Origin of the sequence: Streptococcus halichoeri (assembly GCF_019774635.1) — a bacterium.
Taxonomy (GTDB): Bacteria; Bacillota; Bacilli; order Lactobacillales; family Streptococcaceae; genus Streptococcus; species Streptococcus halichoeri.
This window is the reverse complement of the sequence record NZ_CP081502.1, coordinates 1,556,604-1,614,274: the sequence shown is the minus strand read 5'-3', so window position 1 is coordinate 1,614,274 and position 57,671 is coordinate 1,556,604. Positions and strand designations below refer to the sequence as shown.

At 40.6% G+C, this 57,671-nt stretch carries 45 protein-coding genes, 3 tRNA genes, 1 other RNA gene and 2 pseudogenes (1 of these 51 only partly in view); 42 read left to right on the top strand and 9 right to left on the bottom strand.

Going from position 1 to position 57,671, the window contains the following annotated elements:
• Positions 1–194 precede the first annotated feature (194 nt).
• The gene (gene deoD / locus K5J94_RS07650; RefSeq protein ID WP_159564037.1) at positions 195–908 is read left to right on the top strand and encodes a purine-nucleoside phosphorylase; all 714 of its coding nucleotides are present in this window, start codon (positions 195–197) and stop codon (positions 906–908) included.
• Positions 908–1,673: pseudogene (locus tag K5J94_RS07645) on the top strand (LytR family transcriptional regulator). The gene deoD and the pseudogene K5J94_RS07645 overlap by 1 nt, the downstream one beginning before the upstream one ends.
• Before the next feature lie 75 nt (positions 1,674–1,748).
• Here the strand turns inward: K5J94_RS07645 and K5J94_RS07640 are convergent.
• Positions 1,749–2,657 carry a LysR family transcriptional regulator gene (locus K5J94_RS07640; RefSeq protein ID WP_159564036.1) on the bottom strand — a complete coding sequence of 303 codons (909 nt, stop codon included), beginning with the start codon at positions 2,655–2,657 and terminating at the stop codon, positions 1,749–1,751.
• 875 nt (positions 2,658–3,532) lie between these two features.
• On the opposite strand from K5J94_RS07640, the gene cps4B reads away from it, so the two are divergent.
• The 11 genes from cps4B to K5J94_RS07585 all read left to right on the top strand — a co-directional run bounded on the left by cps4B (position 3,533) and on the right by K5J94_RS07585 (position 12,916).
• Positions 3,533–4,279, top strand: a complete 747-nt coding sequence (cps4B, locus tag K5J94_RS07635; protein ID WP_221912792.1) for a capsular polysaccharide biosynthesis protein Cps4B — start codon at positions 3,533–3,535, stop codon at positions 4,277–4,279.
• Positions 4,280–4,543: 264 nt separating this feature from the next.
• Positions 4,544–4,744 carry a holin gene (locus K5J94_RS07630; protein WP_159564034.1) on the top strand — a complete coding sequence of 67 codons (201 nt, stop codon included), beginning with the start codon at positions 4,544–4,546 and terminating at the stop codon, positions 4,742–4,744.
• 149 nt (positions 4,745–4,893) lie between these two features.
• Complete coding sequence (locus K5J94_RS07625; protein ID WP_221912791.1) at positions 4,894–5,439, top strand: hypothetical protein; 546 nt, start codon at positions 4,894–4,896, stop codon at positions 5,437–5,439.
• Positions 5,440–5,759: 320 nt separating this feature from the next.
• Positions 5,760–6,452: an orotidine-5'-phosphate decarboxylase gene (pyrF, locus tag K5J94_RS07620; protein WP_159564032.1), complete on the top strand. Its 693-nt coding sequence runs from the start codon at positions 5,760–5,762 to the stop codon at positions 6,450–6,452.
• A 36-nt stretch (positions 6,453–6,488) separates the two neighbouring features.
• On the top strand, positions 6,489–7,118 hold the full coding sequence (gene pyrE, locus K5J94_RS07615) for an orotate phosphoribosyltransferase (protein ID WP_159549159.1): 630 nt from the start codon (positions 6,489–6,491) through the stop codon (positions 7,116–7,118).
• A 153-nt stretch (positions 7,119–7,271) separates the two neighbouring features.
• The gene (locus K5J94_RS07610; protein ID WP_221912790.1) at positions 7,272–8,741 is read left to right on the top strand and encodes an amidase; all 1,470 of its coding nucleotides are present in this window, start codon (positions 7,272–7,274) and stop codon (positions 8,739–8,741) included.
• A 123-nt stretch (positions 8,742–8,864) separates the two neighbouring features.
• Positions 8,865–9,731 carry a transporter substrate-binding domain-containing protein gene (locus K5J94_RS07605; RefSeq protein WP_159544100.1) on the top strand — a complete coding sequence of 289 codons (867 nt, stop codon included), beginning with the start codon at positions 8,865–8,867 and terminating at the stop codon, positions 9,729–9,731.
• 9 nt (positions 9,732–9,740) lie between these two features.
• Positions 9,741–10,421 carry an amino acid ABC transporter permease gene (locus tag K5J94_RS07600; RefSeq protein ID WP_221912789.1) on the top strand — a complete coding sequence of 227 codons (681 nt, stop codon included), beginning with the start codon at positions 9,741–9,743 and terminating at the stop codon, positions 10,419–10,421.
• A gap of 91 nt (positions 10,422–10,512) precedes the next feature.
• Positions 10,513–11,166 carry a uracil-DNA glycosylase gene (locus K5J94_RS07595; RefSeq protein ID WP_159544096.1) on the top strand — a complete coding sequence of 218 codons (654 nt, stop codon included), beginning with the start codon at positions 10,513–10,515 and terminating at the stop codon, positions 11,164–11,166.
• Positions 11,167–11,242: 76 nt separating this feature from the next.
• Entirely contained in the window at positions 11,243–11,626 is a 384-nt protein-coding gene (locus K5J94_RS07590; RefSeq protein ID WP_231700349.1) for a DUF1398 family protein, read from the top strand.
• Between the two features lie 21 nt (positions 11,627–11,647).
• Positions 11,648–12,916, top strand: coding sequence for a dihydroorotase (locus tag K5J94_RS07585; protein WP_221912788.1), 1,269 nt, complete (start codon positions 11,648–11,650; stop codon positions 12,914–12,916).
• An 80-nt stretch (positions 12,917–12,996) separates the two neighbouring features.
• On the opposite strand, the gene plsY is transcribed toward K5J94_RS07585, so the two are convergent.
• The gene (gene plsY / locus K5J94_RS07580; RefSeq protein ID WP_221912787.1) at positions 12,997–13,641 is read right to left on the bottom strand and encodes a glycerol-3-phosphate 1-O-acyltransferase PlsY; all 645 of its coding nucleotides are present in this window, start codon (positions 13,639–13,641) and stop codon (positions 12,997–12,999) included.
• A 136-nt stretch (positions 13,642–13,777) separates the two neighbouring features.
• Here plsY and parE point away from each other — a divergent pair, with 136 nt between their 5' ends.
• The 17 genes from parE (at position 13,778) to K5J94_RS07495 (ending at position 32,148) form a co-directional block, all read left to right on the top strand.
• Positions 13,778–15,727, top strand: a complete 1,950-nt coding sequence (parE, locus tag K5J94_RS07575) for a DNA topoisomerase IV subunit B (RefSeq protein WP_159564025.1) — start codon at positions 13,778–13,780, stop codon at positions 15,725–15,727.
• 183 nt (positions 15,728–15,910) lie between these two features.
• Positions 15,911–16,717 (top strand): phosphate ABC transporter ATPase, encoded by an 807-nt coding sequence (locus tag K5J94_RS07570; RefSeq protein ID WP_221912785.1) that lies wholly within the window; start codon positions 15,911–15,913, stop codon positions 16,715–16,717.
• A 222-nt stretch (positions 16,718–16,939) separates the two neighbouring features.
• Positions 16,940–19,402 carry a DNA topoisomerase IV subunit A gene (gene parC / locus K5J94_RS07565; RefSeq protein ID WP_221912783.1) on the top strand — a complete coding sequence of 821 codons (2,463 nt, stop codon included), beginning with the start codon at positions 16,940–16,942 and terminating at the stop codon, positions 19,400–19,402.
• Positions 19,403–19,480: 78 nt separating this feature from the next.
• Positions 19,481–20,503 carry a branched-chain amino acid aminotransferase gene (locus tag K5J94_RS07560; protein WP_221912781.1) on the top strand — a complete coding sequence of 341 codons (1,023 nt, stop codon included), beginning with the start codon at positions 19,481–19,483 and terminating at the stop codon, positions 20,501–20,503.
• Between the two features lie 63 nt (positions 20,504–20,566).
• On the top strand, positions 20,567–20,797 hold the full coding sequence (locus tag K5J94_RS07555; protein WP_221912779.1) for a DUF2969 domain-containing protein: 231 nt from the start codon (positions 20,567–20,569) through the stop codon (positions 20,795–20,797).
• 60 nt (positions 20,798–20,857) lie between these two features.
• Positions 20,858–20,938 (top strand) — tRNA-Tyr (locus K5J94_RS07550).
• A 139-nt stretch (positions 20,939–21,077) separates the two neighbouring features.
• Positions 21,078–21,149 (top strand) — tRNA-Gln (locus K5J94_RS07545).
• Between the two features lie 127 nt (positions 21,150–21,276).
• On the top strand, positions 21,277–22,479 hold the full coding sequence (gene rpsA / locus K5J94_RS07540) for a 30S ribosomal protein S1 (RefSeq protein WP_159544084.1): 1,203 nt from the start codon (positions 21,277–21,279) through the stop codon (positions 22,477–22,479).
• A 463-nt stretch (positions 22,480–22,942) separates the two neighbouring features.
• A complete protein-coding gene (locus tag K5J94_RS07535) occupies positions 22,943–23,749 on the top strand; it encodes a MurR/RpiR family transcriptional regulator (protein ID WP_159544081.1) in 807 nt (268 codons plus the stop codon).
• 6 nt (positions 23,750–23,755) lie between these two features.
• The gene (locus K5J94_RS07530; RefSeq protein ID WP_159544079.1) at positions 23,756–24,475 is read left to right on the top strand and encodes an N-acetylmannosamine-6-phosphate 2-epimerase; all 720 of its coding nucleotides are present in this window, start codon (positions 23,756–23,758) and stop codon (positions 24,473–24,475) included.
• 2 nt (positions 24,476–24,477) lie between these two features.
• Positions 24,478–25,395, top strand: a complete 918-nt coding sequence (locus tag K5J94_RS07525; RefSeq protein ID WP_159549183.1) for a dihydrodipicolinate synthase family protein — start codon at positions 24,478–24,480, stop codon at positions 25,393–25,395.
• Between the two features lie 48 nt (positions 25,396–25,443).
• Positions 25,444–26,982 carry a sodium:solute symporter gene (locus tag K5J94_RS07520; protein WP_159584177.1) on the top strand — a complete coding sequence of 513 codons (1,539 nt, stop codon included), beginning with the start codon at positions 25,444–25,446 and terminating at the stop codon, positions 26,980–26,982.
• Between the two features lie 19 nt (positions 26,983–27,001).
• Positions 27,002–27,472, top strand: a complete 471-nt coding sequence (locus tag K5J94_RS07515) for a YhcH/YjgK/YiaL family protein (RefSeq protein WP_159544073.1) — start codon at positions 27,002–27,004, stop codon at positions 27,470–27,472.
• On the top strand, positions 27,462–29,534 hold the full coding sequence (locus tag K5J94_RS07510) for a sialidase family protein (protein WP_221912778.1): 2,073 nt from the start codon (positions 27,462–27,464) through the stop codon (positions 29,532–29,534). Before K5J94_RS07515 ends, K5J94_RS07510 begins: the two co-directional genes overlap by 11 nt.
• A 27-nt stretch (positions 29,535–29,561) precedes the next feature.
• A complete protein-coding gene (locus K5J94_RS07505; protein ID WP_221912777.1) occupies positions 29,562–30,671 on the top strand; it encodes a Gfo/Idh/MocA family protein in 1,110 nt (369 codons plus the stop codon).
• Positions 30,672–30,966: 295 nt separating this feature from the next.
• A complete protein-coding gene (locus K5J94_RS07500; RefSeq protein WP_159564023.1) occupies positions 30,967–31,854 on the top strand; it encodes an ROK family protein in 888 nt (295 codons plus the stop codon).
• 222 nt (positions 31,855–32,076) lie between these two features.
• Positions 32,077–32,148, top strand: a tRNA-Arg gene (locus K5J94_RS07495).
• Positions 32,149–32,404: 256 nt separating this feature from the next.
• Here K5J94_RS07495 and K5J94_RS07490 read toward each other — a convergent pair.
• Positions 32,405–33,025: a DUF3862 domain-containing protein gene (locus tag K5J94_RS07490; RefSeq protein WP_221912776.1), complete on the bottom strand. Its 621-nt coding sequence runs from the start codon at positions 33,023–33,025 to the stop codon at positions 32,405–32,407.
• Between the two features lie 207 nt (positions 33,026–33,232).
• On the opposite strand from K5J94_RS07490, the pseudogene K5J94_RS07485 reads away from it, so the two are divergent.
• Positions 33,233–33,502 (top strand): annotated as a pseudogene (locus tag K5J94_RS07485) (tyrosine decarboxylase); the annotation flags it as partial.
• A gap of 448 nt (positions 33,503–33,950) precedes the next feature.
• Here the strand turns inward: K5J94_RS07485 and K5J94_RS07480 are convergent.
• Together K5J94_RS07480 and ssrA are read right to left on the bottom strand one after the other, a co-directional pair.
• Positions 33,951–35,333 carry an MFS transporter gene (locus tag K5J94_RS07480; RefSeq protein WP_159549201.1) on the bottom strand — a complete coding sequence of 461 codons (1,383 nt, stop codon included), beginning with the start codon at positions 35,331–35,333 and terminating at the stop codon, positions 33,951–33,953.
• A gap of 496 nt (positions 35,334–35,829) precedes the next feature.
• Positions 35,830–36,179: a transfer-messenger RNA gene (gene ssrA / locus K5J94_RS07475) on the bottom strand.
• Between the two features lie 88 nt (positions 36,180–36,267).
• Here ssrA and K5J94_RS07470 point away from each other — a divergent pair.
• Entirely contained in the window at positions 36,268–36,879 is a 612-nt protein-coding gene (locus K5J94_RS07470; RefSeq protein ID WP_159564022.1) for a TVP38/TMEM64 family protein, read from the top strand.
• 31 nt (positions 36,880–36,910) lie between these two features.
• Here K5J94_RS07470 and K5J94_RS07465 read toward each other — a convergent pair whose 3' ends face one another.
• The 4 genes from K5J94_RS07465 to K5J94_RS07450 form a co-directional block, all read right to left on the bottom strand.
• Complete coding sequence (locus tag K5J94_RS07465) at positions 36,911–37,693, bottom strand: ABC transporter permease (RefSeq protein ID WP_221912774.1); 783 nt, start codon at positions 37,691–37,693, stop codon at positions 36,911–36,913.
• Between the two features lie 9 nt (positions 37,694–37,702).
• The gene (locus K5J94_RS07460) at positions 37,703–38,401 is read right to left on the bottom strand and encodes an ATP-binding cassette domain-containing protein (RefSeq protein ID WP_159544055.1); all 699 of its coding nucleotides are present in this window, start codon (positions 38,399–38,401) and stop codon (positions 37,703–37,705) included.
• Positions 38,402–38,770 carry a GntR family transcriptional regulator gene (locus K5J94_RS07455; RefSeq protein WP_159544053.1) on the bottom strand — a complete coding sequence of 123 codons (369 nt, stop codon included), beginning with the start codon at positions 38,768–38,770 and terminating at the stop codon, positions 38,402–38,404.
• Positions 38,771–39,026: 256 nt separating this feature from the next.
• The gene (locus K5J94_RS07450) at positions 39,027–40,289 is read right to left on the bottom strand and encodes a transposase (RefSeq protein WP_221912773.1); all 1,263 of its coding nucleotides are present in this window, start codon (positions 40,287–40,289) and stop codon (positions 39,027–39,029) included.
• Positions 40,290–40,559: 270 nt separating this feature from the next.
• Between K5J94_RS07450 and K5J94_RS07445 the strand changes: the two genes are divergently transcribed.
• The 10 genes from K5J94_RS07445 to K5J94_RS07400 form a co-directional block, all read left to right on the top strand.
• Positions 40,560–43,664, top strand: a complete 3,105-nt coding sequence (locus K5J94_RS07445) for a DNA polymerase III subunit alpha (RefSeq protein ID WP_221912772.1) — start codon at positions 40,560–40,562, stop codon at positions 43,662–43,664.
• A 78-nt stretch (positions 43,665–43,742) separates the two neighbouring features.
• Positions 43,743–44,756: a 6-phosphofructokinase gene (pfkA, locus tag K5J94_RS07440; protein ID WP_159544049.1), complete on the top strand. Its 1,014-nt coding sequence runs from the start codon at positions 43,743–43,745 to the stop codon at positions 44,754–44,756.
• Positions 44,757–44,819: 63 nt separating this feature from the next.
• Positions 44,820–46,322 carry a pyruvate kinase gene (pyk, locus tag K5J94_RS07435; RefSeq protein WP_159544047.1) on the top strand — a complete coding sequence of 501 codons (1,503 nt, stop codon included), beginning with the start codon at positions 44,820–44,822 and terminating at the stop codon, positions 46,320–46,322.
• Between the two features lie 664 nt (positions 46,323–46,986).
• Positions 46,987–48,732 (top strand): IS1634 family transposase, encoded by a 1,746-nt coding sequence (locus K5J94_RS07430; RefSeq protein ID WP_221912771.1) that lies wholly within the window; start codon positions 46,987–46,989, stop codon positions 48,730–48,732.
• A gap of 226 nt (positions 48,733–48,958) precedes the next feature.
• Positions 48,959–49,516 (top strand): signal peptidase I, encoded by a 558-nt coding sequence (gene lepB, locus K5J94_RS07425; RefSeq protein WP_159544043.1) that lies wholly within the window; start codon positions 48,959–48,961, stop codon positions 49,514–49,516.
• A 724-nt stretch (positions 49,517–50,240) separates the two neighbouring features.
• Complete coding sequence (glmS, locus tag K5J94_RS07420) at positions 50,241–52,055, top strand: glutamine--fructose-6-phosphate transaminase (isomerizing) (RefSeq protein WP_159796972.1); 1,815 nt, start codon at positions 50,241–50,243, stop codon at positions 52,053–52,055.
• Between the two features lie 733 nt (positions 52,056–52,788).
• Complete coding sequence (locus K5J94_RS07415; protein ID WP_221912770.1) at positions 52,789–54,567, top strand: PTS mannitol-specific transporter subunit IIBC; 1,779 nt, start codon at positions 52,789–52,791, stop codon at positions 54,565–54,567.
• 24 nt (positions 54,568–54,591) lie between these two features.
• Positions 54,592–56,544, top strand: a complete 1,953-nt coding sequence (locus K5J94_RS07410; protein WP_221912769.1) for a BglG family transcription antiterminator — start codon at positions 54,592–54,594, stop codon at positions 56,542–56,544.
• 1 nt (position 56,545) lies between these two features.
• The gene (locus K5J94_RS07405; RefSeq protein WP_159564021.1) at positions 56,546–56,986 is read left to right on the top strand and encodes a PTS sugar transporter subunit IIA; all 441 of its coding nucleotides are present in this window, start codon (positions 56,546–56,548) and stop codon (positions 56,984–56,986) included.
• A 24-nt stretch (positions 56,987–57,010) separates the two neighbouring features.
• Positions 57,011–57,671, top strand: the 5' portion of a protein-coding gene (locus K5J94_RS07400) for a mannitol-1-phosphate 5-dehydrogenase (RefSeq protein ID WP_221912768.1). It continues 491 nt past the right edge of the window; the window shows 661 of its 1,152 coding nt (coding positions 1–661); it begins with the start codon at positions 57,011–57,013; the stop codon falls past the right edge of the window.

Sequence of the window (57,671 nt, the reverse complement as noted above, 5' to 3'; positions counted from 1 at the left end):
AATTTCCTATTTTTCAGTTGTTTTTCTGGTCGCTCTCTCATTTTCTTCAAAACAAAACGAAAGGGAGGGTTAACTGTATTTTGAATTGAATACAGGCAAAGAACTGTGTAAAAAAGATAAACTGTCTAACATCTGAGATGCGTCATCAGTTTCCTCTTTTTACTTTGTTCTTTGTACCCTTTGTATCTTAACTAATGTCTATTCATATTTCCGCCGCTAAGGGTGATATAGCTGATAAAATTTTACTTCCGGGCGATCCCTTGCGTGCAAAATTCATTGCGGAGCATTTCTTAGAAGGTGCCAGCTGTTTTAATGATATTCGCAATATGTTGGGTTACACTGGAACTTATAAGGGGCAACGCGTTTCTGTCATGGGAACAGGTATGGGAATGCCATCGCTCTCCATCTATGCTCGCGAGTTGATTGTTGATTACGGCGTCAAAACACTCATCCGGGTTGGCACTGCAGGAGCAATTGACCCTAATGTTCATGTGCGTGACTTGGTATTGGCCCAAGCGGCAGCAACCAATTCTAATATTATCCGCAATGATTTCCCAGAGTTTGATTTTCCTCAAATTGCCGACTTTGGTTTGTTAGATAAGGCCTACCATATTGCTAAAGAGCTTGGCATGACAACACATGTCGGTAGTGTCTTATCTTCTGATGTCTTTTATTCCAATATGCCAGAACGGAATATGGCTCTGGGCAAACTTGGTGTGAAAGCCATTGAAATGGAGGCGGCAGCCCTTTATTATTTGGCTGCTCAGCATAAGGTTAAAGCTTTAGGAATTATGACGATTTCTGATAATCTTAATGATCCTAGCGAAGATACCAGCGCTCAGGAGCGTCAGACAACGTTTACTGACATGATGACAGTTGGCCTTGAAACATTGCTTGCAAATGATTAATGCGCCAGAAAACAATAGACATCCTTTTGGATGTCTATGTTTCTAATCATGCCTTGAAAATAGCTAAGCCCAAGCAGCATAAGATGCCTGCGGATGCTATTTTTCTTATTGAGGCAATGAAGGAAGGTAGAAGAGTTAAATGTGGCATTCCTATTTGAGCATGCACGGGAGTGTCAGCAGATTGAGACTAAATACGGTCTAGCCCTGCTAATGCACCAAGAGGAGAGGGCTGAGCAGTTGGCGAATGATATCCTTGATTTGCAAGTGAAGGTTAAGAATGCTGAAATGATTGATTTTGTGAGAGCTGTGTCGCCAATTCTCTATCATCTATATACACGGCTCATGCGAGAACAATTGCCGCAGCTGGATCATTTTATCACTAATGCTAAAAATGATCAGTATGATAGTTGGAATTTTCTAGCCATGCAAGCTAGCTCTGAGTCCCTAGTTAAAGCGTTTTTATCATCGTCGCGTGCAAAGAATGTGACAACAAGTAGTTTAGTTGAGTTTCTTGGGCTGACCTTGTGGCCGCAAGACATCAAAGCAAGTATCCGCCAATTGCGACAATTTGAAAAATCAGTCTGCAATCCCATTGCTCACCTCATTAAAGCATTTGATGAAGAAGAGCTGTATCGAACAACACGCTTTTCTTCGGAGCTTTTCTTAGAACAGATCATTGCCTTGGCCCAGTTTTTGAGTGTTCAGTATCCTAGTAGCCCCTTTTATTTTGATCAGATTGATGCTGTTATTAAGCAAATCGTATAAAAAAGAAGCCCAATTTAAGCTTTGGCTTACTCCAACGGTTAGACATTATTCCTAACGATTGGGGTGTTCCTGCCTTTAAGCCTTAAATTGGACTTCTTTTTTGAGGTAACCGATGAATGCTTCGCCCATTTTAGAGAGGTTGGCTTTTTCATGCTTGAGGTAGACGATTTTGATGGTATCCTCAGTCTTTAGTGGGATGGCCACAATATGGGCATCATTTAGTTTAGCGTTTAACACCCCTGTAGCAACGGTATAGCCATTTAGGCCAATCATCAGGTTAAAGAGGGTCGCTCGGTCACTGACAACAATTGATTTGGGGTGATGTACCTGCGCCAGCATTTCTTCAGAAAAATAAAAGGAATTATGGAGACCCTGATCATAACTAAGATAAGGAAAAGCTTCTAAGTCCTTGAGCTCAAGCACAGACTCTTTTGCTAATGGATGGTCTTTACTGATAAAGACATGTGGTTTGGTAGTAAAGAGGGGGGTGGCTTGCAGATGATTTTCATCCAAGAGTTTGGTCAAGACATCACGATTGTAGTCATTGATAAAAAGGACACCGATTTCTGATCGGAAGTTTTTGACATCATCAATAATTTCCCAGGTCCTTGTCTCTCGAAGAAAGAGTTCGTATTGCGTCATGTCCGTATCTTCAAATAGCGCGACAAAGGCATTGACAACAAAAGCATAGTGCTGTGAGGAGACACTAAAAAGCTCCCGCTGGGTGTTTGGTGCTTTGTAACGTTCCTCAAGTAGGCTAGTTTGCTCAATGACCTGCCGTGCATAGGATAAAAACTCCATACCATCCTTGGTTAAGGTAATTCCTTTGGGATGCCGATTGAAGATTTGGATGCCCATTTCATTTTCTAGGTCCTTAACAGCATTTGATAAGCTAGGCTGGGTGATAAAGAGTTGCTTGGCTGCCACGTTGATGGAGCCAGACTCGACGATTTTGATAATGTAGCGCAATTGTTGTAATCTCATAAGCCCAGTTTATCTTATTAAGTCCGATTCTTCAAGTCTCTCCTCTTTTTCTGATTTGCTTTGTGGTCATTTTTGCTAGCATGTTCATTTAAAAAAGAAGTGTGGCATTGCTTATATGCAGGTTAAGTTGGATTTAGCTAATGATAGAAGTTTAAGCATTGCGGAGACTGAGTTGCTTGAAACACCCAAGTAATGGACTCACTATTAAATAGGATATAAATTGAAATGGGGTTGTAAACATGCTATAATTGGAAAGGCAAATTTGACTAATATGCTGCTAAGCTAAGATAAATGCGATTAACCAGTAGTGTGTAAGACAAGAAATGTTCGGGCTTTTTAGGATTACGAGTGCTTGACTGATTTAAGCCTTGTAAACTATATTTACGTCTGACAGGGTATTTTTCATAACCATCTAGGCTCTTTACTGTAAGAGTGTGATTCCAGGTTCTACCATTTGGGAGATGATTTAACTTCTTGTTTTATGGCTTGCATGTGCTATTGCTAAGCGCCGGACATTACTGATCTTGTTTGTTGGCACTGTTTTAAACCTAGTATTGGGTTTTATTTTATTTTTGAGGAGCCAAAGGAGTCAAAGCAAGTCTTGGGCAATCATGTGGCTGGTTAATGAGTCACGTCGTTTTTGAGAAGAAGCACTGCTTTTTACATGCAGGCTGTTTTGGTGCTTTCACCAGCTCTGCGTGCTTGGCTTAGCTACTTATGTGCAGATAGAGCAGTCGCAGGCAGGTGGGCTAGCGTCTTGTCAGGCGGTACTTGAGTGATCTGGTATTTTGCTGCTGCCAGTTTACAGATAAAATAGATAATGATAGTGTTAAAAAGCTAACAAGGCCCTTAATGCTGTCTTGGAGGAAAATTAAATGATCGATATTCATTCACATATCGTATTTGATGTGGACGATGGACCGCTAACGATCAATGAAAGCTTAGCTTTAATTGCTGAAAGCTATCGTCAAGGAGTGCGAACAATTGTCTCAACCTCCCACCGACGTAAGGGCAAGTATGAAACACCAGAGCGTGATATTTATAATCATTTTTTACAGGTTAAGCGTGAAGCAGAAGGAAGATTTGCGGATTTAACCATCTTGTATGGAGGTGAGCTATTTTACACAAAGGATATGCTTTATAAATTAGAACACCATCAGTTGCCTCGCATGAACAACACTCGCTTTGCCTTGATTGCTTTTAGTATAAACACCGCTTGGCCAGAGATGCGCTGGGCTTTGCAACACGTGCTAAGGCTCGGTATAAGCCCAATTATTGCTCATATTGAATGCTATGATGAGCTCGCTTTTCAAAAAAACCATGTGCAAGAGTTGATTGCAATGGGGTGCTATACTCAAATTAATAGTTCGCATGTACGAAAGCCAAAGCTCTTGGGAGATAAACTTAGAGAATTCAAAAAACGAACACAGTATCTTTTAGAGGAAGATTTAGTTCATTGTGTGGCTAGTGATATGCATCATCTCAGTAAACGTCCCCCCTGTATGCAGGAGGCCTACCGGATAATTGCTAAGACTTACGGACAAGCGCGAGCTGAAGATTTATTCCACAATAACCCTCAAGCACTCCTAAATAACGACAACTTGGAGCGCTATCTGTCATAAACGGCTGACTATTGTAGGAAGGGACCCGCAAGCCTGCGCTGATAGTGCGGGCTTTTCTCTTAAGCGCATTTAAAAGCACAAATAAACTCTGTCTTTTTTCTAGAGTGGGTGAGGCCGCTGGGAATAGTATAGAGTTTTTTTTATGGTTTGATAATTCAAAATATTCGGAAAATACGGACAAATACTAGATTATTTTAATTTTTTGTTTTCTTTAGGGGATGATTATTATATAATTAAGATATCTTAATAAAAGGAGAAGAAATAATGTCTCAATTACAACAGCGTCTTTCACGTCAGTCATTTTGGATTGCTCTCATCTCATTAGTGATGATGTTAGTCGACAATATTGCGCATTCTTATTTCCGTGTTTGCATTAGTGATACTCTCAATATGCTTGAACAAACGTTCTGTATTGTTTTGACTATCTTACTCTTTTTAGGCTTTTTAACGAACAAGCCAGATTAAGCTTCCTCCTTGGAGAGTCAGCCTAAACCAGCGCGGCGCTAAGCAAAAAAGTTTTAAGAGATACAAGGGCCAGCGATTGCTCTTTTATAACCCATGTGTTATATTAATAGTATTGAAGGAATCGCGTGTTGAGTAAAGGTGGGGATCAGATGAGTACGAGTGAACAAACAAACCATAAGGTGTTAATTCAAAAATTATTGGTTAGTATTCATTATTTGACCCTCTTTAAGGATGAACTCCTCCTGGTAGAGCGAACGCCATCTATTTTGGGGGGCGAATTTTCATCTAGTGCTGTTCAGAGTGAGTTAGGTGATATTGTTAGAGCGATTAATGATTTGGATAAAAAGCAACGCTTGATTGAGTCTACTTTTTGGTATGAAGAGTCCGCTTTCAAATTAATGAATAAGACTTTAGATATTGTGGATAATTGGGTTAAAGGCTTGGACCATTTAGTTACCCTCTGCCAGTCTAAAGAGGTCTTTCAGGCTATTTTGGGCGACAAACGGGTCCGGGTTTTCGGTGTTTTAATTGACGTGTTCTCATCACTTAAAATCATTGCCTTGTCCTTAAAAGAAGCTCCGGTTGCTCCAGTGGACTATGAGCACATCAAGATGGTGCACCTTGAGGAAGAGGCCTTTCTTAAACACTATCAAAGCCCCAAGTCAGCTCATGAACCTAATACTGTAATGGTGTAAATGATTAGCTTTTACCATAGGATGAAAACATTAATAATAAACAACCAGGGTAGAGTTCCATCAATAAGACCTCTACCTTGGTTGTTTTTATATCTGGGCTTGGATTTTTATTTGCGCCTCTTTTTGTGCTTCCTTTTTTGACAGCTTCTGTAAAATACGATATAATGTTAGAAAAATTACCTTTAATCAGGTCCAGAGAGGCTTACAAGGTTTATCAGTAAAAACAGATGTATTTGACATACTCTCATTTTCTGTCACCTTGTTTCCTGCTGGAGGCAAGGTTTTTAACTGCCAATATAGCAGGCCAAAGAAAGGAAGATATGCAAGAAGAACGTCCGATTATTGCTTTAGATTTTGCTACTTTTGAAGAGGTTAAGGATTTTTTAAATCACTTTCCAAAAGCGGAAATGCTCTATCTTAAAATTGGTATGGAGCTCTATTATGCCCACGGACCTCAAGTGGTTTCTTATGTAAAATCCCAAGGGCACAGTGTTTTTTTAGATCTGAAACTTCATGATATTCCAAATACTGTTCAAGCAACCATGGCGGTGCTAGCCAAATTAGGGGTCGATATGACGACCGTCCATGCAGCCGGCGGACTGGAGATGATGGCCGCAGCTCGCAAAGGATTAGGCTTTGGACCAAAGCTCATGGCGGTGACTCAGTTGACCTCTACTTCTGAGCAGCAAATGCAAAAGGAACAATTGATTCAGGCTAGCCTGGGAGAATCAGTGCAGCATTATGCACAACTGACGCAGCAAGCAGGCTTAGATGGTGTGGTCTGTTCGGCTCAAGAAGTTGGACTCATCAAAGAGGTGACACCTGAGGGATTCTTGTGTTTAACACCAGGGATTAGGCCCCAAGGGGTGGCTATTGGAGATCAAAAACGGGTGATGACACCAGCTCAGGCAAGAGCTATTGGCTCACATTTTATCGTGGTGGGCCGACCAATTACCCAGGCTAGTGATCCGCTAGCTGCTTATGAAATGATCAGAGCTGAATGGAATGCTTAAAGCCAGCTCAGCAATTTAGCCAAAAAGGAGAAAAACATGACTTTAGCCAAAACGATTGCTGCTGATTTGTTAGCCATTGAAGCAGTTTATGTAAAACCTGAGGCACCTTTTACCTGGGCTTCAGGGATAAAATCCCCGATTTATACTGACAATCGAGTGACTTTGTCTTATCCTAAGACTCGTACTTTGATTGAGGACGGCTTTGTATCAGTGATTCGCAGGTATTATCCTGAAGTTGAGGTCATCGCTGGGACAGCAACAGCAGGCATTGCGCACGGAGCGATTGTTGCAGATAAGATGAATTTACCTTTTGCCTATATTCGTAGTAAACCTAAGGACCACGGAGCAGGTAATCAGATTGAAGGCCGCGTCTTTGCCGGCCAGAAAATGGTTTTAATTGAAGATTTGGTTTCTACGGGTGGCTCTGTGCTAGCAGCGGCAGCGGCAGCACGTCAAGCAGGTATAGAGGTGTTAGGGATTGTAGCCATCTTCACTTATGAATTGCCAAGCGCTCAGAGCAATTTTCAAGCGGCGGGATTAAACCTGCATACCCTAACCAGCTACAGTCAATTGATTAGGGTTGCACAAGAAGAAGGCATTATCACAGAACAGGGGCTGGCTTTGATGCAAGCCTTTCAAAAAGATCCTAACCGTTGGCAAGGATGATGCCTTAAAAAGAGAAAACTGAAAAAGTAGAGCAGGAATTTTTCTGTTTTCTTTTTTATCCTAAAAGATGGTATCATGCTAAAGAAAGTAAGCAAGGTGCTGAGCAAATAAGTAACCAGAAAAAAGCATGCCCTAACGAAGGAGGAGATAAGCATGACATTGACCGATTTTAATGATGCAACTGCGATGGCCTTAGCCATTCAGGCTAAGCACATTTCTCCCAAAGAATTGGTGACTTGGACCATTGAGCAAGCGCTAGCTATGAATCCCAAGATTAATGCCATCGTGGATCAGCGTTATGAAGCAGCCTTGGCAGAAGCGCAAAGCCGATCGTTTAAGGGGTTGCCCTTTGCAGGGGTACCGATTTTTCTCAAGGATTTGGGGCAAGATAAGGTTGGCCTGCGTGCGACCTCTGGCGCAAAACTTTTACAAAAGCACTACCCCAGACAAGATACGGCATATGTGCAAAGGTTGGAGGCCTTGGGCTTTATTATTCTTGGCACATCAAATACACCTGAGTATGGTTTTAAGAATATTAGTGATAGCCAAGCTAACGGTGCTGTTAACCTGCCAATGGATGTGTCGCGTAACGCTGGTGGCTCATCTGGCGGTGCTGCAGCATTGGTTTCTTCCGGCGTAACCAGTTTGTCACCAGCAAGCGATGGAGGAGGTTCCATTCGCATTCCTGCTTCTTTTAATGGCTTGATTGGCCTAAAACCTAGTCGTGGCCGAACGCCAGTCGGCCCAACCGTTTTTCGTTCTTGGCAAGGGGCCGCCGTTCATTTTGCTGTCACTAAAACGGTTCGAGACACCAAGCGGCTCTTATATTATCTGCAAACCTTGCAGATGGAAAGTCCTTTTCCCCTACCTTTATTAAGTGAACAAACGGTATTTGCTAGTCCTCAGAAGAAATGGCGCATTGCTTTGTTTCAAAAGCAGCCAGATGGCCAGCCTTTGGGCCAAGAAGCAAATCAGGCACTCCTTAATGCCAGCCGCTTCTTAGCAAGTCAAGGTCACCAGATTGAAGAAATTAACCAATTGCCAATTGATATGGCCCAAATGACACGTAGCTATTACATTATGAATGGGGCAGAGACAGCCAATATGTTTAGCCAGCTGGCTGAGGCCATGGGCCGGGCTTTGACCAAAGATGATATGGAAATAATGACCTGGGCTATTTATCAAAGTGGTCGGCGTGTATTAGCTCAAGACTATGCTCGCTTGCTCTATGAGTGGGACGATTATAGTGCCCAGTTACATGCTTTTTTCCAAGATTATGATGTGCTTTTGCTGCCTTCAACACATGATATTGCTCCTAAACATGGGCAGTTAGATCCCTCGCCCGATTTGCTTGTGCGATTGGCTCATGCTGCAGAGTATAGTAATAAAGAGCAGCTGGAATTGGTGGAGCAGATGTTTGAGAAGGGGTTGGCGCTCAATCCTAATATGTCGATAGCTAATTTGACGGGAGCCACGGCCATCAGCCTGCCCACTCACATGACGACAGCTGGGCTACCACTTGGCATCCAATTTTTAGCAGCCAAAGGTCAAGAAGGACGCTTGTTAGAGCTTGCTCAGCAATTTGAAGAAGCTGGGCAATTTCGGCAAGTCCTGGCTCGGTAGGGTTAAAAAAGCGAGGAAGGTGGTTATAAGAAGGGGAGACTTTGCAAGGGCGTAAGCGTTTTACATGCCAGCTACTAGTGTGAATGGTATACTTGTTTTTAGTAATAAAAGGAGAAGAGTAACATGCATAAATCCGTAAAATGGCTGTTAGTAAGCCTAAGTGCTTTGAGCTTAACTGCTTGTGCAACCACTCAGCAAAAGCAGGCGACAAGCTGGTCGAAGATTGAGAAAAAGGGTGTCTTGACGGTCGCCACTCCAACAACCTATCAACCAACATCCTATTATAATGATAAGAATCAGCTGGTTGGCTATGAAGTGGATATGATGAAGGAGGTCGGAAAACGCCTCGGTGTCAAGGTAAAATTTGTAGAAACAGGTTTTGATCAGGCTTTTACGTCCATAGATAGTGGCCGAGCTGACCTTTCTATCAATAATTTTGACATTACAAATAAGCGCAAAGCCAAGTATAATATGTCCATTCCTTACAAATATGGTGTTGGTGGGATGATTGTCCGTGCAGATGGCTCTTCTCGTCTTGTTAAAAAAGACCTCAGCGATTGGAAAGGAAAGAAAGCTGCCGGTGCTGAAGGTACAGAATATATGAAAGTAGCCAAGAAACAAGGCGCTACACTAGTATCCTATGACAATGTGGCTAATGATGTCTACCTTAAGGACGTGGCTTTGGGGCGTACTGATTTTATTCCTAATGATTATCCTGCACAAAAGCTTTTTGTTGATTTTATGAAGCGGCAAAATCCCTCAATCAATGTCAAGATGAGTGATGTGCTCTATAATCCAACCAAACAAGGTATTGTGATGAGTAAAAAAGACCAATCGCTTTTACAAAAAATCAATCCTGTGATCAAAGCGATGATGTCAGATGGTAGCTTAAAAGCCATTTCTGAGAAATACTATGCTGGTCAAGATCTAACCAAGCCTTTTGATAAAGGGGCAAAGATTCCTGTTATTAAGACCAACGATGTAGAGTAAGGACCTTTTATGATTAATGTTGCCCTTATTCTCAAAAGCTTTCCCTTTGTGTTAAAAGGCTTGCCCTATACTTTAGGCATTTCAGCTGCTAGCTTTGCCACGGGATTAATTCTTGGTTTTGGCTTTGCTTTGATGCGGCAAAGTTCCAATTGGTTGCTGCCAAAACTGGCCAAGGCTTATATTTCTTTTTTTCGTGGTGTTCCGATGATTGTGGTCCTCTTTGTGCTGTATTTTGGGCTACCTTATTATGGTTTGCAGTGGCCAGCTTTGCTTTGTGCTTATTTTGGTTTTTCCTTGGTTAGTGCAGCTTTTATTGCTGAAATTCTGCGTTCAGCTATGGCCGCTATTTCTCATGGACAATGGGAAGCTGCGCAAGCCTTGGGCTTACCTCAGCGAATTATTGTCAGCAAAATTATTGTACCACAGGCCTTACGCATTGCTGTTCCACCGTTGGGGAATGTGGTGATTGATATGGTCAAATCCTCCTCACTGGCTGCTATGATTACAGTCCCTGACATATTCCAAAATGCCAAAATTATTGGTGGCAGGGAGTGGGACTACATGTCCATGTATATCCTTGTGGCTGTGATTTATTGGCTCATTTCAGTTGGTTTGGAGAAGGCGCAGTACTGGCTGGAAGCGCAGTTGACTTATGACCATAAAAAGGTCACAAAAAGACTCACTTTTTAAGAAAAGTGGGCTTTTTTAGGGGTAATTATGATAAAATAAATAATAATTGACTGATTGGGGTCGCATTTTAGCAATGAAAGGATGATATTTAATGATTCACTCTACCTGGCATGACAAATTAAAAGCAGCACTGCCACAGGCTTATTTTGCTAGGATTAACCATTTTCTCGACCAGGTCTATCAAGCAGGAGTGGTTTATCCGCCACGAGAGAAAGTTTTTGCGGCGCTTAAGGCAACACCCTACGAAGAAACTAAGGTCATTCTCCTTGGTCAGGATCCTTACCATGGTCCTGGTCAGGCACAAGGCTTGTCATTTTCGGTTCCAGATCACATCCCAGCACCGCCTTCCTTACAAAATATTCTTAAGGAATTAGCAAGCGATATTGGTCAACGTAAGCACCATGATTTGCGTCCTTGGGCAGAGCAAGGAGTTCTTTTGTTAAACGCCTGCTTAACTGTGCCTGAGCATCAGGCCAATGGCCATGCCAATAGGATTTGGGAGCCTTTTACGGATGCGGTTATTAAGCTTGCCAATGATAAAACGAGTCCTGTTGTGTTTATCTTATGGGGTGGTTATGCCCGCAAAAAAAAGGCTCTGATTACCCAGCCGCACCACTATATTATTGAAAGTCCCCATCCAAGTCCGCTGTCCGCCCACCGTGGTTTTTTTGGCAGTAAGCCATTTTCGCGGACCAATACTTTTTTGCAACAAGCTGGGCTATCCCAAATTGATTGGTTGCGATGAGCCAGGAATCATCTCAAAAAATGCGCTAGCCATTGCTATGCTATGCAGTGCTTTTACTAAGAAAAAAGGAGACAAGGTGCTAAACAAAGCAGACATTCAAGCAGCTCATCAGCAATTTACTGGACCAGATTTTCCAAAATTAATCCAGGCCTTTAAAGCTATGGGCATGTTGCGCTATACAGTTTTCATTGATCGAGGAGAAGTTAGTTACCAGAGTGCGGATCAAGTGCTGATCACTAATGGCTATCAGGTCAGGTCGGAAATTGCTGCTAGGAGTAATCTTGCGGCAGCTCAGGCTGATTTGGCGCGCCACCAGGCTGGTCAAAGTAACTTTGAAGCCTTTTGTCAAGACATGGCAGCCGCTGGTATTTATAAATGGGTTAGTGATCTACAGGCGATGACATGCAGCTACTATGATCAAAGTGAAACTGCTTTGATTGTTGAACAGATACCACAATAAGATACACAAGCAGAGGTTTCTATGTTACTAATAAAAAATGGGCGTGTGCTTGATCCTGCTTCGGGTCTGGATCAAAAATTAGATGTGTTAATCAATGAGGGCCGGATTCGTGCCATGTCTGCCAAGATTGAAGAACCCGCAGCACAGGTGATTGATGCAACAGGGCTGGTCCTTGCACCAGGTTTGGTTGATATTCATGTGCACTTTCGTGAGCCAGGTCAAACGCACAAAGAAGACATCCATACAGGAGCTTTAGCAGCAGCGGCTGGCGGCTTCACATCAGTAGTTATGATGGCTAATACTCAGCCCACCATCTCTACTCGTGCAACCCTTGAAGCTGTTTTGACTAGCGCCCGTAAAGAACCCATTAACATTTATACCAACGCCAGTGTCACACACAACTTTGATGGGCAAACCTTAACGGATTTTGCTACACTTAAGCAAGCTGGGGCAGTCAGCTTTTCAGACGATGGCATGCCATTGACAGACGCTGGCCTTCTTCGGGACGCTTTGAAAGCGGCCAAGGCTTGTGGAACCTTTGTTGCAGTACATGAAGAAGACCCCACACTCAATGGTGTCTTAGGGCTCAATGAGCATATTGCCGTCCAGCATTTCCATTGCCAAGGCGCCACAGCGATGGCAGAATATAGCATGGTTGCCCGGGACGTGATGATTGCCTATGGCAGCCAAGCTCATCTCCATATTCAGCACTTATCCACTGCCCAAGCCGTTAAACTAGTGGCTTTCGCGCAAGAATTGGGGGCTCAGGTAACCGCTGAGGCAACGCCTCAGCATTTCTCAAAAACAGAAGACTTGCTGCTGATGGCTGGCGCTAATGCCAAGATGAATCCTCCATTACGAACAGAGGCTGATCGCTTAGCCGTCATTGAAGGTTTAAAGGCTAACTCCATTTCCATTATTGCGACTGACCATGCTCCCCACCACAGAGAGGAAAAACAGGTTACAGATATTTGTCAGGCTCCTTCTGGTATGACTGGTCTAGAGACGGCCCTGTCACTTGGACTTACAGCCTTAGTTGAACCAGGTCATTTGACTTTAAGCGACTTGTTGGCTAAAATGACCATTAATCCTGCACGTTTGTACCAATTTGATGCAGGTTATCTCCAAGTTGGTGGACCTGCTGATGTCCTGATTTTTGATCCTGATGCCGATCGGATCGTAAGTTCGACATTTGCCTCTAAGGCTGCTAATTCCCCCTTTATTGGTGAACGCTTAAAAGGCAAGGTCCATTATACCATTTGCCGTGGGCAAATTGTGTTTGAAGCATAATCTCAAAGAAAAAGGAGCTGGACTGCTAAACAGTCTAAACTCCTTTTTATGATGGAAAATGTGTTTATGTAAAAAACCTGCTATTGCTGAGTGGGTTTTTGCTTACTAAGATTGAGCCCCCAGGGAACGACATTTTCTCGGTGCTCACGAATGCGTGTGATGTTGTCCTTGTGCCGATAAACAATCAGACTAGCCAGGATTCCAACGATGCTAATCAAAAATAAATCATAGCGAACTAAAATAAAGGAAAATCCCGGAAAAACACAGACACTTATTACTGCAAAAATAGCTAAACTGATGCTGGCCAAGGAAATCATGCTATAAAGATAGAGGATGACAACAAACAACAGGGCTAACAGTAAGAAATATAAGGGAGAATAGCCTAGGACCACCCCAGCACTGGTCGCTACGGCCTTGCCCCCTTTGAAATTTGCAAAAATGGGAAAAGTATGGCCAATGACCGCAAAAAAACCAAAAATAATCGGAGAAAGGCCAATAACGCCTAAAATACCAGGTAAGATAGTTGGAATAGTACCCTTAAGTATATCAATAAAAAGCGTAGCTAAGCCGGCCTTAAAGCCTAAGATACGAAAGGTATTGGTGGTGCCAGTATTACCAGAACCATGTTCGCGTAAGTTGGTCTGATAAAAGCCTTGACCGATCCATAGTCCCGTTGGTATGGAACCTAGCAAATAAGAAAAAATGATGAGTAAGGTTATTTTCATAGTTAGTATTATAGCATATCTTTAAATGAACCGACTAGAGTGCTAAACCGATTTTCTGGATAAATGATAGAAAAGATTTTGCAAATTTCTTAAAAAACTTGTAAGATAAAAAGGATGAAAAAACTGGAGGTCACTCTTGGCTAAAGAAGAAATAACAATTAATAATTATAATGATGATGCCATTCAGGTACTAGAAGGGTTGGATGCGGTCCGCAAACGTCCCGGCATGTATATTGGCTCAACAGACGCCACGGGTCTTCATCATTTGATTTGGGAAATCGTGGATAATGCTGTTGATGAAGCCCTATCAGGTTTTGGTGATGCGATTGATGTGACCTTAAATAAAGATGGCTCGGTGAGTGTTGCCGACTGTGGGCGGGGGATGCCTACTGGAACCCACAAAATGGGTATTCCCACAGTACAAGTCATTTTCACCGTTCTTCATGCCGGAGGAAAGTTCGGACAAGGGGGCTATAAGACCTCTGGAGGTCTGCATGGGGTTGGCTCATCGGTAGTGAATGCGCTTTCTAAATGGCTAGAAGTTGAAATTACTCGCGATGGTGCTGTGTATCGTCAGCGGTTTGAAAATGGTGGCAAACCGGTAACCACTTTAAAAAAAATTGCGAGTGCGCCCAAAACTAAAACAGGGACAAAAGTCACCTTCTTGCCAGATGATACCATTTTTTCAACTACTGATTTTAAGACCAACACGATTGCTGAGCGCTTAAAAGAGTCCGCCTTCTTGTTAAAAAATGTCAAAATGACATTGACTGATTTGCGAGGGGCTGAGCCACTAGTGCAAGAATTTCACTATGAAAATGGTGTGCAAGATTTTGTCGAATACTTAAATGAAGATAAAGAAACCCTGACCCCAGTTATTTATATTGAGGGGCAAGAGCAAGACTTTCAGGTCCAAGTAGCCATTCAATATAATGATGGTTTTTCTGATAATATTCTCTCCTTTGTGAATAATGTTCGCACACGAGATGGTGGGACCCATGAAACAGGTCTCAAATCAGCGATAACAAAAGTCATGAACGACTATGCCCGAAAGACCAACCTGCTTAAAGAAAAAGATAAAAACTTAGAAGGTTCTGACTACCGTGAAGGCTTATCAGCAGTCCTTTCCATCTTAGTTCCTGAACAACATTTACAATTTGAAGGCCAAACCAAGGACAAGCTTGGAAGCCCCCTTGCGCGTCCAGTAGTTGATGGGATTGTATCGGAAAAGCTAACCTATTTTCTCTTAGAAAATGGTGAATTGGCGACTAATTTGATTCGTAAGGCGATCAAGGCGCGTGATGCACGTGAGGCTGCGCGTAAGGCCCGTGATGACTCCCGCAATGGTAAGAAGTCTAAGAAAGATAAGGGGCTCTTATCGGGCAAACTCACCCCTGCTCAGTCGAAAAATCCTAGGAAAAATGAATTATACCTGGTCGAAGGGGATTCCGCGGGTGGCTCAGCCAAACAAGGCCGCGACCGCAAATTTCAGGCAATCTTACCTTTACGTGGTAAGGTCCTCAATACTGAGAAGGCTAAGATGGCTGATATTCTCAAAAACGAAGAAATCAACACCATGGTCTATACGATTGGTGCAGGTGTTGGGGCTGACTTCACCATTGAGGACATCAATTATGACAAGATCATCATCATGACCGATGCTGATACAGATGGGGCCCACATTCAAACTTTGCTGTTGACCTTTTTTTACCGCTATATGCGCCCCTTAGTTGAAGAAGGCCATGTGTATATTGCCCTGCCACCACTCTATAAAATGTCTAAAGGTAAAGGAAAAACGGCGAAAGTGGCTTATGCTTGGACGGATGGGGAATTGGAAGATCTGCGCAAGTCATTTGGCAAAGGAGCCAGTCTGCAGCGGTACAAAGGGCTTGGAGAGATGAATGCTGATCAATTATGGGAAACCACTATGGATCCTGATAGTCGCACACTGATTCGTGTAACGATTGATGATTTGGCCCGAGCAGAGCGCCGCGTCTCCATTTTGATGGGTGACAAACCAGCTCCTAGACGCCAATGGATTGAAGATAATGTCACCTTTACCCTAGAAGAAAATACTGTTTTTTAATAATGAAGGCTGACTTGATACTTTTTGAAATCTGCCAGGCTCTTCCTATCTAAGTTTAAAAGTAGTACCAGTTTTATTTTTGCAGATACAAGTCATCAGTGTAAGATTAATTTTTGGTGAGAGAATCGCTTATTCTTCATCAGCTGCCCACTAGCAATGATTTCCTTAGGAAAGGAGGGCTTTGTGAAGTTAGTTATTTGGCAAAACAATTATAGCCTTCAATGGGAAGGAACCTATTATTTGGCCTTAGAGACCTATCCTTTCATCCAAGCCTGGGAGTTAGAAAAGATAGCTGCTTTTTGTGCTTATGAAAAAATGCATCACAGGCAAACTCAAATAATCTGTCAAGATAAGGTGATTTTAAGAGCAATCAATCAGTACCTACAAGATTATTCAGGCCAGTTTCCTTTCACTCCTAGCCAGCCAAAGGTAGCATCTACCTATGCTATTTCTGGTCAGGCAGTCTATAGTAATTGGCTTAGTCATGTGTGTACAGTAGATACAGCCGTAGCAATCTTTAAATCAGGAAAACTACTATCAGCAGTCAAGGCCTTCCAACTTACTGCTAAGGAGTTGGTTTGCGACCCACGAAATGCTGCTGGTGATCCTGCAGATTATTTTGAATACGTGATGTTAGGCTGGTCAAATACTAGTTCTGGTTATCGTTTAGCTATGGAAAGATTGCTTGGTCATTTACCCAATGATAGAGAGCTAAACGAAGCCTTTATTCCAGGTGTGAGCTTTCACTTTGATTATGAGGAGGTGACATCATTAGATCATTACCTTTTTGATGGCTATCATCCTGCAAAAGTGAAAGATGAGCTGCCATTGACTTATTTAAAAGCGTGTATTATTCCTCAAGAGCAGGCCTCCTTGTTTGAGGGAATTATTCCTGAAACATTTAAAACAAGATGCTTTTACTTACCTTATAACAAAGAGGGATTAGTAGGATGGAGTGAAACAGTCTATCGCTTTTTAGTGCAAATTTAGGTGGCTTATTGCTTTTTTCTACATCATTTTAGGGGAAATTGCCTTTTTAGGGAGTCTCGGTTTTCTAGTGATTTCCTAGTTTTTTCTTACGTTAACTTTAAGAAAGGATTTGAGCATAGGTGGAAAAGTTAGTCAAAAACAAATCGGCTGATAATAAAATAAGGCTGTCACCGATTTTTCTAGTTTTAGACGCTTTTTCAAAATCCTTTGCCTCTTAAACTTATGTCAAACATTCAAAACATGTCGCTTGAAGACATTATGGGAGAACGTTTTGGACGTTATTCCAAGTACATCATCCAAGAGCGGGCCTTGCCTGATATTCGTGATGGTTTAAAACCAGTTCAGCGGCGAATTCTTTATTCCATGAATAAAGATGGGAATACCTTTGATAAGGGCTATCGCAAATCAGCCAAGTCTGTTGGTAATATCATGGGGAATTTCCATCCTCATGGGGATTCGTCTATTTATGATGCCATGGTGCGGATGTCGCAGGATTGGAAAAATCGGGAAATCCTGGTGGAAATGCACGGAAATAATGGTTCAATGGATGGCGATCCACCAGCAGCAATGCGGTATACTGAAGCCCGTCTTTCAGAAATTGCCGATTATTTGCTACAAGATATTCAAAAAAACACCGTTCCCTTTGCTTGGAACTTTGATGATACGGAAAAAGAACCTACTGTTCTTCCGGCAGCCTTTCCCAACTTACTAGTTAATGGGGTAACTGGTATCTCAGCCGGCTACGCTACAGACATTCCGCCACATAATCTGGCTGAGGTTATTGATGCAGTGGTTTATTTGATCGATCATCCCAAAGCCACGGTTGATAAATTGATGACTTTCTTACCGGGTCCTGATTTTCCAACTGGCGCTATCATTCAAGGCACTGCTGATATTCAAAAAGCCTACGAAACAGGTAAGGGCCGTGTTGTGGTGCGCTCGAAAACGGAAATCGAAACACTAAAAGGTGGAAGGCAACAAATTATTGTTACTGAAATCCCCTATGAAATCAATAAATCTGTTTTAGTGAAAAAGATTGATGATGTCAGAGTCAACAATAAGGTCCCAGGCATTGCGGAAGTGCGAGATGAATCAGACCGAACAGGCTTACGGATTGCAATCGAACTGAAAAAAGACGCCGATTGTCAAACTGTCTTGAATTATCTTTTAAAGTATACCGATCTCCAAATCAATTATAATTTCAACATGGTAGCCATTGATCATTATACACCCAAGCAAGTCGGCTTGATCAAGATGCTCACCAGCTACATTGCCCACCGTAGATCGATTATCATTCAACGATCTAAATATGATAAAGACAAAGCTGAAAAACGCTTACATATTGTTGACGGGCTGATTCGTGTTCTCTCAATTTTGGATGAGGTCATTGCGTTAATTCGGGCTTCTGATAATAAGGCTGATGCTAAAGAAAACTTAAAGGTCAGCTATGACTTCTCAGAAGAACAAGCAGAAGCCATTGTTACCTTGCAATTGTATCGTTTAACGAACACCGACATTGTTACCTTGCAAGATGAAGAAAAAGAGCTGCGCGAGCTCATTACCACTTTAGCTGCTATTATTGCCGATGAAACGACCATGTATCACGTCATGAAAAAAGAGCTGCGCGAAGTCAAAAAGCGCTTTGCCAATCCGCGGCGCTCCGAATTGCAAAAAGAAGCACAAACGATCGAAATTGATACAGCTAGCTTAATTGTTGAGGAAGAAACCTTTGTCAGTGTTACTAAAGATGGCTATCTTAAGCGGACGAGTCCGCGTTCTTTTAACGCCTCAACGCTGGAAGAAATTGGTAAACGTGAAGATGATTGTATTGTGTTAGTGCAAGCAGCTAAGACCACACAACACTTGTTACTTTTTACCAATCTGGGCAATGTCATTTACCGGCCGGTCCATGAATTGCAAGACATCAAGTGGAAAGACATTGGAGAACATCTGTCGCAGACCCTTACGAACTTTGCTAATAATGAAGTTATCGTATATGCTGAGATAGTTGATCATTTTGATGCAGGGATTTATTATTGTGTCACAAAACTTGGACAAGTCAAACGTTTTGAGCGCACAGAACTGCAACCATGGCGCACCTATCGCTCTAAATCAACAAAATATGCCAAATTAAAAGGTGACCAAGATGCTGTTATCACCATCCAACCAAGTGCTGGCGAGGCACTGATGCTTGTATCTTATCTGGGGTATGCCCTTCGTTTTAGTATTGATGAAGTGCCGATTCAAGGTCTGAAGTCTGCAGGAGTCAAGGCTATGAATCTAAAAAAAGAAGATGTCATCAGGGCAGCTTTCAAAACAACAACGGATAGCTTTTATCTCTTAACCCAACGTGGTAGCCTCAAGCGGACAGCTCAAACAGCCATCCCTGTAACTAGCCGCGCCAATCGAGGTTTGCAAGTGTTACGAGAGCTAAAAACAAAACCTCACCGTGTCTTTACTGCCGGCCCTGTTTTTGCTGCAAAAGAGCCAGGGGCCATTGATTTGTTCCAACCAGTTGAGGACAAACCGCAAGCCACCAGCCAAATCTTGCAGGTCATCAGTAAGACTGGACAACACTATGAACAAGATTTAACAGAGCTTGGCTTATCTGATCGCACAAGCAATGGTTCTTTCCTCTCAGAAACAATTTCAGAACAAGAAGTCTTTGCTGCCTATTTTAAATAATAAAACAGGCGTGTTGATGGATTTGTTAGAGAAGCAGAACCAGTAGGACCATTACCATATAAAAGAAAGTGAATGATTATGTCTGTATCTATTCAGTGGGAAAACTTAGGCTTTGATTATATGAAACTTCCATTTCGGTTTATTTCATATTATAAAGACGGTCAATGGGATGAGGGTTGTTTAACAAAAGACGCCACTCTCCACATTTCAGAAAGCTCAACAGCTTTGCATTATGGCCAGCAGGCCTTTGAAGGCTTAAAAGCCTATCGGACAAAGGAAGGCACCATTCAATTATTTCGGCCAGATCGAAATGCTGCGCGGTTCCAAGCTACAGCTGATCGTCTATTGATGCCCCAAGTTCCCACAAACAAATTCATTGATGCTGTTAAGCAAGTTGTAGTGGCAAACAAGGACTATGTTCCACCTTACGGGACTGGAGCAACTCTGTACCTTCGGCCATTGCTAATTGGCGTTGGGGACGTCATTGGTGTTAGACCAGCAACAGAATATATTTTTACGGTTTTTGCCATGCCAGTAGGCAATTACTTTAAAGGTGGACTGGCTCCAACTAATTTTTTAGTGTCAGAAGAATTTGACCGAGCCGCACCTTACGGCACAGGTGCGGCCAAGGTTGGTGGTAACTATGCTGGTAGTTTGTTGCCTGGCAAATATGCTAAGACCCATGGCTATTCAGATGTTATTTATTTGGACCCGGCAACGCACACCAAAATCGAAGAAGTCGGAGCGGCTAACTTTTTTGGCATTACAGCTGATAATGAATTTATTACACCTTTAAGCCCCTCTATTTTACCATCTATTACTAAATACTCTTTACTTGAACTCGCAGAAACACGCCTGGGAATGAAAGTTATTGAAGGCGATGTCTTCATTGATCAATTAGAGCGCTTTGTCGAAGCGGGTGCATGTGGAACGGCTGCCGTCATCTCGCCTATTGGTGGTATTCAGTACAAAAATAATCTCCATGTTTTTTACAGTCAAACCGAGGTTGGGCCTGTGACGAGGCGCTTGTATGATGAGCTAGTTGGCATTCAGTTTGGAGAGATTAAAGCCCCTGAGGGCTGGATTGTGAAAGTTGACTAAATCATTAGCTTGCTCTTGCCAGCTGCCTTGATTTTGTGTAAAATGATGAAAGTGAGGTAGGAAATGAGTAAAAAAGATAAAAAAATTGAGATCCAACTTGTGGACCATGCAGTTACTGTGGCAAAGGCACAGGTTGATGGTTATCAATTGTTGATTGGCAAGCGCTTAGTTGGTGAAGTTGCCGAGCTTGACGACAAATTTGCTATTATCTCAAATGGAACGGTAGAAGCTTTTTATAAAAATTTGGAACAAGCAGTTGAAAAAGTTATTGAAAACTACAATTTGAATCATTAAAAATAGGCAAAAAGACTTGCCAGTGACCAAAAACTATGATAGAATAGTTTTTGTTGTTACGGAAAGATAGCGAAGAGGCTAAACGCGGCGGACTGTAAATCCGCTCCTTCGGGTTCGGGGGTTCGAATCCCTCTCTTTCCATGTTCAGGATATAGGGCCTTGACAGTCTATATGAAATGGAGAAGCTGCTGCAGTGTCCCAGGACACTAGGAAGTTTGACTCTTTCACTAGGATTTTGGTCCATGCTTAGCTTAGTAGGCATCCTGAAGTAAACCTATCTTGGGGTATAGCCAAGCGGTAAGGCAAGGGACTTTGACTCCCTCATGCGTTGGTTCGAATCCAGCTACCCCAGTCAGAGGTATCAGATTTTTATTTGAGACCGTCAAAGATAAAAGTTGTTGTCGTTGCGGGTTACCTTGAGAAAATATATTGTTATCAAAAGCTAGCAGGAGCTAGCTTTTGTTGGAGGATTTTTTAGAATGAATGAATTTGAAGATTTGCTAAACAGTGTTAGCGAAGTAAATCCCGGTGATGTAGTCACTGCGGAAGTTTTAACTGTTGATAACGGTCAAGCAAACGTTGTTATCGAAGGCACAGGTGTTGAAGGCGTATTAACTCTTCGTGAATTGACTAACGACCGTGATGCTGACATCAACGACTATGTTAAAGCTGGCGACACAGTTGAAGTGCTTGTTCTTCGTCAAGTAGTAGGTAAAGATACTGATACTGTAACTTTCCTTGTATCTAAAAAACGTTTAGAAGCTCGCAAAGCATGGGACAAACTTATTGGTCGTGAAGGTGAAGTTGTTACCGTTAAAGGTACACGCGCTGTTAAAGGCGGACTTTCAGTAGAATTTGAAGGGTTACGTGGTTTTATCCCCGCTTCAATGATTGACACACGTTTTGTCCGCAACACTGAAAAATTTGTTGGTCAAGAATTTGATGCTAAAATTAAAGAAGTTGATCCATCAGAAAACCGCTTTATCTTATCACGCCGCGATGTCATCGAAGAAGCTGCTGCAGAAGCACGCAAAGAAGTTTTCTCTAAATTGACAGAAGGTTCAATTGTGACTGGGACAGTTGCTCGTTTAACTAGCTTTGGTGCCTTTGTAGACCTTGGTGGAGTAGATGGACTTGTTCACGTTACTGAACTATCACATGAACGCAATGTTTCACCAAAATCTGTTGTCTCAGTTGGTGAAGAAGTTGAAGTTAAAGTACTCTCCATTGATGAAGAAGCTGGCCGAGTATCCTTATCAATTAAGGCGACTCAACCTGGACCATGGGATGGTGTTGAGCAAAAACTAGCAGCTGGTGATGTTATTGAAGGCAAGGTAAAACGTTTAGCTGATTTTGGTGCTTTTGTCGAAGTATTACCAGGTATTGATGGTTTGGTTCACATTTCACAAATTTCACATAAACGTGTGGAAAATCCAAAAGATGTTCTTTCAGTTGGTCAAGATGTCACTGTAAAAGTACTTGAAGTTAATGCAGCAGACGAACGTGTCTCGCTTTCTATCAAGGCACTTGAAGAACGCCCTGCACATAGCGAAGGTGACAAAGAAGAAAAACGTCAATCACGTCCGCGTCGTCCAAAACGCGAAGCTAAACGTGATTACGAATTGCCAGAAACACAAACTGGTTTCTCAATGGCAGATTTATTCGGCGATATTGAATTATAAACAATCAGACTTTATAGCAGGTCTGAGAAGAGCAAAAAGCAACGACCTAAAAATCGTTGCTTTTTGCTTGCTTGTAAAAGGCTCTATAAGCTGTAGTGGCTAAGTCCCTACCACAGCTTATAGAGCTTTTTTGAGGTGAGGTTGTTCATGGCTAATTTTTTGTACCTAACTAGTGTCGTCAACTAAAAAAGACAGAAATGTTGGAAATAAGGAACAAAAATCAAGTTGGGAGATTGTGCAATTAAAATGCGGTTATCCGAATTTTTAATCTCAGATTTGCTGAATCTCTTGCCTAATTTGATACTTTTGGGGAAGCAAAGTAAAACTAAATGCCTCAACAGTTAGGCTTCACTTGCTGTTAGCTTTGTTGAAACGCGTTTCTATTTTTAGCAAGTGATTGAAATAAAAAACAAAAAGTAATAAAATGACACTGTAAACGTTTACTTTACATAGGAGGAGCTCCATGGTATTACAAAAAGAACTAGTTCCAATCATTGAATCTAATCTTAATAAAATGACAGCCACAGAGAAGGATGTAGCCAGTTATTTTTTGAAAAATAGGAAAATGGATTATTTAACAACGGAATATTTTTGTAAGCAACTGCATGTCTCTAAAGCAACCTTGACACGTTTTTCTCAAAAATGTGGCTACAGTGGCTTTAGAGAATTCCTTTTCCAATATAAGGAAATGATTAAGGGACAAGCTGAAGTCACTATTTATAAAAATTGGACGCAAAATGTCTTGTCTGACTATGAAGAAATGCTGCGAAAAAATTATTCTGTCCTAGATGAAGCAAGATTAGAGAGGATTCAACAGTTAATAGAGTCCTCTTCTCGCATTTATTTTTATGCTAAGGGGAGTTCAGCCTTTGCTTTAAATGAAATGAAAGTTCGTTTCATGAGAATGGGAATCATGGGAGAAGTTATGGATGACGACGACATGATTTTATGGAATAGTCTTTTGGTTGATGAGTCTTGCTTAGTGATTGCTGCTTCAATATCGGGCAAAACCAAAACCATTATTGAAGCATTAGCAACTGCTAAAAGAAATGGTGCAAGGACTGTATTGATGACAACACGAAATTTTGATGATTATGATTTTTGCGATGAGTTATTGCTGTTAGCTTCCACGCAAAATCTTTCCTATGGCAATAGAATATCACCACAATTTCCCATCTTACTGATGACTGATTGCTTATTCTCTTATTTTTTAGATAGCAAGGAAAGAAGATCTTATTACGACCAAACCATCATTCATAAGGAGGAATAATATAATATGCGACAAGGTTGGACAAGGGATACATTTTTAAAACAAATCCAGGGCGGGATGATTGTTTCTTGTCAAGCGCTGCCTGGTGAGCCTTTATATGAGCAGGCATTCAGCCTCATGCCCTATATGGCCAAAGCAGCCAAAGAGGCTGGGGCAGTGGGCATTCGTGCTAATTCTGTTCGAGATATTACAGCTATTCAACAAGTCACGGATTTACCAATTATTGGTTTGATTAAGCGAAATTATCCTCCACAGGCTCCTTATATCACACCAACAATGAGAGAAGTTGATGAGCTTGTTGCCTGTAATACAACAGTTATTGCCTTTGATGCCACCCAACGTCCACGCTATGATGGTCTTGAAGTAGCAGATTTCATCCAAAAGATTAAGACAAACTATCCGAATCAGTTACTGATGGCCGATATTAGTACCTTACAAGAAGGACTGATAGCTAGCGCAGCTGGTGCTGATTTTGTTGGAACAACCTTATCAGGTTACACTTCAGACAGTCCAAAATTAGACGGACCTGATTTTAATTTGATTCAAGAATTAGTTGAAGCCAACTTAACGGTCATTGCTGAGGGAAGAATCCATACTCCTCAACAATTACAAAAAGTTTATGCATTGGGAGTCACCAGTGCAGTTATTGGCGGGGCAATAACACGACCAAAAGAAATTGCCGAGCGGTTTATTAAGGTACTCAATCACAATAAAGGAGAGGTATAATAATGAGAGATTTATCTAAATACGAAGGAATTATTCCAGCATTTTATGCTTGTTATGATGATAAGGGTGAGGTGAGTAAAGAACGGGTCCAAGATCTTGTTCGCTACTATATTAAAAAAGGCGTAAAGGGAATCTATGTCAATGGATCCTCAGGTGAATGTATCTACCAAAGTGTTGAGGATCGTAAACAGATTATTGAAGCCGTGATGGAAGTGGCAAAAGGACAACTCACCGTGATTAACCATGTGGCTTGTAATAATACTAAAGATAGTATCGTATTGGCACAGCACTCTGAAGCAGTTGGAGTAGATGCGATTGCAGCCATTCCTCCTATTTACTTTAAGCTTCCTGACTATTCAATAGCTGCTTACTGGAATGCTATGAGTCAAGCAGCACCTAAGACTGATTTTATTATTTACAATATTCCACAGTTAGCAGGAGTAGCCTTGACAGAAGCATTGTATAGCCAAATGCGCCAAAATCCGCGGGTTATTGGTGTGAAGAATTCCTCAATGCCTGTTCAGGATATTCAAACTTTTGTGGCAGCTGCGGGCGATGATTATATTGTGTTTAATGGGCCGGACGAACAATTCTTAGGTGGGCGAATCATGGGAGCAAGAGCTGGTATTGGTGGAACATATGGTGTGATGCCCGACCTTTATTTGAAGCTGAACCAATTATTTGAAGAAAAGAAACTTGCAAGGGCTAAAGAGCTGCAATATGCTATTAATGAAATTATTGCCAAAATGGTCTCTGGTCGAGCTAATATGTATGCCATTGCCAAAGAAATCCTACGGCTAAATGAAAATCTGGATCTAGGTTCAGTGCGTGCGCCGCTTGAAGCTTTAGGTGATGAAGATCAATCGATTGCTCAGGCAGCAGCAGAGCAGATTAATCAAGTTAGAAAAGCATTCTTATAATGTTAGGTCACTGTGTGGTATACATTCATTAACGAATGGAGGGTTAATATGAATAAAACAGGGTTTACCTCAATTGACCTCATTATTTTGATTGCCTACTTGGCTATCGTGCTTTTAGCTGGCCTGTATTTCTCAAAGAAAGAGATGAAGGGCAAGGAATTTTTTAAGGGTGATGGCTCAGTGCCTTGGTATGTGACATCGGTTTCACTGTTTGCAACGATGTTAAGTCCGATTTCTTTCCTAGGCTTAGCAGGTAATTCTTATGCAGGAAGCTGGATTTTATGGTTTGCTCAATTGGGAATGCTCATTGCTATTCCTTTAGCTATCAAATTTGTGCTCCCCATTTTTGCTCGTATGGATATTGATACGGCCTACGATTATTTGGAACGCCGCTTTGAGACGAAATCCCTACGGGTTATCTCAGCAGTTTTATTTATTGTTTATCAATTAGGTCGGATGTCAATTATTATGTATTTACCATCGTTTGGTTTAGCAGCCTTGACTGGGATTGATATTAATATCCTAATAATATTAATGGGCGTTATCGCCATTATCTACTCTTATACAGGGGGGATAAAATCCGTATTATGGACTGACTTTATACAGGGTGTGGTGCTCATTGGTGGGGTAGTAATTGCATTATTTGTCCTGCTAAGAGATATTAATGGTGGGCTAGGAACAATTATGCACCATTTAGCTCATGGTAAATTTCTAAGTCCGACTGAAAAATTGTTTGACCCCAATATTTTAGCAAGCTCAGTCTTTTTGATTGTGGTTGGATCAGGCTTGACCATTTTTTCGTCCTATGCGTCTTCGCAGGACTTGGTGCAGCGGTTTACAACCACGCAAAATATTAAGAAATTAAATAAAATGATGTTCACTAATGGTGCCTTATCACTTGGGGTTGCAACGGTCTTTTATTTGATTGGGACAGGACTATATGTCTTTTATAAAGTTCAACATAGTGGCTCAGTAGATGCTATTGCGCAGGATCAAATTTTTATGTATTTTATTGCCTATCAATTGCCAGTAGGCATTACTGGGATTATTTTAGCAGCTATTTATGCTGCTGCCCAATCCACCATCTCCACTGGGCTTAATTCGGTAGCAACGTCCTGGACACTTGATATTCAAGAAGTGTTTTCAAAAAATATGTCTGATAAACACCGGACGCGCTTTGCTCAAATGGTCTCACTGCTAGTGGGAATTTTCTCTATTGTGGTTTCTATCATCATGGCTCATTCTGATATTAAATCAGCCTATGAGTGGTTCAATGGATTTATGGGGCTTGTACTTGGGCTTTTAGGTGGGGTGTTTGTGCTTGGTTTTGTATCAAAAAAAGCTAATAAATATGGAGCCTACGCTGCCCTTATTGTTTCAACCATTGTTATGGTTTGTATTAAATATATCTTGCCACCAGAAGCGGTTAACTACTGGGCTTATTCCCTCATTTCAATTACGGTGTCCTTGGTCAGTGGCTACATCGTTTCTCTATTAACAGGTAATAAAGCAATGGCTCCTAAATACACAACCATCTATGATATTTCAGAAATTTTAGCTGATAGTAGCTGGGAACAACGTCATTAATAGAAAAGAGGGCAATCTTATGATTATTGCAGAACGATCCGACTTTAAAACCTACATTCCACTAAATCCCCACTTTGCAACTGTCTGGGATTTTCTTACTAAAACAGATTTGACCACCTTAGAAGATGGCAAAATCGACATTGATGGTGCGAACGTTTTTGCGAATTGTATGACTTATGTCGCAGATGGCACTGCAGGTCAAGTGTTTGAAACCCATAAGCAATACTTAGACATTCATCTGGTGTTGACAAATACGGAGAAAATAGCAGTGGCTGCCCCAGCCAGCTCACAACTGAAAGTAGCATTTGATGACGCGCAAGATTTTGCCTTGTATGAAAGCGAACAGTACCAGCTGCTTGAATTGACAACCAGCAATTTATTGGTAGCATTTGCAGCAGATTTTCATCAACCAAAAATCCGCATCAATGATCAACCCGTTAAGAAATTAGTTATTAAAGTATTGAACCAAGAGGTAAACCATGAAGCTTAACAAATCTTTGATCGGTTGCCTGGTTGCAAGCTTATTGGCCTTTACTTTGACGAATGTTATTTTAGCCGCATCCAAAGCTTCCCTGGTACCTATTTTTGAAGCATCTCAGCTGACCTTGAATGGTCAAGCAGCAGAAGTTAGCGAGCAAATCGGTGATAAGCTCAAAGGAAATGATTTTACTCTCATCATTTCCTATTCTCAAACAGAAAATAAAGGGGATCAAGCCTTATTTGGCATGTCTAATCCAGCACCTGGTAACCAAAATAGCTACATTGATCTTTTTATCCGAGAAAATGGGGAATTGGGTATGGAAGCCCGTGATACCTCTACTCAGACTAATCATTTAGTGGCTCGTCCAGCTGCTGTCTGGGGACGCTTTAAGCATAAGCCGGTCACAAATGATGTGGCACTGGTCGGGGATTCCACGCATAGCACTTATACTCTATATGCAAATGGGACAAAACTAGTAGAAACCAAGGTTGCACATTATTTGGGGCCAAAAAACATACAAGGACTTAGTGCTTTTGTCCTAGGTGGGGTTAAACGCGCCCAAAAGATGGCTTATGGTTTTAAAGGGACTATTGAAAGTGCTAAAGTTTATGATCAGGCACTTGATGCGACTAGCCTAGAAAACATAACAACAAATCAGATCACAGACCACCTTATTTACACTGCAAATGATACCACAGGTTCCAATTACTTCAGGATTCCTGTGCTCTACACCCTAAGCAATGGTCGCATCCTCTCAAGTATTGATGCCCGATATGGTGGAACCCATGATTTTTTAAATAAAATCAATATTGCGACTAGTTACAGTGATGATAATGGAGCGACATGGCAAAAGCCCCAATTAGCACTTGCATTTGATGACTTTGCTAATGCTCCCTTGGAGTGGCCGCGTGAGCCTGGCTTGCGCGATCTGCAAATTAGTGGCGGTGCCACTTACATTGATTCTGTTATGGTAGAAAAACCCAATCATCAAGTAGTCCTGTTTGCTGATGTCATGCCTGCGGGCGTTAGTTTTCGTGAAGCACAGCGAGACGATTCTGGCTATAAAGACATTAATGGCAAAGTTTACCTCAAATTGAAAAAAAGGGGTGAGTCAGGCTATGATTACACTGTCCGCGAGCAGGGGCGAATTTTTGATGATCGGACAAACCAGCCAACTGCCTATAGTCTTGCTAAGGATTTTTCTCTAATGGAAAATGGAAAGACTTTAACCGTGGAACAATACTCGGTCGCTTTTGACAACAATAAAAAGTCGGAGTACCGCAACGGCAAACAGGTGAATATGACAGTTTTCTATAAAGATTCCTTGTTTACTGTCGTTCCAACAAACTACATCGCTTATGCTACCAGTGATGATTCGGGAAAAACCTGGTCCCATCCTAGTCTCCTTTCACCGCTTATGGGATTAAAAAGAAATGCACCTTATCTGAGTCCAGGTCGTGGCATCGTTGATTCTAAGACGGGACGAATCCTCCTTACGGCTTATACAGGTAAAGAATCAGTCGTTATCTACAGTGATGATAATGGGGCGAGCTGGCAAGCTAAGACTGTGCCGCTACCGGATAACTGGTCTGCCGAAGCGCAGGTGGTGGAATTAAGTCCCGGTGTGCTTCAGGCCTATATGCGTACCAACAACGGCAAGATTGCTTATCTCACTAGTAAGGATTCTGGTAATACCTGGGGAGCCCCGCAGTACCTGGATTTTGTCACTAATCCTAAGTACGGCACTGAACTGTCGATTATAAATTATAGTCAAAAAATTGATGGCAAGAAGGCTCTGATTTTAAGTACGCCTAATTCTCCAAACGGAAGAAGGCATGGACAAGTGTCAATTGGTTTAATCAATGATGATCATAGCATTGAATGGCGGTATCATCACGACATTGATTTTGCACAATATGGTTTTTCTTACTCAAGCTTAACAGAATTACCCAACCATGACATTGGCCTTATGTTTGAAAAGTTTGATTCCTGGTCACGCAATGAGCTTCACATGAAAAATGTGGTTCCCTATGTCAGTTTGACCATCGATGACCTTAAGACGCATCAATAGGTGATAAAAAGCAAGCAAAGGAGTATTATGATTAATTATGGAGTTGTCGGAGTAGGCTATTTCGGTGCTGATTTAGCTCGCTCACTAAATAACATTGCAGATGCAAAAGTTGTAGCGATTTTTGATCCCAATCATGGCCAAGAAATAGCTGAAGAATTAGGCGCAGCTGTTTGCTTGAGCCTGGATGCATTGGTCGAACGCGCTGATGTTGATTGTGTCATTGTAGCTTCGCCGAGCTATTTGCATCGTGAACCTGTTGTCAAAGCAGCTGAGCATGGCAAACATGTTTTTTGTGAAAAACCAATTGCTTTGAACTATGAGGATTGTAAAGCCATGGTTACTGCTTGCAAAGAGCATCAGGTTATCTTTATGGCAGGGCACATTATGAATTTCTTTAATGGAGTTCATCATGCTAAGGAGTTGATTACACAAGGAAAAATTGGTAAGGTGCTTTATTGCCATGCTACACGCACCGGCTGGGAGGAACAACAAGCAACCGTTTCTTGGAAAAAGCAACGTTCCCAATCAGGCGGACACTTGTATCACCACATTCACGAGCTTGATTGTATTCAATTTATTATGGGCGGCTTACCCGAAAAAGCAACAATGGTAGGTGGGAATGTGTATCATAAGGGCGAGCATTTTGGCGATGAAGATGACATGCTCCTTATTAACCTAGAATATTCTGATGATCGTTATGCTCTACTAGAATACGGCAATGCCTTTCGTTGGGGAGAACACTATGTTCTGATTGAAGGCACAAAAGGGGCCATTAAGCTTGATTTATATCATACCGGCGGAACCCTCCGTGTTAAAGGAGAAGGCGAATCCCATTTCTTAATCCATGAAAGCCAAGCAGAAGATGATGATCGAACAGCTATTTACACTGGAAGAGGGATGGATGGTGCTATTGCCTATGGTAAGCCGGGTGTGCGGTCGCCATTGTGGCTGCAAACATGTATTGATAAAGAAATGGCTTACTTGCATCATATTCTTAAGGGCGGTGAGATCACAGATGAATATGCTAAACTGTTGAATGGCGTTGCTGCCTTGGAATCCATTGCTACAGCTGATGCTTGCACCTTATCTGTCACAGAAGATCGCAAGGTATTTCTCTCTGAAATTACTAATGGCTAAATGCCTAATCTAAAGGGAAAAGCTAGGCTAATACTTAAGTGTGTAGTAGTGAATAAGCCTCAGTACAAAAAAGATAAGGATTTGGGAGTGAAGGCATTCCCAAATCCTGTTTTTAATGAGGTATTGCTAATGGTAATGTTGTAGGTAAATGGCTGAGCTTGAGAGAATTGATAGGATGTCTTTTCGTGTTTACCAATCAGCCACACGCTATAGCAGAGGGCGGAGCTTTTGAAATTTGTGCTCAGATGTCAGTACTAGCAAAAAGGGAGAAGTTGTAAAGGGAGAGAGAAAAACGATGAAAAAAATTATTGGAATTGATATTGGTGGGACAACAATAAAGGCTGATCTCTATGATTTAGAAGGACGCAGTTTAAAACACTACAAAGAAGTTAGCACTTCCATTGACTATGAACGTCAGTCTAATCATATTTTAGAGCAGGTTTGTTGTTTAATTGAGGAATATAACCAAGATAACACGATTTATGGTGTGGGAATTGCTACAGCTGGAGTTGTGAATAGTCAAACGGGAGAAGTCGTTTATGCCGGTTATACGATTCCTGGCTATTGTGGTACAAATTTTAAGCAAACAATCCTAGAGCGATTTCAATTGCCCGTTGCAGTCGAAAATGACGTGAACTGTGCTGCTTTAGGCGAAGCCTGGCTTGGCAATGCCAGAGGCTTATCAAATCTTGTTATGCTTACAGTGGGCACTGGTATCGGCGGGAGTGTTATTATCAACAATCAGATTCTAAATGGTCATCAGTTTACAGCAGGTGAAGTGGGTTATTTACCGGTTAAGGGTCAAGATTGGCAAAATCTTGCCTCAGCAAAAGCCTTGATGGAGTTGTATAAGGAAAAAAGTGGAATCGCTGACCCTACTGGTCCTGAGTTTTTTGCAGATATAAAAGCAGACAATCCGATTGCACAAGAAACCTTAGCTACCTTTATTGACCATTTTACAGAAGGCATTTTGACCATTTCTTATCTCCTGAATCCAGAAGTCATTATTATCGGAGGAGGGATTTTTTCTGAATCAGCTTTGCTATTATCAAAAATACGCGCTTCCTTAGCTCAAAAAGTAAAGAATGCACGCTTTTTACCAAGGCACATTATTGCAGCATCCCTAGGCAATGAAGCCGGTCGTGTCGGTGCCGTAAAGCATTTTTTAAATACGCACCAGTAAACCAGTATTTTCCTAAGTGTTTCTGGAAAAAACAAATGGTAGTCTATAGTGATAGTGGTCGCAGAGGTGAGAAAAGAGATCCCAAAATGCAAATCTAGGGACATATTTGTGAAAAGGCATGTCATTACCACCTTATTACCTGCTTTTTCTTTCTGCCTACGTGCGGATTCTTCTTTTTTTCATTGTCAACCTATCCTTTTTATGGTATATTAGAAGGGTAGCCCACCTTTAGTGTAATGGATATCACGTAAGATTCCGGTTCTTGAGATGGGGGTTCGATTCCCTCAAGGTGGATAGAAAGTAGATAAAAAAGCCTGGTAAATAAGGCTTTTTTGTTACTTGTCCAAAATTTGTCCAAAAAACTATGCTCCCCTTTTACTGGTTTAATCAGGTGAAAGGGTTTTTGCATGAAATATAATGATACACTTAAATTAAGCGCAGTAGAAATGTATTGATCTGGTCAGTGGATGTAGACACCAGAAAGAGTCTGGACAAAAAACGTTAGAAAAAGAATGGTACAATGGTCAAAAAAGCTGACAGGTGCGCGTGCTTACCTGTCTTTTAAGCCCATTTCTGAAATGTCGTCTAAATGATCATTTTCAAAAAATAAAGTAAGGTGTGCTTGAGCCTCTTTAGCCTTAAGCCCGCTAACCCAAATTGCTTGTAATTGGGTGTGATTACTAGAACTTGCTAGAGTATAGTCATCTGGTTCGGTCAACCGCTTAACAACTTCAGCATAGGTCATGCCTTTTTTGAGTTGACTGACTTTTGCATGGTCAATCGTTTTTTCACGATTAAAATAAAAATTAGCGATGGATTTGACAATGGTCGAGTCCTCAAATAAGTTAGCTTGGATAGTCACTTGACCAAATTTCCAGCTATAAACATCTAGCTTGGCATTCCCGGCAGTCTTGGTTTCATGACTGCTAGGCTGTCCATAAAGTTGGGTTAAATCAGCTAATGAACTACCACCTTTGAATTCGGTAGTGGCACTGGCAACCTTAATATTTTCAAAAGCTGCTCGCTTGTCTTGTTGTTCTGCAGGTCGGGCTTCTTTTTTTTCTGAAGAACGAGGGGTATTTTCGACTTGCTTAGGGGAATGGCCACAGGCTGCTAAGCTAAAACCCACTAGAAATAACATGCCCAGTTGTATGTATTTGTTGAATGTCATGACAGATCCTTAGAAATTATTGATTCTTTTTATTATATCATAATGTAAGCATGATATGAGCAAGAAGAAATTTAGCATGGGCTTGTTTCCCGACTTTATCAGTTAATTGACTTCGCACACGTTGTTTTTGCGATAACAGCGGTATTTCTTTATTTACAATTTATTTCAACGAAAGAAGTAAAAGCTTTAAGCAAAGAAAGAAGGAGAATGACCAATAATGAGATGAATGTACATGCCCTTTTTATAGGTGACAAAGCTGAGAATGGTAATTTGTATAAAAATATGTTAAATCAACTTGTGGATGAGCATTTAGGGTGGCACCAAAATGATATGCCTCAAGATGAACCTTTTATGACTGCCTCAGTGCGAAACTCTAGTTCATTTAAGCATACTGTTGCTAAGGTAAAAGATGTCTTAGAGGAAATATCTGGTCGGCTGCGGACAACCTCGGTACCATGGCACAGTGCTGGTCATTTTTAGGGGCATATAAATGCTGAAACCTTTTTATCAACCGTTTATCCTATCAGATTGGTGATAGGGAAATAGAAGTTCATGCCTTAACCTATCCGGAGTGGCAATGCTAAAAGTTAATAAAGGCACCAAGTTAGCTGTAATGGAGAGGCCAAACAATGAGCTTAAGAGCAAAGTTAATTTGCATTACTTTTAGGCAGTAGCTAAATAATGAGGTACTCATGTCTACGATTAGAGAGCCACAATAAAAAGAACCGGCGTCCTAAATAGTTAAGTCTCCGGTTTTTTGATGACTTATGAAGAATCTTTTGAGTCTTTTGTTCATTTAACTGTTTTGTTTGATAAGAAGTAGGGTAAACAGTAACAGACTCATTTTTGACACGTTAAAAGAGGAGGAGATTAGTTTTCTCCTCCTCTAGCTAGCTGGCTTGTTAAGCCTTTAACTTATCTGTTGTTAGCCCTTTTCTTCCCAGTATTCCAAACTCTTATCACGAGAGAGCAGAGTACAGATAATGGCAGCAACGCCAGAAATGCCAAAGATGACAAAGGCAACGCCCCAACCAAAGTTATCAATGATAATACCAATGGCTAAGGTTGCAATAGTTGCCCCTCCAACATAACTAAAGGTACCAGTGAGACCTGAAGCGGCGCCGGCTGCTACTTTAGGCACCAGCTCCATTGCATATAAACCAACCATCATGACAGGGCCATAGATTGCGGCACCTAGACCGATTAAAATGATAAAGTCTAACATCATGTATTGTGGACCTGCTGGAACAAACCAATAAGCAATTAGTAATAAGATGGCAATAATTAAAAAGGCAACGTTAGTCAATGGTTTAGAATTTTTAAATAGCTTAGCTGACAGATAGCCTGCTGTTAACATTCCGATGATACCACCGATTTCAAAAAGTGAGAAGCCGCCCATACCCGCAGTAGCAGTAATTCCCTTACCACCTTGTTCAACACTTGTAGCTAGGAATTTAGGTGTCCAAGAAACAATACCATAGCGTAGAATATACACAAAGATGGAATATAAGGAAGCCCACATTAGTTTAGTATTGGGCAAAATATAGTTTTTAATAATTTTACCCATGCTTAAATCTTCAGTGGTTGCTTGGGAAGATTCAGTGGCTTCGTCATTAGGGTATTGATTGTGGTATTCTTCAATTGGAGGTAGACCAACAGATTCGGGTGTATCTTCTTGAAGAAAATAAACGACAACTGCTAAGAGACAGGCAATAGCACCTGGGAACCAGTAGGCTGCACGGGCTTGGTCAAGAGCGTTGTTTCCAGCAAGTGCTAAACCAATACCAGTTAAGATTGGTGCGATCGCTCCCCCAACATTATGGGATAAGTTCCAGATGGTCGCAAATTTGATCCTCTCTTTATTATCGTACCAGTAAACTAGCGTACGTGCTCCAGGCGGGTAGCCCATACCTTGTAACCATCCATTAATCAGATACATGATGGTGAAAAGCCAGATACTAGTAATGACAGAAGGAATAACCCCAATCAAGACATTGACCAAACCTGTAAGGAAAAGGCCAATGGGCAAAAAGACCTTAGAATTTGATTCATCTGAGATTAAACCTGAGATAAATTTAGAGAGACCGTAGGCAATATAACTAGCACACGTGATAATTCCGATTTCCGTTGCAGACATATTAAGAATGCCTGATAGAATTGAAGTTGTATTGCGCACGAAATAGTATCCCATATATCCAATGAATATAGAAATGAGAACTTGAATACGATACCGAGGATACTTACGTTTGATTTCGGCTTCAGATAAACGTGGCCGTTTTTCTGGCGGCGCTAGTAATTTTTTTAACATAAAGTTAACCTTTCTAATTTTAATCGTGTTAATTATATATCAGAAAGACATAGCTGTCAATTAATAATTAAGTATAAGTTAAAATATACCACACTTAATTCCAATTATACCCTTTTATTATTAGCGTATTCCTATTCTTATGGGTGCTATGAGATGATAAGATTAAATTTAATGAAACTTTTTCCTAGAAACTTTTTTCTTTACAGAAAATAGGAGGTAAAGCTCCGAGATAAAACAAAACCGCTCAGATTAATTTCTGGGCGTTTTTTGTGTTTTACTTTATTATGATACAGTCAATGGAAGTTGTGGAAGAGGTTTTGAGAGAATTGAGCTGTATTAAATGAAAAAAAGATTTTAAAAAGTTTTAAAAATAGTTTTTGGGTCTCAATTTGAGTCTCAATTTTATAGAAAGTTATAGTAACTCATGAACAAGCCAAAAAGAAAAAACCTTGATTTAACAAGGTTTTAAGAACTTATAGAAAGTTACGGTAAGTATTGATGGAGCTGGTGGGAGTCGAACCCACGTCCAAACATCTGCCAACATATTTGTCTACAACCATAGGTTATGTCTTAGTTTAACAACGAGGTGGACACATAACTCAAATCAACCACGTGCGAGTCTATCAATCTCTTGTTAAGAAACTAGACAATTCCTTAACCGTAGCTTGCTGATTTAAGACGCTTAGCAAAACACAAGCAATTTTGTAAGCGTCACGCTAGCTGGTTTTTAGGCAGCTAATGCGTAAGTGTTTGTATTTTTTGCAGTTATATTTAACTGGCACTTTTACATCTGCCGATGAGTCGCAAAATATGTCTCATAATGCCTGTCGAATCCGTAACAACCCCATAAAATAAAGAGTTCTCTCTCCATCTGTAATTATACCAGTTTTTATTTTAAATAGCAAAAAAAGCTTTCTTGTGCTATGATAACAGTATGAATAATGACAATTCAAGATACTATGTTTTCTTTCAGAAAACTTTCAAACTTCTAGGCATTCTTGCCCTGATTGCTTCTTTTATTACAGCTTTTTGGCTTTATAAAAAAGGCTTACTGAGTGATACGAATGCTTTAAAGCACTTTATTCTTCGCTACCATTTCTGGGGACCATTTATTTTTATTGTTGTCCAAATTTTTCAAATCATCTTCCCTGTTATACCTGGTGGCCTGACCACGGTCGCTGGTTTTGTTATCTTTGGCCCAGTTGAAGGGTTTATTTACAATTATGTAGGGATTATTGTAGGTAGTATTATTCTATTTGAACTTGTTCGTGTCTACGGAGTCAAGTTTATTCTATTATTTGTTGATCAAAAGACGTTTCAGAAATACGAACAAAGGCTTGACACTAAGGGTTATGAAAGATTCTTCATATTTTGTATGGCTTCGCCCGTATCACCGGCCGATTTGATGGTCATGTTGACAGGTTTGACGCGAATGAGCTTTAAGCGTTTTTTGATTATTATTTTACTTTCAAAACCAATTTCAATTATTAGTTATAGTTACCTACTGATTTTTGGTGGGGACTTACTTAAATGGCTACATCATTAAAAAGCTTGGCACATTGTCCAAGCTTTTTAAATTATTGCAAATTAAGTTTATTTTTAAGGATGAAGTGGGTACTGAAATAGACAATCCCTATTAAAATCACTTGCTCAATAATGGTAATCCAATAGAAATTGCTTTCCAAGAGATAATCAACTTCATGACCATTAAAGTGGAAAACGTTGGTATTTAAATAAGACAACAAAGCACTAGTAGCAATGCTGATGGCGGCATAAGCGATAATGCCTTTGAGTCCTCTGTGATTAGCAAAAAGTTGCCCGATGGAAATGGCTAAGTAAATTAACAAAATCGCATAGATACTACCAATTAGGAAGTAGAGCAATAAACCAAGGACGACATCATAATGACTGGCAACCTGAGACATCAGCTGGTTGAACTGTTTGAGAAAGCTGTTCCAGCTGACTTGAGGAATAATCAGGATAAAGATTGCTAAGCATAAGACGATGCTGTTAAACAGACTGCATACAAAAGATGTGATGAATTTTGAGAGAATTAATTGATGCTCAGATACCGGTAGGGTCATGGTCAAATACCCTTCACGACCAAAGAGATTTTTATTGAAGCGATTGATAATGATTAATAAGGTAGCCAGTAATGAGCCAGCAATTAAGGCACCAAAGGTTAAAATCAGCGTGAAAGGAATAATTTTAGTAAAAATATTGTCACCTGAGAAGGTTGAAGCAGCTGAGATTTTAATGGTGAAAGATAAGATAGCCGCAATAGCAATCACTCCGGCGTTTAAGGCAAAGTACCATTTACCAATTGACTTAAATTCATACTTTAATAATTTTCCAAACATAACTTCCTCCTAAATCCGACATTTTTCTCTAAATAAGGCATCAATGGATAAATGATATTCTTGGCGTAAATCATCTGTACCGCCTTGAAGGAGAATTTTGCCATCTTTTAGGAAAATAACTTCATCTAAGATGGGTTCAATATCAGTGATCAAGTGGGTGGAAATTAAAACAGAAGATTCCTCACAGTAATTATTAATAATTGTTCGTAAAATATAATCACGTGCGGCTGGATCAACCCCACCGATTGGCTCATCAAGGACATAAAGTTTAGCTTTACGACTCATTACTAAGATGAGTTGTACCTTTTCTTTGTTACCTTTTGAGAGATTCTTTAGATAGTCGTTTAAATCAAGGTTTAAGTCACGCAGTAAACTATGAGCACGGGTGCGGTCGAAATCTTCATAAAAATCATCGAAAAATTCAATAATATCTGAAAGCTTCATTTCTTCACGCAAGTAACTGGTATCAGGTAAATAAGAGACGATTTTTTTGGTATCAATGGAAGGACGAAAACCATCAATGACAATGTCTCCTTTATTAGGTTGGAGGAGGCCGTTAATCATTTTGATGAGGGTTGTTTTACCACTTCCGTTTGGGCCTAATAAACCGATAATCTTTCCTGAAGGAATCGTCAGAGTCAGGTCATCAATCACCGGTTTTTTATGATACGTTTTGGAAATGTGGTGGAGCTGCAATAAGTTTGACATTTAGTTAACCTCCTTTAAATAGGATTCAAGAACTGGTAGTATTTGCATTTTTTCGTAGCCCATGCGGATCATGTTCTTTGTAAAAGTTTCCAATTCTTGATGGGCTAGCTCTCGGCGCTTACTAGCAATAAGATCTTGGTTATCTGTTACAAAGCGCCCGGCGGTGCGCTGAGAATAGACAATGCCTTGGCGTTCAAGTTCGGTGAAAGCACGTTGCATGGTATTAGGATTGACACCGGCTGTTTCTGCATATTCGCGAACAGTTGGCAGTTGATCTCCACTTTGAATTTCCTGGCTAACAATTTGCATTAAAATGTGGTTTGCAATTTGCGCATAAATGGGAGATTTTTCATCAAATTTCCAAGCCATCTGGACTCCTTTCAAAAAGATTTGATTGTACTATGTAAATGATACAGAACAAAAGTCTAATTGTCAAGAAAAAGGCTGATAGAATCATTCCCGTAGTTAATATTGTTGTCCAATTTGTTATAGTCCAAAGGGAGATAATAATGACTTTCCTTGTCTTAACAATTGCTCAACAATATTCACTGATGCCCTTTCTTCCAATTAAATGCAAAAAAGGGCGAAATAACCCCTTGTTTATGTGGTGATTTTTTTGAACCAGTTAAACTACCCAGCTCGCAAGGTGAGTCCTTGTCCCTGACTTGGCTTTCCTTAAGGCAAAGCCGAGCATGACTAAAAAGCTCATGGCAACAGCTAAACTCATCTTCTTTAACCCTCGAATAGTATGGGTCTCAAACCTAAAGTCTCTGTCTAATCGTCCATTCACTCGCTCCACAGCTATTCGCTTCCTGTATAGCCTCTTGAACTTCTTACTATCTCGCGCTACTTGATTAAAGATAATCGGTTCAACACATCGTTTTAAACGAAAAATACAGTTATCTTGATACTTAGGGTGAAAACCATATCGTAAACTATCACTAGAAGAATCATAGCCCTTGTACATGAGCTGAATCGCTTGGCCTCTATCATCTACCCAAAACACTTCTCCTGATTGGTTATAAATCAAATCGGTATCCAAATATTGCCTAGTGCCATTCTCTTTCCACTTATGTGGGTTATCAATGATTGTGACGATATGAGCCTCCTCCAAAAGAGCTTGAAGAGGGCTGCCACTGTAGCCTTTGTCTGCCATTAGGTACTTCCCTTTTTCAAGCGTCATTGGACTGAGGTTCCTGATGAGCTCTTTCGCAACCGTTGGTTCCCCTTTTGAGGCTGGTGTTACTCTCCAAGCCACAGGTAATTCATAGGTCGTATCAACGATAAGATGACAACGATAGCCATAATGGGTTTCTTTAGTTACCATCCCATTTTTATGAGGGCACTGTTTGATTCCACTATCGGCATCTAAATCGGCACGCTTATCTTTCTTTTTCTTATATTTACCATAAGGACTAGCATAGCTATCTATGAATTTACCATCTAAGGCCAAGTTAACACCGAAATTAGGAAGAAGGTCATATAGTTCAGATATGCCAGATAATACCCAGTCCTCAATATCAGGGCAGACCTCTTCCAAGTCCTGGATGAAACGGGAATAAGCAGATTTAGAGGGGGCATGGACTAGTTTTATCGTCCCATTTTTCAATTTAACCCCGTGGGTTTCAAAGCCACAGATTTGACGTAGTTGACTATTCATATTAAGCTGACGAATCAACTGTTGATCGGTTTCCAATTGAAGAACTATTTTAGCAATATAGGCAATGAAATAGGACTGGATGGTGTAATCTTTTCGACCATGTTTTCGTTTGGCTTCTAACTGGTCAAAGAAATCCGTTTCTGGAAGACCATCTAATACCATCAAAATTTTTTCCAAATCACCCAGTTCCTGATCTTCAAAAAGGTTAAGCTGTGTTATAATTTTCATAGTGAGACCTCGTTAATAGAGATTTTTGCTTAAAACTATTATAACGCTTTGACGTTTCATTGAGGCTCACAAAAGGGAAAAATCGCTACTTAACGTGGCGATTTTTCTTTTTGAGGGTTTGAAAAGCTATGATGGCTATGGAATAACTAACTACGGGAATGATTCTGATAAGTTTTTGACTCCATTTTGGAAGAGCATAAAAAAACGCCCAGGTCAAAGCATTTCATAGTATAATAGAGAAAACAGTTTTTTTAGTGGGAGGAGCATCTAGTGTTTGCACAACTAAATACAAAAACCGTCTATACGTTTATGGATAGTTTGATTGACCTACGTACTTATATTTTGCAGGCAAAGGCCTTAGGCTATCAAACACTTGGCATTATGGACAAAGACAATCTTTATGGTGCTTACCACTTCATTCAGGCCTGTCTAAAAGCTCAGCTGCGCCCTGTTCTCGGGCTAGAAGTAACCTTGGTTGAGCAGGATGCTTCTTTTAATTTGCAAATGATTGCTAAGAATAGTCGTGGTTATAAAAATTTACTGAAGCTTTCAACTTTGCGGCTATCTGATCGTTTGTCAGTAGCAGATGTTGTTAATTATCAAGAGGGTCTCGCTTTCATTATTTCGGCTAACCAGTATCAACAGGCGTCAGCCTTTCCTTTGCCTTATTATCTGGGTGTTACCCCCAAAACAGTGGTAGATGACTATCAAGGGCCACTCATTGCCCTCCAAGAGGTCCGTTATTTTCAAGAGGAAGAGCGAGAAACCTTGCAGGTTTTGCAAGCAATCAAAGAAAACATTTCCTTAAAGGATGTGCCTTTGATTGAGCAAGGACTTGAGTTGAAAAGTTGCCACGATATGACAGCAGCCTTTGCGGCAACTTATCCAGAGGCTTTGGCCAATCTAGAAGCATTAGTGTCAGATATTCATTATGAATTTGACCAGCAATTGAAACTGCCGCGGTTTAATATGGAAAAACCAGCCCAGCAGGAATTACTGGAGCTGACTACGCAAGGCTTGCAAGACAAAAAACTGTGGACAAAACCTTATCAAGACCGTTTAACTAACGAACTGCAGGTGATTTCAGAAATGGGATTTGATGACTATTTCTTAATTGTCTGGGATTTGCTTCGCTTTGGTCGTAGCAAGGGCTATTATATGGGGATGGGGCGTGGTTCTGCCGCAGGGAGTTTGGTAGCCTATGCGCTTGACATTACAGGAATTGATCCGGTTAAAAATAATCTGCTCTTTGAGCGTTTTTTAAATAAAGAACGTTTTAGCATGCCAGATATTGATATTGATTTACCAGATGTTTATCGCGCCGAGTTTCTTCATTATGTGCGCAATCGTTATGGTATGGAGCATTCAGCACAAATTGTGACCTTTTCAACCTTTGGCCCCAAGCAAGCAATTCGCGATGTGTTTAAACGCTTTGGTGTGCCTGAATATGAACTTACCCAATTAACGAAAAAAATAGGGTTTAAAGAAAGTCTAGCTTCTGTGTTTGAGAGCAATATTAGTTTTCGACAGGTCATTAATAGTAAGCTAGAATATCAAAAAGCTTTTGCGATTGCCAAGCGAATTGAAGGTAATCCGCGTCAGACTTCAATTCATGCAGCTGGTATTGTGATGAGTGATCAACTTCTAACAGATTATATTCCACTTAAGCGTGGCGAAGATATGATGATTACCCAGTATGATGCAGCTGCGGTGGAAGCAAACGGCCTCTTAAAAATGGATTTTTTGGGTCTGCGCAATTTGACCTTTGTCCAGCGGATGCAAGAAAAGGTTGCCAAAGACTACGGTCAAGAGCTTAAGCTTGAAGCGATTGATCTGGAGGATCAAAAGACTCTGGCTTTGTTTGCACGAGGAGATACCAAGGGAATCTTTCAGTTTGAACAAACAGGAGCGATTCATTTATTGCGCAGAATTAAACCTCATCGTTTTGAGGATGTTGTCGCTACTACCAGTCTGAATCGACCAGGAGCAAGTGATTACACTTCCAATTTCATTAAGCGGCGAAATGGACAAGAAGCAGTTGATTTGATTGATCCTGCTGTCGCGGCTATTTTAGAGCCGACTTATGGGATCATGCTCTATCAGGAGCAGGTCATGCAGATTGCTCAAGTCTTTGCTGGCTTTACCTTGGGTCACGCGGATTTGTTACGCAGGGCCATGTCTAAAAAAAATGTGGTGGAGATGCAAAAGATGCAAGAGGCTTTTGTTCAAGGAGCTCTGCAATTGGGCCACTCAGAACAAACGGCACATTTTTTGTTTGACCGGATGGTAAAGTTTGCCGGATATGGCTTCAATCGAAGCCATGCCTTTGCCTATTCAGCTTTAGCCTTTCAGATGGCTTATTTTAAGGCTCATTATCCAGCCGTTTTTTATGATGTGATGATGAACTATTCTAATAGTGATTATATTGCTGATGCTTTAGAGAATGGATTTAAGGTTGGTCGTCTGTCAATTAATACTATTCCTTATCATGATATGTTCAAGCAAGATACGATCCTTTTAGGAATGAAACATATCAAAGCTATTCCGCGTGATTTAACTTATTGGATTATTGAGCACAGACCTTTTGACTCGCTTGAGTCGTTTTTGTCTGCTTTGCCAGAGCATTACCGTGTTCGCTCTATCTTGGAGCCTTTGATTAAAGTAGGACTTTTTGATTGCTTTGAAGCCAATCGCCATAAAATGTTAAGTAATTTAGATGGACTGTTAATTTTTATAAATGAATTGGGCTCATTGTTTGCGGATTCCTCCTTTAGCTGGACTGAGACTGAGGATTATTCGGCAACAGAAAAATATCAGATGGAACAAGAAGTGATTGGGATTGGCTTAAGTGATCATCCTTTATTAGCAATTGCAAAGCGTAGCAACAAGCCATTTCAAATGATTGGCCAGTTGAGCAAAGACCAGCAAGCTACCCTTTTGGTCCAGATCGAATTCATTCGGATTATTCGCACAAAATCAAGCGGCCAACAAATGGCATTTCTACGAGTCTTTGATACCCAACACAAGATGGATGTGACCGTTTTTCCTGATACCTATATGCAGGTCAAGGACCTTCTTAAAGAAGGGGGATTCTATTATTTAAGCGGTCGTGTTAAAGAACGGGACCAAAAACTGCAGCTTGTCTTACAAGGAATAGAAGTTGTACAGGAAAAAGCATTGTGGATTTTGCTAGAAGATCACTCAAACGATACGGCTATTTCTCAACTACTTGCCTTACACAAAGGAAATGTTCCTGTCATCTTGCACTATAAAAAAACAAAAGAAACCCTTCAATTATCAGGGCAGGGTTTGGCCCTCACTCCAGAGGTTGAGCAGGCCCTCCAAAAGCTAGCAGTGAAAACGGTTTATCAATAAAAATGGCCGATTAGTGAAGCTATTTGCAAACTATTATGCTATAATAAGAACGTTAAATTAATAGAAGGAGTACCAAAAATGAAACGTATTGCTGTTTTAACCAGTGGTGGTGATGCCCCTGGTATGAACGCTGCTATTCGTGCAGTTGTTCGAAAAGCAATTTCAGAAGGAATGGAAGTTTATGGTATCAATCGTGGCTATGCTGGCATGGTTGATGGCGATATTTTTCCAATTGGTTCAAAAGGTGTAGGTGATAAGATTTCTCGCGGGGGAACTTTCCTTTACTCTGCACGCTATCCTGAATTTGCTACACTTGAAGGTCAATTAGCTGGTATTGATCAGTTGAAAAAACATGGAATTGAAGGTGTTGTTGTCATTGGGGGAGACGGGTCTTATCACGGAGCGATGAGATTAACTGAACATGGGTTCCCAGCAATCGGTATTCCAGGCACTATTGATAATGATATTGCTGGAACAGACTACACTATTGGTTTTGATACTGCAGTTAATACTGCCGTTGAAGCAATTGATAAACTTCGCGATACGTCTTCAAGTCATGGTCGGACCTTCGTTATTGAAGTTATGGGGCGTAATGCTGGTGATATTGCACTTTGGTCAGGAATTGCTAGCGGAGCCGACCAAATCATTGTCCCAGAAGAAGAATTTGACATTCATAAAGTAGTGGCAACGATTAATGATGACTTTACTAATAAAGGTAAAAACCATCATATTATTGTGCTTGCTGAAGGTGTCATGAGTGGCGACCAATTTGCTAAGCAACTAAAAGAAGCTGGCGACACAAGCGATCTTCGTGTAACAAACTTGGGGCATATCTTACGTGGTGGTTCTCCAACTGCACGTGATCGTGTGATTGCTTCATGGATGGGTGCCCATGCTGTGGAACTTCTTAAAGAAGGTCGTGGCGGTTTAGCCGTTGGTATTCATAATGAAGAGTTGGTTGAAAGCCCAATCCTTGGAACAGCTGAAGAAGGAGCCTTGTTCTCCTTAGCTGAAGATGGCAAAATCATTGTGAATAATCCTCACAATGCCCGATTGGATTTTGCAGCATTAAATCGTTCACTATCACGCTAAGAGCAGTTATCTTTGTTGAAAACTTATAACAATTGACTATTAATAAGGGAGTGTCATTTATCTATGAATAAACGCGTAAAAATCGTTGCTACACTTGGTCCTGCGGTTGAGATCCGTGGGGGTAAAAAATATGGTGAAGACGGCTATTGGGCTGGCAAATTAGATGTTGAAGCATCTGCAAAGAAAATTGCTGAACTAATCGAAGCTGGTGCTAATGTCTTTCGTTTTAACTTCTCACATGGTGATCATCAAGAACAAGGAGAACGTATGGCAACCGTTCGTCTTGCAGAAGAAATGGCACGTCAAAAAGTTGGCTTCCTTTTGGATACCAAAGGCCCAGAAATGCGTACAGAACTCTTTAGCGATGATGCTAAAGAATATAGCTATGTTACTGATGAAGTCATCCGTGTTGCCACCAAGCAAGGTATTCAATCAACTCGTGACGTCATTGCTTTGAACGTTGCTGGAGCACTTGATATTTATGATGAAGTTGCTGTTGGTCAAACGATTCTCATTGACGATGGGAAACTCGGCTTGACAGTGATTGAAAAAGACATTTCTAATCGTGAATTTGTCGTAAAAGTGGAAAATGATGGCATCATCGCCAAACAAAAAGGTGTCAATATTCCTAATACTAAGATTCCTTTCCCAGCACTTGCAGAACGTGACAACGATGATATTCGCTTTGGTTTGAAACAAGGTTTGAACTTCATTGCTATTTCTTTTGTACGTACAGCAAAAGACGTTGAAGAAGTCCGTGCTATTTGTCGTGAAACAGGCAATGAACATGTCCAGTTGTTTGCTAAGATTGAAAATCAACAAGGGATTGATAATCTTGATGAAATCATCGAAGCGGCAGATGGTATCATGATTGCCCGTGGTGATATGGGAATCGAAGTACCATTTGAAATGGTACCAGTTTTCCAAAAAATGATTATTACCAAAGTAAATGCTGCTGGAAAACAAGTTATTACAGCCACAAACATGTTAGAAACCATGACTGAAAAACCTCGTGCTACTCGCTCTGAAGTTTCTGATGTCTTCAACGCTGTTATTGACGGAACCGATGCCACCATGCTTTCTGGGGAATCAGCTAATGGTAAATACCCAGTCGAAGCAGTTCGCACTATGGCAACCATTGACAAGAATGCGCAAACATTGCTATCAGAATATGGTCGTTTAGACTCTTCTAAATTGTCCCGTGATAGCAAAACAGACGTTGTGGCTTCTGCTGTGACTGACGCTACGCATTCAATGGACATCAAACTGGTTGTAACAATTACTGAAACTGGTCATACAGCTCGTGCCATTTCTAAATTCCGTCCAGATGCTGATATTTTAGCTGTAACCTTTGATGAAAAAGTTCAAAAATCATTGATGGTTACTTGGGGTGTTATTCCAGTTGTTGCTGAAAAACCATCTTCAACAGATGACATGTTCGAAGTTGCTGAAAAAGTTGCTTTGGAATCTGGACTTGTGCAATCTGGTGATAATATTGTTATTGTTGCAGGTGTCCCAGTTGGTTCAGGTGGTACTAACACCATGCGTATTCGCACTGTTAAATAAGATGCGAAATGCTAGTTTTTCGCCTATTGACTCAATAGTCAGCTAATGGCAGCATTTGGCAGCTTTGTCCTTGGTAGATCCTTTTCAGACAAGGATTGAGGGGGAAAATTGGCCTCTTGTTTTTAGAGATTCTGTTGTTTATGAGTTATAGAAATACTAGCGGTGATGTGGCAGCAGTGTGAGTTTATGCATTGAATGGACTTAGCTTCTTACTAAAAATATCAAAGTGGGTAAAGTTACTATGCTATATAGCACCTTTACCCACTTTTTAGCATATTCTCACTTCTAATAGCAGGTGAAAGCATTAGAGGCTAACAATAGCCACTTAACCTTTTCTAAGCTAAAGAGAAGCTTGGTGGTAGAGGTAAACAACTACCTGCTTACTCTGTAAGCTTCTGTAAGCTGTAAGCAAGGAGAAGTGTCAAGTCCTTGTTTGATCTTGGGTATGATTTCTTGATGTATAGGCTGTCTAGTGCTAAGCTCAGATTAAACCCACTATTTTTGAAATCTTCTTACCTTTTGTTATTTTTTATATCATGCTATAATCCCGAGTTTATCAGTTAATTGACTTCGCAGGGGTTGTTTTTGCGATAACAGCGGTATTTCTTTTGATTTTTTATCTCTATTTATTGTTGTGAACGGCAATGTATGTTATACTATAGTTATGGCATTTATTCGAATTACAAAAAACAGAGAAGGTCGTAAGCATGTTTATCTTGTTGAAGGATATCGTGAGAACGGAAAGTCAAAACAACGGATTCTTCATAAATATGGTTTGTTGGATGAATTAGAAGCGAAAGAGCCAGGTATTCTTGAGCGATTAAAACGTGAGGCAAAGGAGGAATCACACGCTAAATCTGAAGAATTTCTGATTAAGCTTTCTCTAAAAGACCCAATGAACGCACCTGATGAAAACATTGGTTGGAAGATTTTAGAAGACCTTTACACAACCCTCAAGCTAAATAGATTCTTTAAAAAAAATAAACCGTCAAAAATGACGATTGACTTAGATCAAACGGTTAAGCTTCTGCTCTTTCAACGAATTCTGAACCCAGGAAGCAAATATAGAACTTTCTACCATCAAACTTCCCTATTTGGAAATTGGAATGTTCCATATAATTCAGTATATCGGTCACTAGATGTCTTGAACAATCTTCAATCAGAACTTCAATACCACCTCCATCAAGAGGTCAGTCAATTAACGAATCGAACAGGAACGTTAGTGTTTTACGATGTTACCAACTACTTTTTTGAAATTGATGTTCCGGATGAGGATAGACACGATGAAAATGGAGATATCCTTGTAGAGGGCCTTCGTCGAAGAGGAGCCAGTAAAGAATACAGGAGAGACCCCATTATCCAAATGGGATTATTCATGGATATAAATGGTATTCCCATAGCTTATAGACTTTTTAGAGGTAACGTTACAGACCCTATCACCTACATCCCTGCAATTGAGCAAGTAAAGAAACAATTTGGGATTGAACGGTTGGTAGTGGTCGCAGACAAGGCCATGAACAGCACAAATAACCTACAAGCTACTATAAAGAATAATGACGGTTGGCTTTTCTCTCAAAAGCACCGTGGGAAACGTGGCGCTCCAAAGGATATTCAAGAAAACATATTGGAAGAATCTGGTTGGCAGTTTAATCAAAATCTCACTTTTGCTAAAAAGTCTTACATTCGGGAGAGAAAACTTGGGACAAAGAAGGATTCCCCAACTGTTAAAGAAAAAGTGCTGATGACATGGTCTAAAAAATATGAAGATAGAGAACGGATTCGACGCGAAGGAGCTCTCGACTATGCCAATAAGTTAACCAATGCAGAACTATTTCGACAAACGAGTAAGAAGGGAGGGAAGAAATACCTTGAATTGAGCTACTTGGATACCGAAACTGGAGAGGTTAAACCATTTTCACCACTTATCCGACTTGATCAAGAACAGGTGGAATATGATGCTCAATTTGATGGAGTTCATGTCCTTGTAACGAGTGAAATTGAGATGGAGGATGATGCTATATTAGCGGCCTACAAAGAACTATCCTCTATTGAAAGTTGTTTTCGAATAACCAAAACAGAGTTTGAAACTAGACCTGTTTACGTAAGGAAAAAGGAACATATTGAAGGCCATTTCCTAATCTGCTTTATCAGTTTAGTAATGATTCGCTTATTGTATTACATTAGCGATAAGAAGATGAGTCCTGCTAGAATGATTGACAGCTTAAACAGTATGTTAGCTTCAACTATGGGACAAGGAATATATAGAGTCCAGCAAAATCATGAAGCAAGTGAATTCCTTCGTTTATTAGGTATTACTTGGGACCGTGGAACAGTCAGACACGAAGATATTCAAAAGTTAGGGAAAAACTGCATACACAACACGATTTACAACTTAAAAAAGCTTCAATAACGTTGATTTGACAGCGTTTATAGAGATTTTTTTATTTTTTAACTGATAAACTCGGGTAAGCTGTAAGCAAGGAGAAGTGTCAAGTCCTTGTTTGATCTTGGGTATGATTTCTTGATGTATAGGCTGTCTAGTGCTAAGCTCAGATTAAACCCACTATTTTTGAAATCTTCTTACCTTTTGTTATTTTTTATATCATGCTATAATAGAGCTAAGATTAGGAGTACTTATGGTAAAAAGAGATTTTATACGGAATATCTTGCTGGCTTTGCTAGTGATTATTATACTGATCCTTTTGCGCATATTTGTGTTTTCGTGCTATCGTGTTAAGCAAGATACAGCCAATAGCTATTTACACAAAGGGGATCTGATTGTTTTAAAACGGACGATTGAACCCAAATATAAGGATTTTGTTGTTTACAAGTTTCATAAAAAAACCTATATTAGCCGTGTTATTGCTACAGAGGGTGAAGCGGTGACTTATATGGATGATATTTTCTATCTTAATGGTAAAGTTGAGAATCAAGCATATATCAATGCGATGAAGCACAAGTATCTAAGTACAGCTCCGATGGGGAGTCTTTATACGGATGATTTTACCATTGATACCTTAACCCGTGGGAAGGCGCAAAAAATTCCTAAAGACTATTTTTTAGTTTTAAATGATAATCGTCTCAATAGGAAGGACAGCCGAAGTTTTGGACTCATCAAGCGCAGTCAGATTAAAGGTGTAGCGACCTTTAGGGTTTTACCACTGAGCAACTTTGGCTTTATAGAAGTCGAGTAGGACACGAGCAACTCTAACTATATTGGTGGTAGATCAATCTACACCGCTCTTTCAAAGCCCAATGGGCTCCAATGGGCTTAAATGTTGGGCTTTTTTGAGCCGTGCAAATGGCAAGTGTTTATTTGTTAGGGCAGATGATGCAGCTAGGCTGTTTAAAAAACTTTTTAGCTAAATTTTTGGTTTCGATAATTGCTACAGCGATCTGATCCGCGATAGCGCTTATCGTGACCATTTTTATTTGAGCAGGGTGAGACGAAAAAGCAACCCTGATCATGTACTCTTGAAAAAGGGTTTGATGTTTTCTTTATAAAGTCTCCTTTTTCTAGAAAATGTTTCCTGCTTTGCTTGGCTTTTTTCACTAAGGATGCATTTAGTTAACCTGGTTGTACAAGATTGCAGCTCAAAAAATAATAAAAGAAACGCAAATGCTCTAGGCAAGGTTTACTATTTTTGTAGTAAAAGATGGTAAAAAATGAGCAATAAGAAGATGAACTGTCGTAATTGACAAGAGAAGGTATCGATTTTTAAGAACACTTAGGCGGGCAGCTAGATTCTTCTTGCTGCTAAAGGAAGTGTTCTCTTCGTTCAGGACTATACCAATTTAATTATTGACAAGAAAAAATCAAAATTATATACTTTAAACATAGTTTTTTGTTAGTTTTTATAGACTATACCAATTTAATATAAATAGAAAGTCGCAAGCTCTCTTGCGAAGGTTTACATTATGTGTGGAATTGTTGGCGTTGTAGGTAATCGAAATGCTACCGATATTTTGATGCAAGGTTTGGAAAAGCTGGAGTACCGTGGCTATGATTCAGCCGGTATTTTTGTTTTGAATGATCAAAAAGGGCATCTGGTAAAATCAATTGGCCGCATTGCTGATTTACATGAAAAAATCGGTATGGATGTAGCTGGCAGCACAGGTATCGGCCATACACGGTGGGCTACCCATGGACAAGCCACAGAAGAAAACGCTCACCCGCATACATCAGCATCAGGTCGCTTTGTCTTGGTGCATAATGGTGTTATTGAAAATTACCTCCATATCAAGGAAACTTACCTAGCAGGCGATCATTTTAAAGGGCAAACAGACACTGAGATTGCGGCTCATTTGATAGGCAAATTTGCAGAGGATGAGAAGCTATCAGTACTAGATGCTTTCAAAAAGGCCTTGGCAGTGATTGAAGGCTCCTATGCTTTTGCCTTAATTGATAGTTTAGATCCTGATACTATTTATGTGGCTAAAAATAAATCCCCATTGTTAATCGGTCTTGGTGAGGGTTACAACATGGTCTGTTCTGATGCTATGGCCATGATCCGTGAAACAAGTGAATTCATGGAAATTCATGATAAAGAATTGGTTATGTTAACTAAAGATGCGGTAACTGTGACAGATTATGATGGCAAGGTGATGGAGCGTCAATCTTATACGGCTGAACTGGACCTTTCTGATATTGGTAAGGGGACTTATCCTTTTTACATGTTGAAAGAAATTGATGAACAACCAACGGTGATGCGACAATTAATATCTACCTATTCTGATGCTCAAGGACGGATGGTCATTGACCCGGCAATTGTTAAGTCTGTGCAAGAAGCAGATCGTATTTACATCCTTGCTGCAGGAACCTCCTACAACGCTGGTTTTGCATCAAAGGCGATGATTGAACAATTGACGGACACACCAGTTGAGATGGGAGTGGCTTCAGAATGGGGTTACCATATGCCATTATTGAGCAAAAAACCAATGTTCATCTTACTTAGTCAATCAGGTGAAACAGCAGATAGCCGTCAAGTTTTGGTTAAAGCTAATCAAATGGGGATTCCAAGCTTGACCATTACGAATGTACCTGGTTCAACGCTTTCTCGAGAAGCAAGCTATACCATGTTATTGCATGCTGGACCTGAAATTGCTGTAGCGTCAACGAAAGCCTATACTGCGCAAGTTGCAGCCTTAGCTTTCTTATCAAAAGCTGTTGGTGAGGCAAATGGTAAAAAAGAAGCACTTGCATTTGACCTTGTGCATGAATTGTCACTAGTGGCACAATCCATTGAGGCAACCCTCTCTGAAAAAGACCTCATCGCAGAAAAAGTTGAAAATCTTTTGGCGACAACGCGTAATGCATTCTATATTGGTCGGGGAAATGATTACTATGTTGCAATGGAAGCTTCGCTTAAATTAAAAGAAATTTCTTACATTCAATGTGAAGGTTTTGCTGCGGGTGAATTAAAACATGGAACTATTTCACTAATTGAAGAAGGAACACCAGTGATTGGCCTGATTTCTTCTAGTGAGTTAGTGGCGGCTCACACGCGTGGTAATATTCAAGAAGTGGCAGCACGAGGAGCACATGTCTTAACAGTGGTTGAAGAAGGACTAGAACGTGAGGGTGATGATATTATTGTCAATAAGGTGCACCCATTCCTTGCGACTATTGCAATGGTTATTCCAACACAGTTGATTGCCTATTATGCTTCATTACAGCGTGGACTTGATGTTGACAAGCCACGTAATCTAGCTAAAGCAGTGACTGTTGAATAGTGTTTTCGTTAAAAGGACCTCTCATCTTAGTTAAGGCTGGTGAAAAAACTCCTTTTTTGGAGAATGGGGTGCCCACCTTATCTCGTTTTTTGGCATAAGGTATTATCTAGGGTAATGGGATATTATCAAACGTCATTGACGTTTAGCTGAAGGATAGTTGTATGGTTTGTTATGCGTAGCGAGATAGGGTACGTTTTGATGTGATGATGTCTAGAGATAATCGGATGTGGCTTTGTTAGAGTCATCTGCGATTGTCTTTTTTGTTTTGTGCCCATTTTTTCGGCAAAAAAGGGTGATGTACTTGCTAACTTCTGTAAAATCAGGATTATGGTGGGATTGCATAGTGGTCTCCAAAAAAGATAACAATTATCACTTCATCCTTTTAAAGGGAATGGTTTACGATGGCGGTTTGTTTTCATCGTTTCATTCCTTTTTTTGATGGTCTTTTTGATGGTTTTTAGATAGTTGGCTTTGAGTGTTCTGAGTCAGGTTCTTTGGTTTTGTTTTAGGGATAGATTGGGGTGTTGTCATTACAGTGCGGCTCACTGCCGCGATATGAAAGATAGTTATTGAAAATCTTAACCAAGCAGCTTATTGCATAAAGAAATTGCTAAGGGGAGTAGCTCTCTTATTTGCCATCTTTTTTGTCACAAATACTGTGCCAAAGTTTGAGTTTTCTGGCTTATAGCCTGATGTTACCATTAAAGAGTAATATCACTAGGAGGGTTTTCTAATGGAACAAAAATCTTCATTAAAAGTTAGAGTACAAAAGCTTGGTACAGCTTTATCTAACATGGTTATGCCCAATATAGGAGCTTTTATTGCTTGGGGAGTACTGACAGCCCTCTTTATTCCCACGGGTTGGCTGCCTAATAAGCAGTTTGCCATGGCGGTGGGGCCAATGATTTCCTACTTGTTGCCTACTTTAATTGGTTACACAGGAGGTCATGCTGTTTATGGTCAACGAGGAGCAGTTGTAGGAGTAATTGCCACTTTTGGTGCCATTGCTGGTACAAGTTCGCCCATGTTTATCGGTGCAATGGTGATGGGGCCGCTAGGAGCGTGGTGCATCAAAACATTTGATCGACGCTACCAAGAAAAGATTCGGCCTGGTTTTGAAATGTTGGTCAATAACTTTTCTGCGGGGCTTATTGGCTTTGCCTTGTTGTTGCTGTCTTTCAAAATTATTGGGCCAATTGTGGCAACTTTGACTGAAACAATTGGTAAAGGTGTCCAAGCTTTGGTAGACATGCACCTTTTGCCACTAGCAAATATTTTGATTGAGCCAGCAAAGATTCTCTTTTTAAACAATGCTCTGAATCATGGTATTTTTACGCCACTTGGGACAGAACAAGTGCTTAAGGTTGGGAAATCAGTGCTTTTCTTGTTAGAAGCCAACCCTGGTCCTGGTTTGGGGATTTTGGTAGCTTATGCTTTATTTGGCAAAGGCTCTGCTAAGGCCTCATCTTGGGGAGCAATGATTATTCATTTCTTTGGTGGAATTCATGAGATTTATTTCCCCTATGTGATGATGAAACCAGCCCTTTTCCTTGCTGTTATTGGCGGTGGTGTAACAGGGACCTTTACAAATGTTCTTTTAGGTTCAGGGCTTACAGGAGCTGCATCGCCTGGATCAATTATCGCTATTGAGCTCATGGCCCCCAAAGGTCTCTGGCCACATGTGAATGTTTTACTAGGTGTCTTAGCTGGTGCAGCTATTTCCTTCCTAATTGCTAGCTTAATCCTAAAAGCTGATAAATCAGTAGAAGATGAAAGTGCCCTTGAGCAAGCACAAATCGCTTCGCAAGCTGCCAAAGCACAATCAAAAGGGCAGCTCATAGCTACTGACAGTAAGGAAGCTGATTTTTCTGCTGATACTATTGAGCATATTATCTTTGCTTGTGATGCTGGAATGGGAAGCTCAGCTATGGGGGCTTCAATTCTACGAGACAAAGTAAAAAAAGCTGGTTTGACAATTCCTGTTAGTAATAAAGCTATTTCAAATTTAACAGATGTTACCAATACCTTGATTGTCACGCAGCAAGAACTAGCGGCGCGTGCTGCTCAAAAGACGCCTCGTGCTGTTCATATTTCTGTTGATAATTTTTTAGCAACGCCAAAATATGATGAGATTGTCGCGCAGCTTAGCGCAACCCCGATAGCAAACCAAGAGCAAAAGGCATCAAAAACAGCAAAAGAGCAGACAGAAACAGTGATTGATCTGGATTACATTGATGAAGTTGTTTTTGCTTATGACAAGGGGCAAGGTTCTGCAACGATGGGACAGGCAACTCTGGCAGCGATTTTTAAGCATCAGCAGATTGATATTCCCGTTTCAAAGGCTACTAATGGAGAGTTGCAGCGCTTTGATGCCAAAAATATTCTGATTATAACCACCATAGCCAATCAATCCTTAGCACAATCTATGGCACCCAATGCGCAATTCTTAGTTGTTGATAGTTTGGTGACAACTGCTGAGTATGATAAAATGGTTGCTCGTATGCACAAATAAAACAAGGAAATACATGATAAAAGGATGCTATTAACAAAACGAGAAGAACAATTATTGCAAGCATTTCTTCGTTATGGGAAGCTTTCAATGGATAATATTGCTGCTATTTTGAAAGTGTCCAAGCGGACAGCCTATCGTGTCCTTAATGACTTGACGGTTAGTTTGAACCCTCTAGCTGTTGGCATTGTTAAAGAAAACCACAAGTATTTGCTGACAGGACAATTATCTCGTATTGCAGATTACAGGAGTCAAGCTAGCTTTTCAAAAATGGAGCGTCTTAATCGTATTACTTATCACTTGCTTATAGCCGATCAAGAAATAACGAATGATGAACTTCAAAGCCTATTAGGTGTTAGTAATGTGACGATCATACAAGATGTTGCAGAAGTAGAAGAACGTTTAGCTAGTTTTGGCATGACACTAAAGCGATTAAAGGGCTACGTCTTGACAGGCTCAGCCCTTATGCGTCGTCGCTTGTTAGCCGTTTTACTATCTAATAATATTAGTCTATCAGATTTTTGGCAGGGGCAAATGGGATATTTCAAGCCCATGCAAACAGAGCATTTACTGATTGCCCTGGATATTTTTCAGCGCTATCAGCAGCAACTACCTGAGATGGATGCTAAACTGGTCCAGTATTTTGTCTTTAATCTGGTCTTAAGCAATTGGTACGCGGTGGAAGATCAACCACAGGCGGTGAGTAAGACAGCACTTGATTTTGCTAAGAAAGTCTATGCTGATTTTTCAGCACAAACTCAGACCTTTTATCCCATTCAGGAAATATTAACATTTGCTGCGCTCTTAGATACGGCTCTTTTAAAGCGGCAGGAAACTCCTCTATACCAGGAAAATTTTGATAGCGAATTTTTCTATAGTGTATCTAATTTAATTGATAAGGTAGCCCTTTACACAAAAATTGCCTTTACCAAGGATCAGACCTTGTTTAAATTCTTGTTCAATCATCTGCGTTTGACCTTAGCAGTGCCGATTCTCTTTGCCAAGACCAGTGTTGCTAGCTTGGCACATGATGCATTTGAGCAAAATGAGTATTTGCACCGTGTTATCAAATTGTTAATGATGGAAATCTTTCCCTTATACATTCAAACAGAGTCAGAATGGGAGTTGGTTACCCTACATTTTGCCTCGAGTCTTCGGCGCAGCCCCCACATTTATCCGGTTCAGGTTTTATTACTGACGGATGAACGACCACTGGCCACTGAATTATTAGTTTCACGGATGAAAAATATCGCTCCCTTTATTGCTTCTATCAGGACTAAAAGCACGCGTCAGTTAGGTGAAAATGACTTTAAAGAGTATGATGCCATCTTGGCGACAAAGCCCATGGCTGACCAGCGCATTCGCATCGTATCAACCTTTCCCGCTGCTAATGAAATGGTATCTTTAGAGCAGTTTTTACAGGAGATACAGATTAACCGCGAGGTCAAGTTTCGCGAAGATACTGTGTTTCCCATGCATCTGAATTTGCAGTCTTATTTGACTGCCAGCCAAGCGATTTTACAAACGTTTACTTTAAAACAATTGCATAATCAAGCTTCCTTTCAGCAAACGATTTATGATTTGGTTGCTCAATTGTCTGTGGTTGATGATCAGCCTTACTTGGCTGATAAGCTCATTCGGCGTTTTCAAGAGAGTCCGCTGGCAATTCCAGAAACTAACCTAGCCTTGATTCACACTCAGTCGCATCAGGTCAAGCAATCCATTTTTATGATTTTTGAGCTAGAGCATCCTGTTAAGGCTAAATCAATGAATGGCGAAGACGAGATGGTCTCACGTATTTTGGTGATGTTAACCAAGCATGATGAGGTTGATGAAGTCCGAGAACTAATGACGGCTATCAGTCAATCAATTATTGAAAATCATCTTTATACGGAGATTTATAAAAAGGGCAATGCTGACATCATTTATCATCTGTTAAATCACATTTTTACCGATAAAATTAAGAAAATGGAGAACTAATATGGAATTTCAAAAGCAGTTGATTGCCTTAAATCAAAGCTTTGCAAGCAAAGAAGAAGCAATTCGTTATTGTGGAAACCTGCTTTACGAAAATGGCTATGTTGATCAAGATTACATTCAAGCTATGCTTGATCGTGATAAGGAATTATCAGTGTATATGGGCAATTTTATTGCCATTCCGCATGGGACGGATGCAGCTAAAAAGAGTGTCCACAAGTCTGGATTAGCTGTGGTGCAAGTACCTGGCGGTGTGAATTTTGGGACACAAGCAGCTCCGCAAATTGCGACGGTTCTCTTTGGTATTGCTGGCATTGGTGATGACCATCTGGCCTTGATTCAAAAAATTTCGATTTTTTGTGCTGATGTCGATAATGTGGTTAAGTTGGCAGATGCCCAATCAGTCGAGCAAGTCATTCATTTATTAACCACTGTTGATGAGTAACCAAAGCAAAAAAAGGAGCTAAACATGAAAAAAGCAGTACACTTTGGAGCAGGTAATATTGGCCGTGGTTTTGTTGGAGAGGTTTTAGCAGCAAATGGCTTTGCTATTGAGTTTGTTGATGTTAATGAAACCATTATTGAGGCTTTAAATCAGCACCATTCTTATACAATTGAAATTGCAGAAGATGGCAAACGTCAGGTATGTGTGAATAATGTGTCTGGTATAAATAGCCGTCTCCATCCAGAAGCCGTTGTGAACGCGATTGTAGAAGCAACAATCATCACAACAGCTATAGGGCCCAATATTTTGCCCTTTATTGCGCAGCTGATTGCCCAAGGTATCCAAAAACGCCGTCTCGCTGGTGTGACAGAACCAATTGATGTTTTAGCCTGTGAAAATATGATTGGTGGGTCACAGTTTTTGTTGAGTGAGGTCGCAAAATACTTAGAACCTGCAGATCAAGCCTATGTTGAACAATATGTCGGCTTTCCCAATGCTGCGGTTGATCGCATTGTACCTGCCCAATCGCATGAGGATCCCTTATTTGTGGTCGTTGAGCCTTTTAAAGAGTGGGTCGTAGAGACTAGCAAAATGAAAAATGCAAGCCTCAAACTAGCCGGTGTTCACTATGAAGAAAACCTGGAGCCTTTTATTGAACGAAAATTGTTCTCGGTGAATTCTGGTC

Bases quoted from the DNA above. Each gene is read 5' to 3' on its own strand.
- K5J94_RS07415 (WP_221912770.1), top strand. From the start codon at position 52,789: ATGGAACAAAAATCTTCATTAAAAGTTAGAGTACAAAAGCTTGGTACA.
- K5J94_RS07450 (WP_221912773.1), bottom strand. From the start codon at position 40,289: ATGAAAATTATAACACAGCTTAACCTTTTTGAAGATCAGGAACTGGGT.
- K5J94_RS07605 (WP_159544100.1), top strand. From the start codon at position 8,865: ATGCATAAATCCGTAAAATGGCTGTTAGTAAGCCTAAGTGCTTTGAGC.
- K5J94_RS07410 (WP_221912769.1), top strand. From the start codon at position 54,592: ATGCTATTAACAAAACGAGAAGAACAATTATTGCAAGCATTTCTTCGT.
- parC (WP_221912783.1), top strand. From the start codon at position 16,940: ATGTCAAACATTCAAAACATGTCGCTTGAAGACATTATGGGAGAACGT.
- K5J94_RS07520 (WP_159584177.1), top strand. From the start codon at position 25,444: ATGAATAAAACAGGGTTTACCTCAATTGACCTCATTATTTTGATTGCC.
- pyrF (WP_159564032.1), top strand. From the start codon at position 5,760: ATGCAAGAAGAACGTCCGATTATTGCTTTAGATTTTGCTACTTTTGAA.
- K5J94_RS07525 (WP_159549183.1), top strand. From the start codon at position 24,478: ATGAGAGATTTATCTAAATACGAAGGAATTATTCCAGCATTTTATGCT.
- K5J94_RS07515 (WP_159544073.1), top strand. From the start codon at position 27,002: ATGATTATTGCAGAACGATCCGACTTTAAAACCTACATTCCACTAAAT.
- K5J94_RS07630 (WP_159564034.1), top strand. From the start codon at position 4,544: ATGTCTCAATTACAACAGCGTCTTTCACGTCAGTCATTTTGGATTGCT.
- K5J94_RS07480 (WP_159549201.1), bottom strand. From the start codon at position 35,333: ATGTTAAAAAAATTACTAGCGCCGCCAGAAAAACGGCCACGTTTATCT.
- K5J94_RS07625 (WP_221912791.1), top strand. From the start codon at position 4,894: ATGAGTACGAGTGAACAAACAAACCATAAGGTGTTAATTCAAAAATTA.
- K5J94_RS07535 (WP_159544081.1), top strand. From the start codon at position 22,943: ATGGTATTACAAAAAGAACTAGTTCCAATCATTGAATCTAATCTTAAT.
- K5J94_RS07640 (WP_159564036.1), bottom strand. From the start codon at position 2,657: ATGAGATTACAACAATTGCGCTACATTATCAAAATCGTCGAGTCTGGC.
- K5J94_RS07585 (WP_221912788.1), top strand. From the start codon at position 11,648: ATGTTACTAATAAAAAATGGGCGTGTGCTTGATCCTGCTTCGGGTCTG.
- K5J94_RS07460 (WP_159544055.1), bottom strand. From the start codon at position 38,401: ATGTCAAACTTATTGCAGCTCCACCACATTTCCAAAACGTATCATAAA.
- K5J94_RS07470 (WP_159564022.1), top strand. From the start codon at position 36,268: ATGAATAATGACAATTCAAGATACTATGTTTTCTTTCAGAAAACTTTC.
- K5J94_RS07405 (WP_159564021.1), top strand. From the start codon at position 56,546: ATGGAATTTCAAAAGCAGTTGATTGCCTTAAATCAAAGCTTTGCAAGC.
- pyrE (WP_159549159.1), top strand. From the start codon at position 6,489: ATGACTTTAGCCAAAACGATTGCTGCTGATTTGTTAGCCATTGAAGCA.
- pfkA (WP_159544049.1), top strand. From the start codon at position 43,743: ATGAAACGTATTGCTGTTTTAACCAGTGGTGGTGATGCCCCTGGTATG.
- pyk (WP_159544047.1), top strand. From the start codon at position 44,820: ATGAATAAACGCGTAAAAATCGTTGCTACACTTGGTCCTGCGGTTGAG.
- K5J94_RS07560 (WP_221912781.1), top strand. From the start codon at position 19,481: ATGTCTGTATCTATTCAGTGGGAAAACTTAGGCTTTGATTATATGAAA.
- plsY (WP_221912787.1), bottom strand. From the start codon at position 13,641: ATGAAAATAACCTTACTCATCATTTTTTCTTATTTGCTAGGTTCCATA.
- K5J94_RS07465 (WP_221912774.1), bottom strand. From the start codon at position 37,693: ATGTTTGGAAAATTATTAAAGTATGAATTTAAGTCAATTGGTAAATGG.
- K5J94_RS07455 (WP_159544053.1), bottom strand. From the start codon at position 38,770: ATGGCTTGGAAATTTGATGAAAAATCTCCCATTTATGCGCAAATTGCA.
- K5J94_RS07500 (WP_159564023.1), top strand. From the start codon at position 30,967: ATGAAAAAAATTATTGGAATTGATATTGGTGGGACAACAATAAAGGCT.
- rpsA (WP_159544084.1), top strand. From the start codon at position 21,277: ATGAATGAATTTGAAGATTTGCTAAACAGTGTTAGCGAAGTAAATCCC.
- K5J94_RS07510 (WP_221912778.1), top strand. From the start codon at position 27,462: ATGAAGCTTAACAAATCTTTGATCGGTTGCCTGGTTGCAAGCTTATTG.
- deoD (WP_159564037.1), top strand. From the start codon at position 195: ATGTCTATTCATATTTCCGCCGCTAAGGGTGATATAGCTGATAAAATT.
- lepB (WP_159544043.1), top strand. From the start codon at position 48,959: ATGGTAAAAAGAGATTTTATACGGAATATCTTGCTGGCTTTGCTAGTG.
- K5J94_RS07430 (WP_221912771.1), top strand. From the start codon at position 46,987: ATGGCATTTATTCGAATTACAAAAAACAGAGAAGGTCGTAAGCATGTT.
- K5J94_RS07555 (WP_221912779.1), top strand. From the start codon at position 20,567: ATGAGTAAAAAAGATAAAAAAATTGAGATCCAACTTGTGGACCATGCA.
- K5J94_RS07505 (WP_221912777.1), top strand. From the start codon at position 29,562: ATGATTAATTATGGAGTTGTCGGAGTAGGCTATTTCGGTGCTGATTTA.
- K5J94_RS07595 (WP_159544096.1), top strand. From the start codon at position 10,513: ATGATTCACTCTACCTGGCATGACAAATTAAAAGCAGCACTGCCACAG.
- K5J94_RS07610 (WP_221912790.1), top strand. From the start codon at position 7,272: ATGACATTGACCGATTTTAATGATGCAACTGCGATGGCCTTAGCCATT.
- K5J94_RS07530 (WP_159544079.1), top strand. From the start codon at position 23,756: ATGCGACAAGGTTGGACAAGGGATACATTTTTAAAACAAATCCAGGGC.
- K5J94_RS07490 (WP_221912776.1), bottom strand. From the start codon at position 33,025: ATGACATTCAACAAATACATACAACTGGGCATGTTATTTCTAGTGGGT.
- glmS (WP_159796972.1), top strand. From the start codon at position 50,241: ATGTGTGGAATTGTTGGCGTTGTAGGTAATCGAAATGCTACCGATATT.
- K5J94_RS07600 (WP_221912789.1), top strand. From the start codon at position 9,741: ATGATTAATGTTGCCCTTATTCTCAAAAGCTTTCCCTTTGTGTTAAAA.
- cps4B (WP_221912792.1), top strand. From the start codon at position 3,533: ATGATCGATATTCATTCACATATCGTATTTGATGTGGACGATGGACCG.